The organism is Promicromonospora alba, assembly GCF_042654905.1.
GTDB lineage: Bacteria > Actinomycetota > Actinomycetes > Actinomycetales > Cellulomonadaceae > Promicromonospora > Promicromonospora alba.
On sequence record NZ_JBHSFI010000004.1, the window covers coordinates 56,357 to 113,846 of the forward strand.

The 57,490-nt window shown below is 72.0% G+C and carries 48 protein-coding genes (2 of these 48 cut by a window edge); 25 read left to right on the forward strand and 23 right to left on the reverse strand.

Annotation, left to right across the window (positions count from 1 at the left end; translation table 11 throughout):
- The 4 genes in view from ACFO6V_RS11215 to ACFO6V_RS11230 are tightly spaced (at most 50 nt apart) and all read left to right on the forward strand, a layout consistent with a single transcriptional unit that may run on beyond the window.
- Window positions 1-54: the 3' end of a glycosyltransferase family 4 protein gene (locus tag ACFO6V_RS11215; protein ID WP_377135321.1), read on the forward strand. The gene continues 1,188 nt to the left of window position 1, outside the view; 54 of the gene's 1,242 nt are visible here — the last part of the coding sequence; its start codon lies off the left edge, out of view; it ends in the stop codon at window positions 52-54.
- A complete protein-coding gene (locus tag ACFO6V_RS11220) occupies window positions 51-1,091 on the forward strand; it encodes a glycosyltransferase (protein ID WP_377135323.1) in 1,041 nt (346 codons plus the stop codon). Before ACFO6V_RS11215 ends, ACFO6V_RS11220 begins: the two co-directional genes overlap by 4 nt.
- Window positions 1,088-2,398, forward strand: coding sequence for a lipopolysaccharide biosynthesis protein (locus ACFO6V_RS11225; RefSeq protein WP_377135325.1), 1,311 nt, complete (start codon window positions 1,088-1,090; stop codon window positions 2,396-2,398). Before ACFO6V_RS11220 ends, ACFO6V_RS11225 begins: the two co-directional genes overlap by 4 nt.
- A 50-nt stretch (window positions 2,399-2,448) precedes the next feature.
- Window positions 2,449-3,468 carry a glycosyltransferase family 4 protein gene (locus ACFO6V_RS11230; RefSeq protein WP_377135327.1) on the forward strand — a complete coding sequence of 340 codons (1,020 nt, stop codon included), beginning with the start codon at window positions 2,449-2,451 and terminating at the stop codon, window positions 3,466-3,468.
- Between the two features lie 103 nt (window positions 3,469-3,571).
- Here the strand turns inward: ACFO6V_RS11230 and ACFO6V_RS11235 are convergent, their stop codons facing one another.
- The 4 genes from ACFO6V_RS11235 to ACFO6V_RS11250 all read right to left on the reverse strand — a co-directional run bounded on the left by ACFO6V_RS11235 (window position 3,572) and on the right by ACFO6V_RS11250 (window position 7,644).
- Window positions 3,572-4,465 (reverse strand): glycosyltransferase family 2 protein, encoded by an 894-nt coding sequence (locus ACFO6V_RS11235; RefSeq protein ID WP_377135329.1) that lies wholly within the window; start codon window positions 4,463-4,465, stop codon window positions 3,572-3,574.
- Window positions 4,462-5,193, reverse strand: coding sequence for a CDP-alcohol phosphatidyltransferase family protein (locus ACFO6V_RS11240; RefSeq protein ID WP_377135331.1), 732 nt, complete (start codon window positions 5,191-5,193; stop codon window positions 4,462-4,464). The genes ACFO6V_RS11235 and ACFO6V_RS11240 overlap by 4 nt, the downstream gene beginning before the upstream one ends.
- Window positions 5,186-6,397, reverse strand: a complete 1,212-nt coding sequence (locus tag ACFO6V_RS11245) for a DUF1972 domain-containing protein (RefSeq protein ID WP_377135333.1) — start codon at window positions 6,395-6,397, stop codon at window positions 5,186-5,188. Before ACFO6V_RS11245 ends, ACFO6V_RS11240 begins: the two co-directional genes overlap by 8 nt.
- A gap of 62 nt (window positions 6,398-6,459) precedes the next feature.
- Complete coding sequence (locus ACFO6V_RS11250) at window positions 6,460-7,644, reverse strand: glycosyltransferase family 4 protein (RefSeq protein ID WP_377135335.1); 1,185 nt, start codon at window positions 7,642-7,644, stop codon at window positions 6,460-6,462.
- Between the two features lie 312 nt (window positions 7,645-7,956).
- On the opposite strand from ACFO6V_RS11250, the gene ACFO6V_RS11255 reads away from it, so the two are divergent.
- A complete protein-coding gene (locus ACFO6V_RS11255; protein ID WP_377135337.1) occupies window positions 7,957-9,531 on the forward strand; it encodes a sugar transferase in 1,575 nt (524 codons plus the stop codon).
- A 21-nt stretch (window positions 9,532-9,552) separates the two neighbouring features.
- Here the strand turns inward: ACFO6V_RS11255 and ACFO6V_RS11260 are convergent, their stop codons facing one another.
- Both ACFO6V_RS11260 and ACFO6V_RS11265 read right to left on the reverse strand, forming a co-directional pair.
- A complete protein-coding gene (locus ACFO6V_RS11260) occupies window positions 9,553-10,026 on the reverse strand; it encodes a GNAT family N-acetyltransferase (protein WP_377135339.1) in 474 nt (157 codons plus the stop codon).
- A 13-nt stretch (window positions 10,027-10,039) separates the two neighbouring features.
- A complete protein-coding gene (locus tag ACFO6V_RS11265; protein WP_377135341.1) occupies window positions 10,040-12,043 on the reverse strand; it encodes a S9 family peptidase in 2,004 nt (667 codons plus the stop codon).
- Between the two features lie 24 nt (window positions 12,044-12,067).
- On the opposite strand from ACFO6V_RS11265, the gene ACFO6V_RS11270 reads away from it, so the two are divergent.
- Window positions 12,068-12,622, forward strand: a complete 555-nt coding sequence (locus ACFO6V_RS11270; protein ID WP_377135344.1) for a PaaI family thioesterase — start codon at window positions 12,068-12,070, stop codon at window positions 12,620-12,622.
- A 103-nt stretch (window positions 12,623-12,725) separates the two neighbouring features.
- Here ACFO6V_RS11270 and ACFO6V_RS11275 read toward each other — a convergent pair whose 3' ends face one another.
- On the reverse strand, window positions 12,726-13,208 hold the full coding sequence (locus tag ACFO6V_RS11275; protein WP_377135346.1) for a DUF456 domain-containing protein: 483 nt from the start codon (window positions 13,206-13,208) through the stop codon (window positions 12,726-12,728).
- 92 nt (window positions 13,209-13,300) lie between these two features.
- Between ACFO6V_RS11275 and ACFO6V_RS11280 the strand changes: the two genes are divergently transcribed.
- Window positions 13,301-14,152, forward strand: a complete 852-nt coding sequence (locus ACFO6V_RS11280) for an arylamine N-acetyltransferase family protein (protein WP_377135348.1) — start codon at window positions 13,301-13,303, stop codon at window positions 14,150-14,152.
- A 43-nt stretch (window positions 14,153-14,195) separates the two neighbouring features.
- Here the strand turns inward: ACFO6V_RS11280 and ACFO6V_RS11285 are convergent, their stop codons facing one another.
- A complete protein-coding gene (locus ACFO6V_RS11285; protein ID WP_357507200.1) occupies window positions 14,196-14,549 on the reverse strand; it encodes a hypothetical protein in 354 nt (117 codons plus the stop codon).
- Between the two features lie 439 nt (window positions 14,550-14,988).
- Between ACFO6V_RS11285 and ACFO6V_RS11290 the strand changes: the two genes are divergently transcribed.
- From ACFO6V_RS11290 to ACFO6V_RS11305, 4 genes are all read left to right on the forward strand, one after another.
- Complete coding sequence (locus ACFO6V_RS11290; protein ID WP_377135350.1) at window positions 14,989-16,707, forward strand: nitrite/sulfite reductase; 1,719 nt, start codon at window positions 14,989-14,991, stop codon at window positions 16,705-16,707.
- The gene (locus tag ACFO6V_RS11295; RefSeq protein WP_377135352.1) at window positions 16,704-17,564 is read left to right on the forward strand and encodes a phosphoadenylyl-sulfate reductase; all 861 of its coding nucleotides are present in this window, start codon (window positions 16,704-16,706) and stop codon (window positions 17,562-17,564) included. Before ACFO6V_RS11290 ends, ACFO6V_RS11295 begins: the two co-directional genes overlap by 4 nt.
- Complete coding sequence (cobA, locus tag ACFO6V_RS11300; RefSeq protein WP_377135354.1) at window positions 17,557-18,912, forward strand: uroporphyrinogen-III C-methyltransferase; 1,356 nt, start codon at window positions 17,557-17,559, stop codon at window positions 18,910-18,912. The genes ACFO6V_RS11295 and cobA overlap by 8 nt, the downstream gene beginning before the upstream one ends.
- A 290-nt stretch (window positions 18,913-19,202) precedes the next feature.
- On the forward strand, window positions 19,203-22,010 hold the full coding sequence (locus ACFO6V_RS11305) for an immune inhibitor A domain-containing protein (RefSeq protein WP_377135356.1): 2,808 nt from the start codon (window positions 19,203-19,205) through the stop codon (window positions 22,008-22,010).
- A gap of 85 nt (window positions 22,011-22,095) precedes the next feature.
- On the opposite strand, the gene ACFO6V_RS11310 is transcribed toward ACFO6V_RS11305, so the two are convergent.
- The 3 genes from ACFO6V_RS11310 to ACFO6V_RS11320 form a co-directional block, all read right to left on the reverse strand.
- Complete coding sequence (locus ACFO6V_RS11310) at window positions 22,096-22,890, reverse strand: hypothetical protein (RefSeq protein WP_377135359.1); 795 nt, start codon at window positions 22,888-22,890, stop codon at window positions 22,096-22,098.
- 260 nt (window positions 22,891-23,150) lie between these two features.
- Window positions 23,151-23,846, reverse strand: a complete 696-nt coding sequence (locus ACFO6V_RS11315; protein WP_377135361.1) for a LuxR C-terminal-related transcriptional regulator — start codon at window positions 23,844-23,846, stop codon at window positions 23,151-23,153.
- On the reverse strand, window positions 23,843-25,252 hold the full coding sequence (locus ACFO6V_RS11320) for a PspC domain-containing protein (RefSeq protein WP_377135363.1): 1,410 nt from the start codon (window positions 25,250-25,252) through the stop codon (window positions 23,843-23,845). The genes ACFO6V_RS11315 and ACFO6V_RS11320 overlap by 4 nt, the downstream gene beginning before the upstream one ends.
- Window positions 25,253-25,387: 135 nt before the next feature.
- Here ACFO6V_RS11320 and ACFO6V_RS11325 point away from each other — a divergent pair, with 135 nt between their 5' ends.
- From ACFO6V_RS11325 to ACFO6V_RS11345, 5 genes are all read left to right on the forward strand, one after another.
- Window positions 25,388-27,034, forward strand: coding sequence for a PspC domain-containing protein (locus ACFO6V_RS11325; RefSeq protein WP_377135365.1), 1,647 nt, complete (start codon window positions 25,388-25,390; stop codon window positions 27,032-27,034).
- 11 nt (window positions 27,035-27,045) lie between these two features.
- Window positions 27,046-27,681 (forward strand): hypothetical protein, encoded by a 636-nt coding sequence (locus ACFO6V_RS11330; RefSeq protein WP_377135367.1) that lies wholly within the window; start codon window positions 27,046-27,048, stop codon window positions 27,679-27,681.
- 121 nt (window positions 27,682-27,802) lie between these two features.
- Window positions 27,803-28,984 carry a glycosyltransferase family 4 protein gene (locus ACFO6V_RS11335; RefSeq protein ID WP_377135369.1) on the forward strand — a complete coding sequence of 394 codons (1,182 nt, stop codon included), beginning with the start codon at window positions 27,803-27,805 and terminating at the stop codon, window positions 28,982-28,984.
- Between the two features lie 129 nt (window positions 28,985-29,113).
- Complete coding sequence (locus tag ACFO6V_RS11340) at window positions 29,114-29,737, forward strand: prepilin peptidase (RefSeq protein ID WP_377135371.1); 624 nt, start codon at window positions 29,114-29,116, stop codon at window positions 29,735-29,737.
- Between the two features lie 126 nt (window positions 29,738-29,863).
- The gene (locus ACFO6V_RS11345) at window positions 29,864-30,424 is read left to right on the forward strand and encodes a hypothetical protein (protein WP_377135373.1); all 561 of its coding nucleotides are present in this window, start codon (window positions 29,864-29,866) and stop codon (window positions 30,422-30,424) included.
- A gap of 72 nt (window positions 30,425-30,496) precedes the next feature.
- Here the strand turns inward: ACFO6V_RS11345 and guaA are convergent, their stop codons facing one another.
- The 4 genes from guaA to ACFO6V_RS11365 form a co-directional block, all read right to left on the reverse strand.
- The gene (gene guaA, locus ACFO6V_RS11350) at window positions 30,497-32,107 is read right to left on the reverse strand and encodes a glutamine-hydrolyzing GMP synthase (protein ID WP_377135375.1); all 1,611 of its coding nucleotides are present in this window, start codon (window positions 32,105-32,107) and stop codon (window positions 30,497-30,499) included.
- Between the two features lie 101 nt (window positions 32,108-32,208).
- On the reverse strand, window positions 32,209-33,357 hold the full coding sequence (gene dgoD / locus ACFO6V_RS11355; protein WP_377135377.1) for a galactonate dehydratase: 1,149 nt from the start codon (window positions 33,355-33,357) through the stop codon (window positions 32,209-32,211).
- 71 nt (window positions 33,358-33,428) lie between these two features.
- Window positions 33,429-34,043, reverse strand: coding sequence for a 2-dehydro-3-deoxy-6-phosphogalactonate aldolase (locus ACFO6V_RS11360; protein WP_377135379.1), 615 nt, complete (start codon window positions 34,041-34,043; stop codon window positions 33,429-33,431).
- Window positions 34,040-35,065 (reverse strand): 2-dehydro-3-deoxygalactonokinase, encoded by a 1,026-nt coding sequence (locus ACFO6V_RS11365; protein ID WP_377135381.1) that lies wholly within the window; start codon window positions 35,063-35,065, stop codon window positions 34,040-34,042. The genes ACFO6V_RS11360 and ACFO6V_RS11365 overlap by 4 nt, the downstream gene beginning before the upstream one ends.
- A 69-nt stretch (window positions 35,066-35,134) precedes the next feature.
- On the opposite strand from ACFO6V_RS11365, the gene ACFO6V_RS11370 reads away from it, so the two are divergent.
- Complete coding sequence (locus tag ACFO6V_RS11370; RefSeq protein WP_377135383.1) at window positions 35,135-35,974, forward strand: IclR family transcriptional regulator; 840 nt, start codon at window positions 35,135-35,137, stop codon at window positions 35,972-35,974.
- Window positions 35,975-36,080: 106 nt separating this feature from the next.
- Here the strand turns inward: ACFO6V_RS11370 and ACFO6V_RS11375 are convergent, their stop codons facing one another.
- Together ACFO6V_RS11375 and ACFO6V_RS11380 are read right to left on the reverse strand one after the other, a co-directional pair.
- A complete protein-coding gene (locus tag ACFO6V_RS11375) occupies window positions 36,081-37,826 on the reverse strand; it encodes an ABC transporter ATP-binding protein (protein WP_377135385.1) in 1,746 nt (581 codons plus the stop codon).
- Window positions 37,823-39,664 (reverse strand): ABC transporter ATP-binding protein, encoded by a 1,842-nt coding sequence (locus ACFO6V_RS11380; protein WP_377135387.1) that lies wholly within the window; start codon window positions 39,662-39,664, stop codon window positions 37,823-37,825. The genes ACFO6V_RS11375 and ACFO6V_RS11380 overlap by 4 nt, the downstream gene beginning before the upstream one ends.
- A gap of 67 nt (window positions 39,665-39,731) precedes the next feature.
- Here ACFO6V_RS11380 and ACFO6V_RS11385 point away from each other — a divergent pair, with 67 nt between their 5' ends.
- Complete coding sequence (locus ACFO6V_RS11385) at window positions 39,732-40,145, forward strand: DUF3817 domain-containing protein (protein WP_377135390.1); 414 nt, start codon at window positions 39,732-39,734, stop codon at window positions 40,143-40,145.
- Here the strand turns inward: ACFO6V_RS11385 and ACFO6V_RS11390 are convergent.
- Window positions 40,133-40,954, reverse strand: a complete 822-nt coding sequence (locus tag ACFO6V_RS11390) for a hypothetical protein (protein WP_377135392.1) — start codon at window positions 40,952-40,954, stop codon at window positions 40,133-40,135. The genes ACFO6V_RS11385 and ACFO6V_RS11390 overlap by 13 nt on opposite strands.
- Window positions 40,955-41,062: 108 nt before the next feature.
- Here ACFO6V_RS11390 and ACFO6V_RS11395 point away from each other — a divergent pair, with 108 nt between their 5' ends.
- Window positions 41,063-42,232, forward strand: coding sequence for a MalY/PatB family protein (locus ACFO6V_RS11395; protein WP_377135394.1), 1,170 nt, complete (start codon window positions 41,063-41,065; stop codon window positions 42,230-42,232).
- Between the two features lie 65 nt (window positions 42,233-42,297).
- Here the strand turns inward: ACFO6V_RS11395 and ACFO6V_RS11400 are convergent, their stop codons facing one another.
- Window positions 42,298-43,200 carry an SURF1 family protein gene (locus ACFO6V_RS11400; RefSeq protein ID WP_377135396.1) on the reverse strand — a complete coding sequence of 301 codons (903 nt, stop codon included), beginning with the start codon at window positions 43,198-43,200 and terminating at the stop codon, window positions 42,298-42,300.
- A gap of 184 nt (window positions 43,201-43,384) precedes the next feature.
- Here ACFO6V_RS11400 and ACFO6V_RS11405 point away from each other — a divergent pair, with 184 nt between their 5' ends.
- The 6 genes from ACFO6V_RS11405 (at window position 43,385) to ACFO6V_RS11430 (ending at window position 54,640) form a co-directional block, all read left to right on the forward strand.
- Window positions 43,385-45,874, forward strand: coding sequence for a phosphoketolase family protein (locus tag ACFO6V_RS11405; RefSeq protein ID WP_377135398.1), 2,490 nt, complete (start codon window positions 43,385-43,387; stop codon window positions 45,872-45,874).
- Window positions 45,875-45,923: 49 nt separating this feature from the next.
- A complete protein-coding gene (pta, locus tag ACFO6V_RS11410) occupies window positions 45,924-48,038 on the forward strand; it encodes a phosphate acetyltransferase (protein WP_377135400.1) in 2,115 nt (704 codons plus the stop codon).
- Entirely contained in the window at window positions 48,035-49,354 is a 1,320-nt protein-coding gene (locus ACFO6V_RS11415) for an acetate/propionate family kinase (RefSeq protein WP_377135402.1), read from the forward strand. The genes pta and ACFO6V_RS11415 overlap by 4 nt, the downstream gene beginning before the upstream one ends.
- A gap of 207 nt (window positions 49,355-49,561) precedes the next feature.
- Window positions 49,562-52,837 (forward strand): Ig-like domain-containing protein, encoded by a 3,276-nt coding sequence (locus ACFO6V_RS11420; protein WP_377135404.1) that lies wholly within the window; start codon window positions 49,562-49,564, stop codon window positions 52,835-52,837.
- A 105-nt stretch (window positions 52,838-52,942) separates the two neighbouring features.
- A complete protein-coding gene (locus ACFO6V_RS11425; RefSeq protein WP_377135406.1) occupies window positions 52,943-53,854 on the forward strand; it encodes a DUF4031 domain-containing protein in 912 nt (303 codons plus the stop codon).
- Between the two features lie 108 nt (window positions 53,855-53,962).
- Entirely contained in the window at window positions 53,963-54,640 is a 678-nt protein-coding gene (locus tag ACFO6V_RS11430; protein ID WP_377135408.1) for a SanA/YdcF family protein, read from the forward strand.
- Between the two features lie 29 nt (window positions 54,641-54,669).
- On the opposite strand, the gene ACFO6V_RS11435 is transcribed toward ACFO6V_RS11430, so the two are convergent.
- From ACFO6V_RS11435 to ACFO6V_RS11450, 4 genes are all read right to left on the reverse strand, one after another.
- Window positions 54,670-55,152: a hotdog fold domain-containing protein gene (locus tag ACFO6V_RS11435; protein ID WP_377135410.1), complete on the reverse strand. Its 483-nt coding sequence runs from the start codon at window positions 55,150-55,152 to the stop codon at window positions 54,670-54,672.
- 38 nt (window positions 55,153-55,190) lie between these two features.
- On the reverse strand, window positions 55,191-56,825 hold the full coding sequence (locus ACFO6V_RS11440) for a succinic semialdehyde dehydrogenase (protein WP_377135412.1): 1,635 nt from the start codon (window positions 56,823-56,825) through the stop codon (window positions 55,191-55,193).
- A 105-nt stretch (window positions 56,826-56,930) separates the two neighbouring features.
- Window positions 56,931-57,410, reverse strand: coding sequence for a GNAT family acetyltransferase (locus ACFO6V_RS11445; protein ID WP_377135414.1), 480 nt, complete (start codon window positions 57,408-57,410; stop codon window positions 56,931-56,933).
- Window positions 57,407-57,490, reverse strand: the 3' portion of a protein-coding gene (locus ACFO6V_RS11450; RefSeq protein WP_116673649.1) for a GuaB3 family IMP dehydrogenase-related protein. Its footprint extends 1,041 nt past the window's final position; only the last 84 of its 1,125 coding nucleotides appear in the window; its start codon lies beyond the right edge, outside the window — the gene reads right to left on this strand; the stop codon is at window positions 57,407-57,409. The genes ACFO6V_RS11445 and ACFO6V_RS11450 overlap by 4 nt, the downstream gene beginning before the upstream one ends.

Genomic DNA, 57,490 nt, shown 5'->3' on the forward strand with positions numbered 1-57,490 from the left:
GCCACCGACGCCGCCGCCGTCGAAACCGGCGCACCCACCGGGAGCGCCGCGTGAGCACCGTCCGCGTCCTGACCTCGCACGGCGAGCCGCGGCCCACCACCAACCCGTACATCACGATGCTCACGGGGGCCCTGCGCCGGACGCCGGGTATGGAGGTCGTGCCGTTCTCCGCGCGGGCGGCCCTGCTCGGGCGGTACTCGGTGGTGCACCTGCACTGGCCGGAGACGATCCTCGGGCTCGGTGGACGGCGGTTCACGGGCCGCCTCGTGCGCTGGGTGCTCGCCGCCCTGCTCCTCGCGAGGCTCACGATCGCCCGCACGCCAGTGGTCCGCACCGTGCACAACGTCGAGCTGCCGGCCGACGCCAGCGGCGCCCAGCGGCTCCTGCTGCGCTGGTTCGACCGGCTCACGACGCACCGCATAGTGCTGAACGACCGCACCGAGTGCTCCGGGCCGAGCACCACCATCCCGCACGGGCACTACCGCGACTGGTACACCGGCCCGCGCTCGCCGATGGTGCCCGGCCGGCTCCAGTACGTCGGCCTCGTCCGGCGGTACAAGGGGGTCGAGGGGCTGGTCGAGGCGTTCCGGTCCGTCGCCGATGACTCACTCACGCTCGACATCGCGGGTGCCGCGTCGTCCCAGGAGCTCGTGGTCACCGTCTCCGCCCTGGCCTACGACGACCCGCGGGTCAGCCTGCGGTTCGACTACCTGTCGGACGACGATCTCGTCGCTGCGGTGACCTCTGCCGAGCTCGTCGTGCTGCCCTACCGGTTCATGCACAACTCGGGGACGGTCCTGGCCGCGATCTCGCTCGACCGACCGGTCCTCGTCCCGGACACGCCGGTCAACGCCGACCTGGCGGCGGAGGTCGGGCCGGGCTGGATCCACACCTTCACCGGGGACCTGACGGGCGAGGCCATCGAGGCCGCCCTCGCGGCGGCCCGGGAGCCCCGCGCCGCGTCCCCGGACCTGAGCGCACGCGAGTGGGACGACGCCGGGCAGGCGCACCTGGCGATCTATCGCCTGGCGCTGTCACGTGCGGGGTCCCGCGAGCGGTCTGCCGCGCCCCGCTCCAGGGCATCCTCGTGAGCACGGCCCGGGTGGGCGCGCCCTGGCGCTCCGTCGGCAACAGCGCGGTCGTCCAGGTGGTCGTGACCGGCCTCTCCGGACTGCTCGGGATGGTGACCGCGCGCCTGATCATCGAGCAGTTCGGTGTCGCCCAGTACGCCCAGTACGGGCTCCTGACGTCCCTGCCCGCGCTGATCCCGTTCGCGGACCTGGGCGTGGCCGCCGTGGTGGTCAACGCCATGGCGTCGACGGACCGGGTCGACACCGACCTCGTCGTGCGCAGGACGCTGACCAGTGCCTTCCGGGTGATGCTCTGCTCGGGCCTCGTGATCGCCACCATCGGCGCCCTGCTCGGGCTGCTCGGCTGGTGGCCGATGCTGCTCGGCCCCGGGCTGCTCGACGGCGGCGCGGCCACCGCGACGTTGTGCGTAGTGATCCTCGGCCTGGCGCTGCCGCTCGGCGTCGGCGCGCGGATCCTGGTGGGGCTCGGCCGCAACGCCCTGCAGATCGCGCTCACCGGGCTCACCGCGCCGCTGGTGATGGCGGGCGTGCTCCTGGTCCTGCTGACCGGGAACGGTTCGGGCACCTTCCTCGCCGTCGCCTCCTACGCCGCGGCGGCCGTCGTGGCGGTGGTGCTGCTCATCGCCGCGTCCCGCCTGGTCCGGCCCCAGGTCGGTGCCGCGTTCCGGGACGTGCCACGGCTCCGGACCGTCCCCGGGGTCCCCGTGTTCGACACCGCGTGGCCCATGCTCGTGCAGATGATCTCGCTGCCGATCGCCATGCAGACCGGCCGGATCCTGCTGAGCCACCAGGGCACGCCCCTGGACCTCGCGCGGTACAACCTCGCGTCGCAGCTCTTCGGCGTCGTGCTCGCGGCGGTGGCGACGGCCGGCGTCGCGCTGTGGCCCCACTTCGCGCGGGCCCGGAGCCAGTCCGTCAAGGCCTCGCCCTTCCGGGCCACCGGGGTGTTCGTCGTGGCGGGCATCGTGCTGGCGCTGGTCCTGGCCGTCCTGCTGCCTGTGGTGGTCCCGCTCGTGACCGGCGGCGAGTTCGGCCTCACCCTGTCGATCGTCGCCGCGTTCGTCGTGTTCACGGTGCTGCAGGCAGCCAAATACCCCGTGGGCATGTACATGACCGACGGCCCCGGCCTGCGGGCGCAGGTGCTCCCGATCGTGCTGATGATCCCCCTGAACCTCGCCCTGAGCTGGTGGGCGATCCCGCACCTCGGCGCGGCCGGCCCCGTGTGGGCGACGTCGGTGTCCGTGCTGGTGTGCCAGGTGATCCCCAACGCGCTGTGGGTGCGCCGGTCCATGGCGCGGCAGGCGTGACCCGGTGCGCGTGACAGACATGACCCCGACGGATACGAGGAGCTGAACCCATGGTCGACGTCGGAGTCGTCTTCCCCGAGGGCCGGGGCGTGGCCCGCTGGGCCGAGCGCCACGCGGAAAGCCCCGTGCCCAGCCGCTGGCCGTACGGACTCGACGGTCTCGCGGCGCCCGGCCTCACGCTGACGGACCGCGAGGTCCCGCCCGCGTCCCGCCTCGCCACGCAGGCGTACGCCCGCGGGCTGGCTCTGCCTGCGCTCGGCGGTCCGCAGGCGGATCTCGCGATCACCTGGGAGGAGTCGCTGGCGGTCGCCATGCGCTCCCAGGTGCGAGCCCGCCGTCACGCCTGCGGCGTCATCTGGGCGACCGACGCCGTCGAGGCGGGCGCCGCGACGCCCGCGATACGCGCAGCGCGCACCGCGCTGCGGAGCATGGATGTGCTCTGGACCCTCGCCCGCCCGCAGGTCGAGCAGGTGGAGGCCTGGCTGGGCAAGAGCCACCCGCCCGTCCACCACCTGCCGTTCGGGGTGGACACGGAGTTCTACGCGCCGTCGCCCTACCCGGAGCAACCGCTGATCGCGAGCATCGGCGGCGACCGCGACCGGGATCCCGAGACCCTGTACGCGGCGCTGGAGCTCGTGCTGCGGGCCCGGCCCGACGTCCGGGTCGTCGTCGGCTCCAAGAGCACGCTGCCGGTGCCCGCGGGCGTCGAGCGGCACGAGTTCATCCCGCACGACGAGGTGCGCCGGCTGTTCGCGCGCGCGTCCGTGGTAGCGATCGCGACGCGCCCCAACTCGCACGTCTCGGGCATGACGGTGGCGCTGGAGGCCGGCGCGTGCGCCCGGCCAGTCGTCACCTGCGACACCCCGGGGATGGAGGACTACGTGCTGCCGGGCGAGACCGGCGAGCTGGTGCCCCCGGAGTATCCGGAGGCGATGGCCGCGGCAGTGCTCGGGCTGCTCGAGGACCACGACCGGGCGGCTCAGATGGGCCGGGCCGCGCGCGAGCACGTGGTCGCCAAGCACTCGACGACCGTCATGTGCGACGCACTACGCACGATCGCTCTCGGCTGACTGGTTCCGCTCGGGGCCGGCGAGGACCGGGGGAAGTAGTACGTCCGCGAGGTCTGTTGCTCTACGTAGACATCGTCTACGCAGAGCAACAGACTCCGGATTCCTACGGTTTCCCCCGAGGCCCGGCCATCATCAGCGCCTCCAGCATGCCCCGCGCCACCCCGCGCCACGGCCCGATCCCCTCGACGAACTGTCGCCGCCCGCCGCGCAGCGCCACCGCCCGCGCGGCTCTCGGCAGTGTGCGCCGCCACTGCCGGACATCGGCCGGGGCGAGGTTCTTGGCCGCGAACAGCATCCGGTTGCGGATGTCGTACCGGTAGTACGTCTCGCTCTTGGCCCGGCCCCGGGACTCCTGGGTCCCGCCCTCGTCGTGCACCACGTGCGCATCGTCGACCACCTCGAGCCGGGCCCCGAGCGCCGTGGCCCTCCACGACAGGTCGACGTCCTCCCAGTACAGGAAGTAGTCATCGTCGAACCCGCCGAGGTCGGCCCAGAGCTCGGCCCCGACGGCGAGGCAGGCCCCGCTGAGCCACGGCACGTCGTCGGGCGCGGTGGAGCGGCCGCTCATGGTGCCGTCCGCGCGGTGCAGGTAGGTGAGACCGCGGGAGTAGACCTCGCCGTCGGGCCGCAGGATCCGGGGGGCGACGAGCATCCGCTCCCCGGACCGCGCCGCCGAGGCGAGCGCCGCCAGGCCCGCCGGGTCGGTCCACGCGTCAGGGTTGAGGAACACCAGGACGCGGGACCCGGCTGCGAGCGCGTGCGCCGCGCCGAGGTTCGAGCCGCCGCCGAACCCGACGTTCGTCGCCGGCGTCAGAAGCTCCCAGCCCTGCTCGGCGGCCAGGCGCGTCACGGCGGCCCGCTCCCCCGCGTCGCTGAAGCTGTCCACGACGACCACCCGCACGCCGCTGTCCCCGACGGTGCGCGGCAGGTTCGCCGCGAGCAGGCCCGACGAGCCGTAGCTGACGACGACGAGGGCTACGTCGTCGAGCCCGCTCACAGCGCGCGCACCTCGCGGAACCACTTGACCAGCGCGAGCGCCAGGAACCCGAGGGTGCAGGCGGTGATCGCCGCATAGACCCACAGGAAGACCTGCGGCGCGCCGAGCAGCAGGAACGTCCAGCACAGCACGCCGTAGTCGGTCGGCAGCACCAGGACGGACCGGAGCCAGGGGAAGCGGCCCTCGGTGGGCGCCACCGACTGCACGCCGTGCGCGCGGCGGAGCTGGTCGGTGAGGATCATCGCGAAGAACAGGACGCTGCTGACGACGACCGAGACGAGCGGGACGACCAGCCAGACGAGGTCGACGACGTCGTGCACCACGAGGCCCACCGCGAGCGCCAGCGGGAGGGTCACCACCTTGATCGCGTCGACCACGTGGTCGAGCCACTCGCCCGCGGGGCTGCCGAGGCCGGTGAGGCGCGCGACCTGGCCGTCGGCCGAGTCCCAGGCGTAGCCGAGCACGAGCAGCAGGGTGACGGCGACGCCCTGGCCCCAGGAGGGCGGCAGCGCGACGAGCAGTGCGATGCCGCTGAACGTGAAGAGCGCGCTGACGCCGGTGACCGCATTCGGGGTCAGGCCGAGCTTGTACGCGGCCGCGGCGAGGTACCTGCCGATGCGGCGGTTCACGAACCGGGAGTATGCGGGCGCGCCGCGTGCGGCGCCCTTCTGCGCGCCGCCCAGCCGGGCCAGGACCGCGCTGTACGGCTCACGGAGAGTCTCAGTCATCGGATGCCACCGTTCCCGCCATCGTTCCCGACCATGCCCACTCGGGGGCGTTCCGACGTCGTGCGAGGCGCTTCGGCCCGGGCGTCCGCCGGGCAGCGAGGTCGTGGGCGAGCTGCTCGTAGCCGTCGGCGACGAGGTCCCAGTCGTAGGCGGTCGCACGCTCGGCGAGGGCCTTGCCCCGGTCCGCGCACCCGGCGACGTCGTCCTCGGCCTCGGCGAGCCGCGCGGCGACGTCGGCGGGCGTGCGGAAGTACCGTCCGGCGTCCCCGAGGACGTCGTGGTTGAACCCGACGTCGTACGCGGCGGTCGCCGTGCCGCCGCCGATCGCGCGGAGCAGCGACGGGTTGGTCCCGCCGACCGAGTGCCCGTGCAGGTAGGTGAGGGCCCCCGCGTAGAGCTGGTCGAGCAGGTCCTGGTCCCAGACGCCGCCGAGCAGGCGGACCCGGGGGTCGCTCGCGGCGAGGTCGGAGATCCGCCGGGTGTACCCGTGCGAGTACGGCGCGGAGCCGACGACCACGAGCGGGCGGACGGCGTCGCCGGCGACGTACCCCTCGACGATGACGTCGACGTGGTTCTCCGGCTCGAACCGCGCGACCACGAGGTGGTAGCCGTTCGGGGTCAGGCCGAGCTCGGCGAGGCGGTCGTGGCCCACGTCGGTGAGGTCGGGGGCGCCGTACGTGATGAGGCGGCTGTCCGCGCCGTACTCGTCGCGGTAGTAGTCGGCGATGCCCTGGGCGTCGGCGATCAGTGCGTCGGAGAGCCGCACGGCCGCCGTCTCGGCGGCGCGGTAGTAGCGCTGCCCGGTGGGGCCCCACTTGGCGCGCCGCCACTCCAGCCCGTCGACATGCGTCGCGACCGGGATGCGGGCAGCGCGCAGCACGGGCAGCAGCGGCGCGTTGGCCGCGTTGAACACGAACGCCACGTCCGTGCGGTGCCGCGCCAGGTGCGCCACCGAGAGCGCGGTGTGGCTCAGCGTCTCCAGGGAGCGCCGTCGCGCCGCGGGCAGCGTGACGAGCTCCGTGCCCAGGTACTCCGTGGGGGCCGGGCCCTCCGCTTCGGGACCACGACGGCAGTAGATCCGGACCCGATGCCCGCGCGCGGCGAGCCGGGACCCGATCTCCTCGACGGCCGTCTCGAACCCCCCATATCGGGCCGGGACACCACGGGTGCCGACCATCGCGACATGCAGGGGTTTCGGAGGCATGTCGGGAGCGTAGGTCGCGTTAGTTGCCCGGAACACCCCGAAGGGTGGGTGAACATGCCATTTCACCCCTCCGGCGCCACCCGGACTACAGCACGTCGGACAACCAGCAGACGCCCCATCTGCGCCCGGTACCGCTGCGCGCCGAACCGCTCGGTGGCGTCCTGCCGGCCGGCGGCCGCCAGCGTGGACGCCCGCGCCGGGTCGTCGAGCAGCTCGGCGATCGCGTCGGCGAGGGCCACCGGGTCGTCCGGCCGCACGAGCAGGCCGGTCTCCCCGTCCTTGACGATCTCGGCGAGCCCCTGCGTGCGGCTCGCCACGACGGGGCGCCCGGCGAGCATCGCCTGGACCGCCACGTTCCCGAACGGCTCCACGCGCGACGGCACGACGACGACGTCGCCCCGCGCGAACCACTCCCACGGGTCCGCGTACCCCACGAGGTCGACGGCGCCTGCCAGGTCGTCCGCGGCGGCCCGGACCCGGAGCTGGTCCTCGAACCACTCGTAGCCCGCGAACACCGAGCCGCACAGCGTCAGCCGCACGTCCCGGCCGGTGCCCCGCAGGAGCGCCACCGCCTCGAGCGCCACGTCGGACCCCTTGCGCGGCGACAGGCGCCCGACCAGGACCACGTGCGCCGACCCAGGGGCCGCGTCCGCACGGCCGTCCGCACCGCCGTCCGCACCGCTGCCGGCCACGGGCACCTCCGGCGGCCCCGGCACGCCGTTGTAGACCACACGCGTACGCCGCCGCAGCGCCGGGACCGCCGACACGACGACGTCGCGCGCCGCGGCCGAGTTCACGACGACGGCGCGGGCGAGCAGGAGCGGAGCCGCGAGCCCCACCCGGACCACCCACCGCGCGTCGGCCTCCGCCTCGTGCACGTGGCACACGGGCGCCACCCCGGCGAGCCGGGCGGCGGCCAGCCACGCGGGAATGGTCAGCGTGTTGACGAGGACGGTGTCCGGCCGCACGCGGCGGATCAGCCGTGTCATCGGGCCGAGCGCCCGCAGCGTGGCGACCCCCAGCGCGACGATGCCCCGCGGCGTCAGGTGCGCCTTGCGGAGCACCGGCATGTCGAGCGTCTCCACCCGCGCTCCGACGTCGCGCATCCGCTCGGCCAGCGGTCCGTCGCCAGGCAGCACGACGACGACGTCCGCTCCGGCGTCGACACATCCGGCCGCGGTCTCGACCAGCTGGAGGTCGGAGCCGTAGAGCTCCACGGAGGCGTGCGCGAGAAGAACCGTCGTCATGATCGCCAACTGTGCCAGCCGGACACCAAACAGGAGATCCCGGACCGGGTGAACTCTGAACTGGGAAACAGGATGGGCGAAATGTTGTTGCTTCTGCCGAAATCGCCCGCCCGAGAGGTGAAATTTGAGAACTACCGGGTGACTTCTATTGGTTCACGCCGCGATGTCCGCCCTTTCGCCGTAACTTGTTCACAGCCACGGAGCGCGCACAGCAACCGTCGGGCTACCACAAATCACCCCACGACGTCCTTGACGCCGCAACCTCACGCGTCCGGATGTCATCCGCGCCAGCAGGAACCGAAGGGATCGGGAGTGACCGCACACTCGATTGACGGCGAGCCGCCACACCTCTTTCCCGTACCGTCCGACCCCGCCACGGGCCACGGCCCGACGACCCGAGGCGTACCGGCCGGTGCGCAGTCCGAGGGTGCGCGCGTCCGGCAGCTCCGGGCCGCCGCGCTGCCTCGCGCGCGGACGGGATGGCAGGCCGGCTACCAGGCGCGGCTCCGGCTCACGGACGCCGTGGTGGTCGGCGTCACCCTGGTCACCGCCTACGGTGTGCAGCTCGCGCTCAGCGGCACCTCGCAGTGGTCCGCCATCGGTCCGCTGCACGCGGCCGCCGGCCTGCTGCTGGCCACTGCCTGGCTCGCCGCGCTGGCCACGAACCGCGCCTACGACGTGCGCTTCTTCGGCCGGGGCATGTCCGAGTACCAGCGCGTCCTCGACGCGACCTGGAAGTCGTTCAGCCTGATCGTCCTGATCGCGTGGGTGACCGCCTACTCCGAGGCCCGCACCCTGCTGCTGGTCGCCTTCCCGCTCGGCATGGTCGGCCTCGTCGCGTCACGCTACCTGTGGCGGCAGCACCTGCTGCGGCAGCGTCGCCGCGGTGACGGCGGCCTGACCATCCTCCTGGCGATCGGTGACCGCGAGCAGGCGACGCGGCTGATCCGGCTGCTCAACGGCGCCCCGGAGCAGGAGTTCGTGGTGGCCGGCGTCTGCCTCACGAACGGCGCCCAGCCGGGCGAGCGTCTCAGCGGCGTCCCGGTGCTCGGCGACCTCAGCGACGTCGGGCTGACGGCGCACGAGATGGGCGCGGGTGCCGTCGCCGTGTGCAGCTCGCACGAGATCACCGCCGACGTCGTGCGGCGGCTGGGCTGGGAGCTCGAGCGGTACGGCGTCGACCTGATGCTCACCGCCGAGCTGGCCGACGTCGCGGTCCCCCGGATCACCGTCTCTCCGGCCCCCGGCATGTCGCTGCTGCACGTGGACACGCCCCGCTTCGAGGGACCCAAGTTCTCCGTGAAGCAGGTCATGGACTGGGGCCTGACCGCGGTGCTGACGGTCCTGGTCTCGCCGATCCTGCTGGCCATCACGCTGGCCGTTGCCCTGACCAGCCGTGGTCCGGTCTTCTACCTCTCGCACCGCGTGGGCCGCGGCGGGCGCCTCTTCCCGATGGTCAAGTTCCGCACCATGTACGTCGGCGCGGACCGGGACGTCGTCGCGCTGGCCGCCGTCAACGAGGCCGAGGGCCCGCTGTTCAAGATGCGCTCCGACCCCCGGGTCACGCGCGTCGGGCGGTTCCTGCGCCGCTACTCGCTCGACGAGCTGCCGCAGCTCTTCAACGTGCTCCGCGGGCACATGAGCCTCGTCGGCCCGCGCCCGCCGCTGCCCCACGAGGTGGCGGCCTACGAGGAGCGGATGAAGCGCCGGCTGCTCGTCAAGCCCGGCATGACCGGGCTGTGGCAGGTCACCGGGCGTTCGGACCTGTCCTGGGAGGAGTCGGTCCGGCTCGACGTCTACTACGCCGAGAACTGGACGCCGTTCCTGGACCTGCTGATCCTTGCCCAGACGGCCCGCGCGGTGGTCTCGGCCCGAGGCGCCTACTAGCCGGGACGCGCCGGGCGCGGGTCAGGCCCGGGTCAGCCGCATGGGGGTGTGCGGGATGCCGTCCTCCAGGAACTCCGCGCCGTCCGGCTCGAACCCGTGCTTGCCGTACCAGCGGGTGAGCGGGGACTGCGCGTCCAGCACGACGTCGCGGGTGTCGCCCGCTTCGTCGATGTACCGCAGCGCCGCGCGCATCACCTCGTCGGACAGGCCCTTGCCCCGCGCGCCCTTGACCAGGGCGACGCGGCCGATCCGCCACTCGCCGCCGTCGTCGAGCACGCGTGCGGTGCCGAGCACGCGGGTCCCGCCGTCGGACACCGAGTCGGGCGCCGCCTCCCCGAGCATCACCACGTGCACGGTGGTGGGCTCGATGTCGCGCCCGTCCAGGTCCTCGTACGGGCAGTCCTGCTCGACGACGAACACGTCCTGACGCAGCTTCAGGACCCCGTAGGCGATGACGACGTCGAGCTCGGTGAGGGGGGTGGTGATGATCTGCACGGGGTCGATGCTCTCATCCAACCGGCAGGTGCCGCTGCCACCAGTCCAGGATCAGCTCAAAGCGCTGCTGCCGGTGCCGCGGGCGACCGGAGCGGGACAGCTCGTGGTTCTCGCCGGGGAAGACCACCAGCTCGGTCTCGACGCCGTGCAGCTTGAGCGTCGAGTAGTAGCGCTCCGCCTGGGACAGCGGGCAGCGCAGGTCGAGCTCGGAGTGCATGACGAGCGTGGGCGTACGCACCTGCCCGGCCACTGCCTGCGGCGACTGCGCGGCAATCTGCTCAGGGGTCTCGCCCACGTACTCCGAGCCGAAGAACGAGCCGATGTCGCTGGTCCCGAAGAACACCTCGGGGTCGAGGAACCCGCGCTCCACGATCGCGCCGGCGAACCGGTGGTCGTGGGCGATGGTCCACGCCGTGAGGTACCCGCCGTACGAACCGCCGAGCACGCCCACGCGCGACCCGTCGAGCCGCCCGTCCGCCGCCGCCGCGCCGTCCAGGAAGTCCAGGACGTCGTGCAAATCGACGGTGCCCATCGCCTGGCGGATCGCCCGGCCGTGGGCCTGCCCGTAGCCCGCTGAGCCACGCGGGTTGCAGTACACGACCGCGTAGCCGGCGTCGACCAGTACCTGCACCTCGTCGAACAGGCCCACCCCGTAGGAGGCGTAGGGGCCGCCGTGGATCATCAGCAGGGTGGGGAACCGGCCGGTGCCCTCGGGGACCGCGATCCAGCCGTGTACCGGGTACCCGTCGCGGCCGGTGACGGTCAGCTCCTTCGGGGTCACGATGCCGGTCGCGCGCAGCGGCGCGGAGAAGTCCGTCCGACGCCGGGGCGCGCCGCCCTCGGCGCCCGCCAGCTCCACCACGCCGACCTCGCCGTAGGTGCCGGGGTCCGAGTACGAGACGGCGAGGGTCCCGCCCGCGGCGTCGAACTCCGAGACGACCACGTCGCCGCTGGTCAGCTGGGTTGTGACCCCGTCGTCGGAGACGCGGACGACCTGCTGGGTGCCGCGGCTCGCGAGGGCGAGCAGCACGCCGCCGTCGGGCAGGGGCACGGGCTCGCCGCCGACCTCCTGGGTCTCCGGGTCGGTGAGCCGGCGCGGCGCGGCGTCCGCCCAGGCGGACAGCACGTACAGCGCGGCGTTCCGCGCGACGAAGTCCTTGCCCTCCGCGCCGACGTCCTGCGCGACGACGTACAGCTCGCCGCCGGAGCCGAACGCGATCGCCTGCGGGGCGAGCGTGCCGAGGTCGACCTCGGAGCCGCTGCCGGTCGCGGGGGCGCCCAGCGGCAGCACGCGCAGGACGCCCCTCGGCACCTGCCCCGCGCCCTGCTCGCGTTCGGCGATGACGCCGATCGAGCCGCCGTCCGGGGTGAAGGCGATGCCGCTGTGGTCGACGCCGTCGGCGGTCAGCTGGCGCGGCTCCGGCACGGTGGGCCGCGGCTCGGGCTCGCCCTCCGCGGTCGGGGCCGGCTGTACCACCGGCTCGGCGGCGACGTCGGGCACGTCGACCAGGAAGGCGTGCTGCGGCCGGTCCCGGTGGTAGCCGAGGCCGTTGCGGGTCCAGCTCCACTCCGTGACGCGGCGCGCCGGCTCGGCCCCCGGAGCGATGCCCTCGACGGAGCCGTACCGGCCCGGCTGGGGCTCACGGCTCAGGAAGGCGATGCGCGTGCCGTCCGGCGACCAGCGGAAGTCGGTGACGCCCAGCTTGCGGTCCGTGACCTGCACGGCCTCGCCGCCGCCGGTCGGCAGCACCCAGAGCTGCGGCGCCGACTGCGGCTGGGCGCGCAGGAAGGCGATCAGGGCGCCGTCGGGCGAGATGCGCGGGGCGGTGTCCCGGAAGCCGCGGGTGAGGCGCCGGGACTCGTCGCCCGCCGACCCCAGCGGCACCCGCCAGAGCTGCCCCACGGTGGCGTCGGCGTCGAGATCGGGGCGGGTCACCGACACGACTGCCCAGGTGCCGTCCGGGTGGACGTCGGGCCGGGAGACGGTACGGATCAGCGGGAGGTCAGTGGCCTGCATGGGCCGGACATTACCCTTACCGACATGTCCGAAACACAGCAGACCGACGCCCCCGCGAGCGCTCACGAGGCCTGGGGCGAGCCGCGTACCCGCGAGCTGACCTGGTTCGACCCGATGCAGATCGCCGCGCAGGCGCCGCTGATGTCGGGTGTCGAGTTCCTGACCCGGATGCGCGAGGGCGTCATCCCGCCGCCGCCGATCGCCGCGCACTTCGGCCTCGACATCGACGTCGTGGAGGAGGGCCGGGTCACGTTCACGTGCGCACCGGACGAGTCCGGCTACAACCCGATCGGCACCATCCACGGCGGCGTCCTCTGCACGCTCCTGGACACCGTGTGCGGCTGCGCCATGCAGTCGGTGCTGCCCCAGGGCAAGGGCTACACGTCGGTCGAGATCAAGGTCAACTACGTCAAGGCCGTGCGCGGCAACAGCGGCCCCCTCACCGCGGAGGGCACGGTGGTCAAGGCGGGTTCGCGCGTCGGCTTCACCGAGGCGGTGGTGCGGGACGCGACCGGCGCGGTGGTGGCGACGGCGTCGAGCACGCTGCTGGTCTTCGACCTCCCGCCGGCGCGCGCCTGACGCGTGGCCAGGCGGCCGGGTACCCAGCGATTCGGCCCGAAATCGCGCAATGTTCGGGCCGAATCACTGGGTAGCCGCCGCAATGACCGCTACGGCGCGACCGTCACGTGATGATCAGACCGATCACCCAGGCGCCCGTCGCGACGAGCGAGCCCACGAGCTGCACGCCGATCGTGATCAGCGTCGCCTGGAGGGCGGCCTTGGTGGCGCCCCAGGCGGCTGACACGTCCTTGCGGCGCAGCCACTCCAGCAGGAAGATCGCGCCGACGAAGAACAGGAACAAGCCGAGCACGGGGATCACGAAGAACCCGATGATGCCCGCGATGCCGCCCACGGCAAGGGTCAGCACGGGTACCTCGGCCTTGCGCATGTGCTTGCCGGCAAGGATCCACTGGAGCACCTCGGCGATGGCGATGGCGACCGCCGCGACGCCGAAGACCACCCAGGCCTGTGTGCCGCCCGTCATGATCGCCCACACGAGGATGCCGCCCAGCACGAGCACGGCGCCAGGCAGCACCTGGACGACTATGCCGATGAGTCCGGCGAAGATTGCGACGCCGACGAGTACTTCTCCCCAAATCTCCACGCCCGAACACTAGCGGTCACGCGACGTCTGCTCGGCCAAAGCCGGCCGGACGACCAGGTCGGGTAGCGCGGCGCCCGTCTACCCTGCTCACCATGACACGTGAGGTGGCTGGATACCTGGCCCGGCTGGGCCTCGACGAGCGGCCCCCGACGACCGTCGGGACCCTGTTCGAGATCCACCGGCGGCATGCCGAGCGGCTCCCGTACGAGAACCTGCACACCATGCTCGGTAGCCCGCCGGCCGTCGACGCGCGCACCACGCTGGCCCGGGTGGCCGCGGGCGGCAACGCCGGCTACTGCTTCCACCACAACGGCGTCCTGACAGTGGCGCTCCGGGAGCTCGGCTACGACGTCGTGCCCGCATGGGGCCACAACTGGGAGGACGACGCCGAGCGCCGCGACGTGCACGTCGGGCACCTGGCGCTGTCCGTCCACGGGCTCCCCACCGACGACAACCCCGGCGGCCTCTGGTGGCCCGACGTCGGGTGCGGCGACGGCCTCCACGACCCGCTGCCGCTGCTCGCGGGCGAGTACCGGCAGGGCCCGTTCACCTACCGGCTCGAGCTGCGCGACGGCGGCTGGACGTTCCACCACGACACCCAGGGCAGCTTCGGCGCGGTGGATCTCTTCGACGAGGAGCTGACACCCGAACGCGAGGAGGCGGCGCACCGCCGGCTCACGGACCCGGCGGACGGCGCGTACGCGCGCAAGCTCGTCGTCCAACGCCGTCTGCCCGACGCCGCGGAGACGCTGCGCGGCTGCCTGTTCACCCGCACCGGATCGCGGACCGAACGGGTCGAGCTCACGGCGTACGACGACTGGCGGGACGGGCTCCGGACGCTGGGCATCGCGCTGCAGGGCATCGACGACGATGCCCTGCGCGGCCTGTTCGACCGGAGCCTGGCCGCCCACCGGGAATGGCTGGCGACCAGGGCGACCGGCTAGCGGCGACCGGCTAGCGGTCAGCCGGTGAGTTCCGGCAGACCGGTCAGTTCCAGAAGACGGCGACCAGGATGTTCACCAGGGTCAGGCCCAGCACCGCGCCCTTGAGGCCCTTGGAGACGTCCTCGCCCTTGCGGACGGCGATGACGGCAAGCACGGCGACGGCGAGCGCGATGACCAGCTTGACGCCGATCTTCGCCATCGACGGGCCGCCGTCGTCCCAGAGGCCGCCCATCTCGGCGATGCCGACCATGATCACGCCCGCGACGACGGCTCCCATGGCACCGTGCGAGACACCCTTGTAAAGGGCCTTGGTGCGCATCGACGCGATCGAGCCGCCGAAGACGAGCGCCCAGCTCGCGAAGTGCAGAAACACGAAGACGTTATAGAGGAACTCCATGGCCGAGAGCCTATCGGCGCCGGGGCTCCCCGGGTATTCACGGTGACCGCGGCGCGGGGCAATTCCCTACCATTTCGATAGGGAAACACATAGGCAACGTCGATGCACTCGATAGACATCCACTATGTGGACGACCCCTTCCGCCCTTTACCAGCGGCGGTTAACGTCATCGCCATGACCAAGGCAGCGCGCATCTTCCTCGTGACAACCCGTCACGAGATGCCCATGTGTGCCATGCCGACCTGTGCCTGCGACTGCTGTCGCAGCTGTCAGCTCTGACGCGCCCCTCGCCCCTGCAAGGTCAGCGCGCGCCGCCGGCCCGCAGCGCTGAGTCCCTGGTCACACCCGGGAATCGGCCGCCTGTGCCCGTACGACGCGCACAACTCCCCCAGCCACAGCTTCCATGCCCGCGCGCACCGCACGAACAGGACCCCACTACATGGTCAACACGGCCCCTCCTGCCCAGCCCCGAACGACCAAGCGACCGGCTCGTCCGAACGGCCAGTGGAAGATCGACGGCACAGCTCCCCTGAACCACAACGAGGAGTTCAAGGCGGAGTCCGACCCGCTGGAGGTCCGTGACCGCATCGAGCGGATCTACGCCAAGGAGGGCTTCGACTCCATCCCTGGCGACGACCTGCACGGCCGGTTCCGCTGGTGGGGCCTGTACACGCAGCGCAAGCCCGGGATCGACGGCGGCAAGACCGCGACGCTCGAGCCGCACGAGCTCGAGGACAAGTACTTCATGCTCCGCGTCCGGATCGACGGCGGGGCGCTCACCACGGAGCAGCTGCGCGTCATCGCGGGCATCAGCACGGACTTCGGCCGCGGCTCCGCCGACATCACCGACCGCCAGAACCTCCAGCTGCACTGGATCGAGGTCGAGGCGATGCCGGAGATCTGGCGCCGGCTGGAGGCCGTGGGGCTGAGCACGACGGAGGCCTGCGGCGACGTCCCGCGCGTGATCCTCGGCAGCCCCGTGGCGGGCGTCGCCAAGGACGAGCTGATCGACCCGACGCCGGTGATCGAGGAGATCCAGGAGCGCTTCATCGGGGACCCGGCGCTGGCGAACCTGCCGCGCAAGTTCAAGTCGGCGATCACCGGCCACCCGAGCCTGGACGTGGTGCACCAGATCAACGACATCTCGTTCGTCGCGGTCGACCACCCGGAGCTGGGCATCGGCTACGACGTGTGGGTGGGCGGCGCGCTGTCGACGGCGCCGCGCCTCGCGGAGCGCCTGAACGCCTTCGTCTCGCCCGAGGAGGCGCCCGAGGTCTGGCACGGCGTCGTCCGCATCTTCCGCGACTACGGCTACCGCCGGCTGCGCAACAAGGCCCGCCTCAAGTTCCTGCTCGCCGACTGGGGCGTGGAGAAGTTCCGCCAGGTCCTGGAGGACGAGTACCTGGGCTACAAGCTGCGCGACAGCATCGAGCCGCCGTCGCCCGCGTCGCTGGGCCTCGACGAGCGCGGTGACCACATCGGCATCCACGAGCAGCACGACGGCCGCTTCTACATCGGCGCCGCACCCACGGTGGGCCGCGTCTCGGGCGAGATCCTCGCGCAGCTCGCCGACCTCGCCGAGGCGCACGGCAGCAGCCGGGTCCGCCTGACGCCGCAGCAGAAGCTGCTGGTGCTCGACGTCGCCAAGGACGAGGTGGAGCCCGTCGTCGCCGGCCTCGCCGAGCTCGGCCTGCAGGCCCGGCCGAGCAACTTCCGCCGGAACACGATCGCCTGCACCGGCATCGAGTACTGCAAGCTCGCGATCGTCGAGACCAAGGCGACGTCGGACCAGGCGATCACGCAGCTCGAGGAACGGCTCGGGAACCTGAAGAACCTCAAGCCGCTGAGCCTGCACGTCAACGGGTGCCCCAACTCCTGCGCGCGCATCCAGACCGCCGACATCGGCCTCAAGGGTCAGCTCGTGCTGGACGACGACGGCAACCAGGTCCCCGGCTTCCAGGTCCACCTGGGTGGCGGCCTCACCTCGCTGGACCGGGACGACGCCGGGCTCGGGCGCACCGTGCGCGGGCTCAAGGTGACCGCCGACGGGATCGGCGACTACGTGGAGCGGGTCGTGCGCAGGTACGACGCCGACCACGACGGTGAAGAGACGTTCGCAGAGTGGGCACACCGCGCCGACGAGGAGGCTCTTCGATGACCACGACAGAAGCAGCACCGATTTCCTCTCTCTCGCTCTCCGGGCCGGGTTCTGGGGTGAACCCGCGCCTCGCGCGGGTCCGCGCCCGGGCCGCCGCCCGCGAGAGCATCCGTGCCATGCGACCGGCCGCGCGGGCCAAGCGCCGCCGTCGCACCCCCGAGGAGCTGCGCGCCGTGGTGGAGCGCGGGCAGGCGCAGCTCAACGCCTCCTCCGAGAGCCCGGAGGCGGACGCGCAGGCGGTCATCGCGTGGGCAGTGCGTGAGTTCGGGCCGTACATGGCGGTGGCCTCCTCGATGCAGGACACCGTGCTGTCGCACCTCGTGGCCGAGCAGTTCCCGTTCGTGGACGTGCTGTTCGGCGACACGGGCTACCACTTCGCCGAGACGCTGGGCACGCGCGGCGCCGTCGAGATCGAGCTGGACGTGAACGTCGTCGACGTGCGGCCCGAGCTGACCGTCGCAGAGCAGGACGACCGGTACGGTCCCAAGCTGCACGACCGCGACCCCGAGGCCTGCTGCGCCATGCGCAAGGTCGCCCCGATGAAGAAGGCCCTGGAGAACTACGAGGCCTGGGCCACCGGCGTGCGCCGCGAGGAGACCGCCGCACGCGCCAACGCCCAGCTCGTGTCCTGGGACGAGCGCAACGGCGTCGTCAAGATCAACCCGATCGCCGCGTGGACCGAGGAGCAGGTCTCCGAGTACGCCAACCGCCATGGCCTCGTGATCAACCCGCTGCTCTTCGACGGCTACCCGTCGGTCGGCTGTGAGCCGTGCACCGCTCGGCCGCTGCCGGGCGAGGACGCGCGCTCCGGCCGGTGGGCCGGGCTCGACAAGGACGAGTGCGGTCTCCATGTCTGACGCCGCGCCGTTGCCCACTGCGGGGGCGCACGATGGAGGGGTGTCGCACGAGATCTACCCGCTGGGGCTGAAGGTCGCCGGGCGGCTCGTCGTGGTGGTCGGCGGCGGGCCGGTCGCCGCGCGCCGCGCCCGTGCGCTGGTCGAGGCGGGTGCGCGGGTGCGCGTCGTCGCGCCCGACGTCTGCGAGGACCTGTCGGTGCTGGCCCGGGTCTCGGCGCCCGGCGCGGTAGAGCTCGTCACCCACGCCTACCGGGCGGGTGACCTCGACGAGGCCTGGCTCGTGCACACGGCGACGGGTTCTCCCGCGGTCGATCAGCAGGTGTCCGACGACGCCGAGCGCGCCCGGGTCTTCTGCGTCACCGCGGGCGATGCCTCGGTGGGCAGCGCGTGGGTCCCTGCGGTGGCCCGTACGGCCCTCACCGACGACGCCGAGGTGACCGTCGCGGTGACCGCGGGCCGCGACCCGCGCCGCGCCACGGCGATCCGGGACGCGGTCGCGGCGGCCCTGCAGACCGGCACGCTCCCGCTCCGCCGCCGCCGCACCCGCGAGGTAGAGCGTGTGTCCGACGTGGCGACCAGCCCTGCCGAAGTAGAGCGTGTGTCGGACGCCCGCTCTACTTCGCGGGTTCCGGGGCGGGTCTGGCTCGTCGGCGGCGGGCCCGGCGACACCGGGCTCATCACCGCGCGTGGGCGCACGGTGCTCGCGCAGGCCGACGTCGTGGTCATCGACCGGCTCGGCCCGCGCGCCCTGCTGCACGAGCTCTCGCCCGGCGTCGAGGTCATCGACGTGGGCAAGACGAGCGGCAACCACCCGGTGCCGCAGCACGAGATCAACGCGCTGCTGGTCCAGCACGCGCTGGCGGGGCGCGACGTCGTGCGCCTCAAGGGCGGCGACCCCTACGTGTTCGGTCGCGGCGGCGAGGAGCTCGCCGCGTGCCACGCGGCGGGCATCGAGGTGGAGGTGGTGCCTGGTGTGACCAGCGCCGTCTCCGTCCCCGCCGCGGCCGGCATCCCGGTCACGCACCGCGGTGTCGCGCGCGGTTTCAGCGTCCTGACCGGGCACGACGGCGCCGCCGACGTGCCCGGCGGTCCGGATCACACACTCGTGCTGCTCATGGGCGTCACCCGCCTGGCCGAGACGGCGGACGCCCTCGTGACCGCCGACCGCCCCGCGGACACCCCGGTCGCCCTCGTCGAGGACGGCTTCGGGCCCCGGCAGCGCGTCACGGTCGGCACGCTGGCGGACATCGCCGAGCGGGCCGCCGCCGTCGGCGTCCGACCGCCTGCCGTGATCGTGGTGGGCGCGGTAGTCCGCCTCTCGCCCGCCTGGGCGCAACAAGCTCGTTGAGTGCTGGGTATCTGCGGGCGCGAAGGCCATCAACCCCGCAGATACCCAGCACTCAACGGATCTCTCCCCGCGCTCCCGCCCGAAAGAAATAGTGCGGGTGATTTCGGCCGCCGATGGGGGAAAAGACCCCAACTCCCCTTTTGCAGTAGGTCAAGTTCCGGTAGGCATGCAGACGCCGCCATACTCGGCGGCCTTCTGCCCTGCCGTCACACGACCAATGCCGACGGCCTGATCTGGGAGAACGCATGAGAACAAGGACACGACGTGCGCTGCGGTGCACGGTAGCCGCGATGCCGGCCATCGCGCTCGCCGTCGCCGGGCTCGCCGCGACCGGAGGAGCGACGACAGCGTCGGCCACCGGCAGCGGTGCACCAGCCATCCAGAGCTCAGAGCACTACATCAACTACGCGGATGTCGCCGCACAGCCCGAGATCGACGACGACGTCGAGATCACGCCCGGCGGCCGCACCGTCCTCCACAAGGCCGAGGGCGAGACCGGCGTCGCCGTCGACGCCTCCGTCCAGGCCGCCTCGGACGAGATCGACAAGAAGTTCGCCGCCGGCAACCCGGCGGCGGCGCGGAAGCTGGCCGAGCTCGAGAACGAGGCGGTCGTCACGGGTTCGAGCCCCAAGGAGATCAAGCAGTCGCGCTACAAGCGTGCGCCGCAGACGCAGGAGGCCAAGCTCCTGACGATCCTGGTCGAGTTCGACGAGAACGCGAACGACGACTTCACCGACCAGATGGTGCCCACCTACTGGGGCTCGTCGGAGTGCATGCCGGGCAACGTCCAGAACGGCCCGCTGCACAACAACATCCCGAACCCGGCCGACGCCTCGCAGCCGGACAACAACTCCATGTGGGTCAAGGACTTCTCGTCCGACCACTTCAACAAGATGCTCTTCAGCGAGAAGGGCATCACCAAGCGGGTCCGCCCGGACCTCACGGGGCCGGACGGCAAGCGGGGCATCGACATCTCCGGCTACACCATGAAGAACATGTACGAGGAGATGTCGCGGGGCGCGTACACCGTCTCGGGCGAGGCCACACCGTGGGTCAAGGTGCCGCACTCCGAGGGCTACTACGGCGCGCAGCGCTGCTTCAAGAACGACGAGGGTGAGTGGGAGGCCGGCGCCTACCAGTCCATGAACGGCCACCCCGACAACCCGCTCGGCGCGGGCCAGCTGCCCATCGACGCAGTGGCGGCGCTCGCCGAGCTGCAGCCCGACTTCCCGTGGGCCGACTACGACATCGAGGACCAGGGCGACCGCGACGACGACGGCAACGTCCTCGAGCCGGACGGCGTCATCGACCACGTGGTGCTCGTCCACGCGGGTGAGGACAAGTCGGGCGGCGGTGGCGCACAGGGCACGTACGCCCTCTGGGCCCACTCCTCGGCCGTCGCGGGCGGCGCCGACATCCCGGGCACCGACCTGAAGCTCTCCAACTACATCGTGCAGCCGGAGGACTCCGGCGTCGGCGTGTTCGCGCACGAGTACGGCCACGACCTGGGCCTGCCCGACCTGTACGACACGGGCAGCGGCGGCGACTCCGACGTCGACTTCTGGGACCTGATGAGCTCCGGCTCGCACTCGGGCCCGATCTTCCAGTCGATGCCCACGCACATGGGCATCTGGGACAAGTGGGTGCTCGGCTGGGTGGACCCGGTAGAGGTGAACCCGGGAGACGACCGGACCAGCGTCAAGGTCGGCCAGGCGTCCCGCCCGCTGAAGGGCACCGCGGACGGCGTCAAGGTCAACCTGCCGGACAAGGCGATCACGCTGGGCACGCCGCACAGCGGCGAGAGCATGTGGTACACCGGCGCCGACCAGAGCTGGGCCGACGTGCGGCTGTCGCGCACCATCGAGGTCCCGGCCGACGCCACGTTCTCCTTCTGGGCCGACTACGTCATCGAGGCGGACTGGGACTTCGGCTTCGTCGAGGTCTCCACCGACGGCGGCGCCACCTGGGCCGAGCAGAAGGTCCTCGACGACGACGGGAACGAGATCACCACACCGGACGGCTACGCGGACCCGAACGGCCGCATGGCCGACTTCGGCGACAAGAAGTACGGCCTGACCGGCACCACCGACGGCTGGGGTCACCTCAACGTGGACCTGTCCGCGTTCGCCGGGACCACGGTGGACGTCCGGCTGCGCTACGCCACGGACGCCGCCTTCCAGGAGCGCGGCTGGTTCTCCGACGACTTCGAGGTCACCAGCGGTGACACGGTCGTGTGGAGCGACGACGTCGAGACGACGGACCCGGGCTGGACCACCGAGGTCACGACGTTCGTCGACACCACGGGTGCCGGCTGGCACACCACCTCCGGCTCGTCGGTCCAGGCGCAGTACTACCTGGTCGAGTGGCGGAACCTGGACGGCTTCGACAAGGGCCTGAAGTACGGGTACGACTCCACCTACGCGGCGCCGCAGACCGATGCGTGGAAGGTCGAGAAGATCGCGTACAACGCGCCCGGCATGCTCGTCTGGTACCGGGACACCACGTACGGCAGCGCCAACCTGGTGCTGAGCAACCTGTCGGCGCTCCCGAGCACCGGGCCGAAGGGTGGTCTGCTGCTGGTGGACAGCCACTTCGACCCGCTGCGCCGTGACGACTCGGCCACGCCGGACACGTCGGTGCTGAAGAACGTCCCGTCCCGTGCGCAGTCCTCGAACGTGGCGTTCGGCCTCCGGCCGACGTACCCGTTCACCGAGTGCATCACGGGTGAGGACACGACGGCGGAGTTCTGCACGGACTTCGGGGCACAGGCGCCGGTACGCACGTTCCGGGACGACGCCGGCTGGTACCCCGGGCTCGAGCTGAACGACAACGGCAGCCTGTACTACCGGGACAACGACGCGTCGACGGTCGTGCCGTCCGTCGGCAACGCGCCCTACTCGGTGCGGATGGTCGACGAGCGCGGACAGCTCCTGCCGGAGCTGTTCGGGGAGGACTTCGGCATCGGCGCCATCACGGGCACCGGCGACCCCGAGGACGACGGCGTCGGCTACGGCACCGTGATCCACCTCAAGAAGGCGTTCAAGGGCAACACCGCGGCCCTGATCCAGATCACACCGCCCCTCTCGTCGGGGTCGTGATCCGCACTGCCGTCCGGGCAGCACGGCTGTCCGGGCGGCAGTAGCCGCAGCACGGGGGCGGGACCACCAGCCAGGTGGTCCCGCCTCAGCGGACCTCTTCCGCTCGCGCGAGGACGTACCGGAGCAGGTCGACGTCGGCCGTCGGGACGGCGATGCTCCAGGCCCCGGAGCGTGAGGCGCCTTCGAGCTGGGTGTAGGCGGACCGCTCGAACACCCCTCGGGACGGCGTCTGCGTCCCGAACACCCGGTGCGGCGCCGCACCCAGCACCGACTCCAGAGACGCGACCGACGCCGCGTCGAGCCCGACCCGCACCACGACGCGCCGCACCTTGCGCTCCATCAGGTATGCGACGACCAGCACGGCCCCGCCGGCCGCGACGGCAGCCAGGTCCTGGGCCGGCGAGCGGCGGCGGCCGAACACCGACAGGAGCTTGTCGGCCACCGTTCCGGAGCCGGCGCTGCGCCGCACCGCGGCCGCAGGGCTCGGCACCTCCGGCTCGGGACGCGGCACCACAGGCTCCGGGCCGGGCAGCACGGGCTCAGGACCCGGGACTACCGGCTCCCGGCCGGGCAGCACGGGCTCGGGACCTGGCACCACCCGCTCTGGGCCCGGCGCCGCGTGCGCGCGTCGGGCCTTCTTCCGGGGACCGCCCGCGTGGACGCCCGTCGTCCGGCCGTCGCGGAACCTCTCGCGCCTGCTCTCGCGGACACTCAGCACCAGCCACTCGACCGTGGCAGCGATCGTCACGGCACCCGCCGCGATCCGTAGGACGAAGTTCAGGGGGTCCCAGGAGTTCGATGCGTTCGCATAGGTGCTCACCACCCAGATGATGGCGGCGACCAGCGCGATCATGAGGCTGACTAGTCGACTGGTCCGCATGGAGGTTGGTTTCTTCGTCTCGAATCGGTCGGGTCAGCCATCATCAGCTCGGCACGAGCAGCAGACCACCCCGCCGAAGCCCCCTCCGACAAACGCTCCCCCGCTGGGGCACAGCAGCGTACCAACGCGAACTAGCAGGTAGAGCGTGTTCCGGCCATCTTCATCCCCTCAGGATTTCACAGGAAGACCAGCCCGTTGAGTGCTGGGTATCTGCCCTCTCGAGGCTGTCGAGAGGGCAGATATCCAGCACTCAGCGAGGGTCAGAGGAGGCGGCGGGCTACCGCCCAGCGGGTCAGTTCGTATCGTGAGGAGAGCTGCAGCTTGCGGAGGACCGCGCTGACGTGGGTCTCCACCGTCTTGATCGAGATGAACAGCTCGCTCGCGACCTCGCGGTAGGAGTAGCCGCGCGCGATGAGGCGCATGACCTCCTGCTCGCGCTTCGAGAGCCGGTCGAGCTCGTCGTCGGCCACGGCGATGTCGTTCGCCGACGCGCCGAACGCGTCCAGCACGAACCCGGCCAGCCGCGGCGAGAAGACGGCGTCTCCGCCGGCCACCTGCACCACCGCCGACGACAGCTCCGACGGCGCGATGTTCTTCGTGACATAGCCACGGGCGCCGGCACGGATGACGGAGACAACGTCCTCGGCCGCATCCGAGACGGACAGCGCGAGGAACCGCACGCCCTCCGCCAGCAGGTCGGTGCAGCGCTGCACCACCTCGGCGCCGCCGCCGCCGTTGCCGCCGGGGAGGTGCACGTCGAGCAGCACGACGGGCGGCCGGTGCTCGTGCACCTTGGCCACCGCGGAGTCGACGTCGAACGCCTCGCCCACCACGGTCACCCGGTCGTCCAGCGAGGCGCGCACGCCCGTGCGGAACAGGTGGTGGTCGTCCACGAGCACCACGGGCACCGGGAGCGGCACCAGCCCGCCGCCCGACGTCGTCGCCTGGGTTGTCATCTCGTCGCACCTTCCGCAGTGGTGGGCGCAGCGCTGGGAGCCGTCGCGGCTCGCGCCCTGCCGTTCTTCTCGGTCTTCTTGTCGCCGTTCGCCGACTTGTCCAGCGGCAGCCGGAGCCGCACCTCTGTGCCCCAGCCGGGCCGGCTGACCACCTCGGCGGTGCCGCCACGACGGCGGACCCTGCCGAGGATCGACTCCCGCACGCCGAACCGGTCCTGCGCGATCTCGTCGAGGTCGAAGCCGTCACCGCGATCCCGCACGAACACCTCGGCCACGGCGTCGGTGACCTCAAGGTATACGGACACGGGCGGAGCGCCGTGCTTGAAGGCGTTGAGCAGCGCCTCGCGCGCCGCCTGCAGCAGTGCCGAGGTGCTCTCGGTGGGCGGGCAGTCGCCCACCACGACGGTCTCCACGGTGAGCGGCGCCACGGCGTCCTCGATCTCGGCGACCAGCTCCTTCAGCTCGGCGGCCACCGACGTGCCGGGTTCCTGCCGGTCGTCGTAGAGCCATCCGCGCAGCTCGCGCTCCTGGGCGCGCGCCATGCGGGATACCGCCTCCGGGTCCGCGGCCTGCGCGCGGATCAGGGCAAGGGTCTGGAGCACCGAGTCGTGCAGGTGGGCGGCGATGTCGGCGCGCTCGGCCTCGCGGGCGTGGGCGGCGCGCTCGTCGCCGAGCTGGCGCACGAGCCGGAACCACCAGGGCAGCGACACGAGCGCGATACCGGCGACCATGGCCACTGACGCGATGGCGACCTGCATCAGCACGCTCACCGGGGTGTCCTGCCCCACCAGCATGAGGACGCCGAGCATGGTCAGCACGACGCCGCCGGCGAGCCGCAGCAGCGCCGTCCGCGACCGGAGGCCCCTGCCCGAGCCGCCTACCCAGCGGTCCCGTTCCGTCACATCGACCTGGCTCCAGGCGAGGGCGACGCCGCCGAGCCCGATGAGCGCGGGCAGCACCCACGATGCGACCGGGTCCCAGTCGGCGCGGAGCGCGATCAGGAGCGCGGCGCTGGACAGCAGGACCACGCCGATCCAGATGTCCCGGACCGCGAGCCTCGACACCGGCCCGGAGAGGCGGACCCGCTCGACGAGGGACGCCGCGCGGTCGGCGGCACCGGCGTCGGCGTTCGCATCGGTGGTCAGCCGCGGCGCGAGCCGACGGCGTTCGGTGGGCACGGTGTCGGCGGCCACTGCCGGGATGCCCGCGGGGACGGTGACCCACCAGAAGACGTAGGCCACCACTCCGGCCCCGGCGAACCAGACGAGGATCAGGAACGCGAGCCGGACCAGCCACACGGGCACGCCCATGTGCGCCGCCAGGCCTGCGGCGACGCCGGCCACCCAGCGGCCGCTGTATCCCGGGCCCGCGGTGCTGGGCCTGCGGAGGGTGAGTCTCTGGTTCACACCCCGATCGTCACATGTCCGGACTCCCCTGAACACGCCTGAGCCTGGATCTCAGGGTCCTGCGCGGGGCTAACCAGGGTTGGTTCAGGGCAGGTCCCGATGCCGCACGGGGCGTCCGGCGCGCAGCATTGAGGCATGAGCACCGACGAGACGCGTCCAGAGGGCGCCACACCTGAGCCGGGCGGTTCGGCCGACGCCAGGCCGGTCGGCCCGGACGCCGAGCACGCCGGCCCGGCCTTCGAGCCAGCAGTCGATCCAGCGACCGACCCGACGGTCGATCCTGCACCTGTCGCACCCGGGCAGAAGCCCTACCCGGAGTCCGGCTTCTTCGCATCCATCCGCCGCGGTCTGTTCCCGCGCTCCGAGCAGCGCTGGGTGGGTGGCGTCGCGGGCGGCGTCGCCGAACGCATCGGCTGGGACCCGCTGCTGGTCCGCGGCATCCTGGTCGTGAGCTTCTTCCTCGGCGGGCTCGGCCTCATCCTGTACGGCATCGGCTGGGCGCTGCTGCCCGAGCGCGACGGCCGCATCCACCTGCAGGAGGCGACGCGCGGCAACTTCGACGTCGCGATGCTCGGGTCGGTGGCCGTGTTCCTCACGGGCTTCGCCTGGGGCGGGCCGGCCGGCTGGTGGGACGACAGCGGCTGGGAGTGGCTCGCCTTCTTCTTCTGGATCGCAGTCCTGGGTGTGGTGTTCTACCTGATCGTGCAGGGTGTGCAGCGGCGCCGCGACAACAACGCCTTCCGTACCGGCGCCGTCGCGGGGAACCCCGGTGTGCCCACCCCGGGCACTCCTGCCGCAGGCGTGCAGGCTCCTGGCCCGCAGGCTCCGGGTGCGCCCACGGGTTCCGCCCCGCAGCGTCCCGGCGACCCCGGCGCGTCCGCCCACTTCACCCCCGCACCGCCGGTCGAGTACCGCCGGCCCGACGGCCTGGTCTACGCGACCGGCGCCGGCCCCGCGCCCTACCGTCAGTCGCAGGCGCCGTACCGGTCGAACCCGGCCCAGACGATCCCGCCGCAGCCGGCCTACACACCGCCTGCGCCCCGCGTGCACCGTGGTCCGGGCGGCACCACCGTCGGGGTCACGATGGGAGTGATCCTGCTGGCCGGCGCGCTGCTCCTCGGCCTCCAGCGGATGGACGCCTCCGGCCTGCCCGACGGCCTCGGCGAGCTCGGCTCCGTCTGGCTGGGCATCGGGACCGTGACGCTCGGCATCGCGATCCTCGTCTCGGCCATGCGTGGCCGCACCAGCGGTGTGCTCGGGTTCTTCGCGATAGTCGCCATGCTGTTCGGCGTCGCCTACGTGGCGGTCGCGGATGCCGTGGGCCCGCGCTGGGTGGACGACGCCATGACGAGCAGCCGCGAGATCGAGGGATACGTATCGGGCCCCAACGACCCGGACGCGGCCACCATCACGGAGGGCACCGTCATGGTGCAGACCGTGCGGGAGGCGGAGAACGGCTTCTACGTCCAGTGGGGCGAGCCCACCATCGACCTCACCGAGCTCGACCTCTCCAAGGTCGAGCCGGGCGATCCGGTGGTCGTGCCGATTCAGCTCGGCGCCGGCCAGACCACCGTGAACGTGCCCGCGGACATCGCCGTGGACGCGAACGCCTATGTCGCCGCCGGGCACATCCAGTGGAACGTGGACGACCATGACCGGGCCGCGAGCGGCGTCGGATCGGACACCTACTTCTCCAGCGACGAGGTGGGAGACGAAGGCGCGGTGCTGACCCTCGACATCGAGGCCGGCGCAGGCGAAGTCATCGTGAGCGAGATCAAGTGAGGGAGCGCGCCATGACCGAGCACACGAGCGACCAAGAGAACCCGAGCAAGACCCCGAGCCGGCCCGAGGGCCAGGACACGAGCGAAACCATGGACAACAAGAACCCGCAGGACCCGGGCACCACCGAGGTGCTGCCCGCGGCGGAGACCCCGCCGACGCAGGAGATCGCCCAGGCCACCCAGCGGCTGCCCGAGGGCCCCGCGCCCGAGGGAGAGGTGCACCCGGCCTACGGCGTCGCCGCGGCACGGGTACAGGAGCAGGAAGCGGCGGCTACCGCCGTCCAGGACGCCCCGGCGCGCGACGACTCCGACCCGCTCGCCGCGCTGCGTGACCCGGCGCCCGAGGCGTCGGCCACACCCGGGGCGACCGCTCCGGCGTCCGCCCCCGCCCAGGCGCAGCCGACGCAGGCACAGCCGGTTCAGCAGGCGCGACCCGCCCAGGCGGAGCCGACCAAGGCGGCCGCACGGCGCGGCCCGCGTGTCGGGACGGCCGTGTGGGGGCTGATAGTGATCGCCGTCGGCCTCGGCATCCTCGCGGTGTCCGCGGGCGTGATGTTCGACGTGGGCGTCGCCCTCATCCTGCTGCTCGGTGCGGCGGGCGTGATCCTCGTCGTCGGATCGGTGATATCGAGCGTCCGCCGGCGCTGAGCTCCTGTGAGGTCTGGCGAAGTAGAGCGCCTGTCCGAGTCTTCCTGGCGACACCGGGAGACCCGGACAGGCGCTCTACTTCGCCAGACCTCAGACGGCCCTCGGTGCGAGGATGACCAGCGTGCGTATCACCCACGTGTCGGACACCTATCTACCGTTGCTCGGCGGGATCGAGGCCCAGGTGAGCCGCCTCGCCGGCCAGCAGGCGGCGGCCGGGCACGAGGTGGAGGTCATCACCACCACTCCCGCCACCCCCGGTGCGCACGGGGTGAGCACCACCGTCCGGGATGGCGTCACCGTGCACCGCATCGCAGCCCGCGTCCCGGGCGGCTGGCCCATCCATCCGCGCTCGACGGCCCACGTGACCGCCCGCCTCCGGGCGGCGATCGCGCGGGGTGAGCGGCCCGACGTCGTGCACCTGCACATGGGCGTGCTCGCCCCGACCGCGCAGGCCGCGCTGCGGCCCGTGACCCGTCTGGGGCTGCCGGCCGTGCTGACCGTGCACAGCGTGTGGGGCGCGGCCTGGCGCCTGTTCGCCGCTGCCGACGCCGTGGGCCGCTGGTCGCGTCTGCCCGTGCGTTGGTCCGCGGTGAGCGAGCTGACGGCGGAGCCGCTACGGCGGCTCGTCGGCCCGGGTGCCGGCGGTGGCGTCGCCGACGTCGCGATCCTGCCCAACGGCCTCGACCTGGACGCCTGGCGGGTGCCGCGCACGGAACGCGCCGCCCGGCCCGAGGGCTCGGCGGTGCACGTGGTGTCAGCGGCGCGGTTCGCGCCGCGCAAGCGGATGCTGCCGCTGCTCACCGCGGCCGCCGACGCCGTGTCCCGGCTCCCCGCGGGCGCGCTGTTCGTAACCCTCGCGGGTGATGGCCCGGAACGTGCGGCGGCGCGGCGGTTCGTCGCGGAGCACGGGCTGCGCGACGTCGTCTCCCTTCCCGGGCGGCTCACCGGCACCGAGCTCAAGCGGCTCTACGCGCGCGCCGACGTCTTCGCCGCGCCCGCCGTCGCCGAGGCGTTCGGCCTCGCCGCGCTCGAGGCACAGGCCGCGGGGCTGACGGTGGTCACCCGCGCGGGTTCCGGCGTGGCCGAGCGGGTGGTGGACGGCGCCACGGGCCTCGTCGTACCCGACAACGCCGCGCTCACCGCAGCGCTCGTCCGGCTCGCGACCGAACCGGACCTGCTCGACGGGCTGCTGGCTCGGGCGGCGACCCCGCCGTCAGGCGTGGCCTGGCCGGAGGTCCTGGCCACGACGGAGCAGGCGTACGAGGAGGCCGCGGCGCTGGCCCTTCCGAGCCGCCGACCGTAGACCTGGTCGCGCCATCTCGCCGGACGTAGGGCTGGTCGCTTCATGCAGGCCCATTGGGGCTACCCCTCCTACGCTCGGCTCATCGCTCCGCCTGGTGCGGCGCCTTCGGGCGCCCGATAGCCTCGCTCGGTGAGCCCCACCGAACCCGCCGCGACGAGCCCTGCCGTGCCCTTCGCCGTCCGGCTGTACCGGCGGGCCCGAGCCGAGGTGGTGCCGTACGCACGGGCCATCGTGGTGGCCGCCGTGCCGGCCGTGGCCTGGGCCCTCTGGGCGAGCGGCCCCGGCTGGCTCACGCCGGCGTACCTCGTGCTGGCCGTCGTGGGCGCGGCACTCGGTGTCATCGACGCGCACACCCACCGGCTGCCGAACGCGCTGGTGTTCCCCCTGACGTGGGCGACGGCGGCGCTGCTCGCCCTCGCCGCGCTCGGCACCGGCGACTGGGGCTCGCTCGGGCGGGCAGCGCTGGGCGGCCTGGCGTTCTTCGCCGTCTACCAGGTGCTCTACCTCGTCGCACCGCGCGGGGGCATCGGGTACGGCGACGTCAAGCTCGCCCTGAGCCTCGGCGCGGTCCTCACGTGGCACTCGTGGACCACGCTTCTGGTCGGCGTCTTCGCCGCGCATCTCCTGGCCGGTGTGGTCGCGATAGTCCTGCTCCTCGGGCGGCGCGCGGGCTGGAAGACCGGTATCGCGTTCGGCCCGTACATGCTGCTCGGAGCCATGATCGGGCTGACGTGGGCACGACTCGGGGGCTGACCGGGCCGCCCGTTCCACTCGCCTCGCCCGCGGGAGAAAACTGTTTGCATGTATCAACGTGGGTGAAAAATCCTCGTCATTGGAGACCGGCGACAACAACGTCGCCGGCAGACATGAGGAGTACTCATGACGAAGGACGCACGCGTTACCCCCGCGCTCCGGACCCGGCTGACGGCCGTGGCCTCCGGGGCGTTGCTGTTGCTGGCGCTCGGCGCCGCCGCCCCCGCGATGGCGCGGACGATCGACCACAGCCCGGCGGACCTGCAGGTCGAGGAGGTCACCTCGAGCGCCCCCGTGATGGTCAGCGACCTGGAGGCAGCGCCCGCCGGCGTGACCGCGACGTACTACTGCGCAGTTCGTGACGGGACCTTCGGGTGCAAGCCTGATGAGCCCGGAGACGGACTCGTGGTCGCCGAGCTGTTTCAGCACGCAGACTTCGGCGGATGGCGTGTCGTCGTCTTCAACGCGGCCTATTCCGTGGGCTGCAGCAGCGGCACCGGCGACAACGAGGGTGGCGCGAACCTCTTCGAATTCGCGAACGCCGTGAGCTCCGTAAAGACGCACAACCAGTGCGACGTCAAGTTCTTCGACGGCAACAACAAGAGCGGCACCGCCACCGGCTTCATCGACCGGGACAACAACCTCGGCAGCTTCAACGACCGCGCGAACTCGTTCGCGATCTCCTGATCTCTGAGCTGATCGCTCAACCAGGAGCATGACTGCGGCCCCGCCCCGGAACCGGGACGGGGCCGCAGGACATCACTCCCACTCGATGGTGCCCGGCGGCTTGCTCGTCACGTCGAGCACCACGCGGTTGACCTCACGCACCTCGTTGGTGATGCGCGTCGAGATGGTCGACAGCACGTCGTACGGCAGGCGGGTCCAGTCCGCCGTCATCGCGTCCTCGGACGAGACCGGGCGCAGCACGATCGGGTGGCCGTAGGTGCGGCCGTCGCCCTGGACGCCCACCGAGCGGACGTCGGCGAGCAGCACCACGGGGCACTGCCAGATCTCGTTGTCCAGGCCGGCCTTCGTCAGCTCCTCGCGGGCGATGGCGTCGGCGCGGCGCAAGATCTCCAGGCGCTCGGCGGTGATCTCGCCGACGATCCGGATACCCAGCCCCGGACCGGGGAACGGCTGGCGCGAGACGATCTCCTCGGGCACGCCCAGCTCGCGGCCCACCGCACGGACCTCGTCCTTGAACAGGGTGCGCAGCGGCTCGACGAGGTCGAAGTCCAGGTCGTCGGGCAGACCGCCCACGTTGTGGTGGCTCTTGATGTTGGCGGCGCCCTCGCCACCACCCGACTCCACGACGTCGGGGTACAGGGTGCCCTGCACCAGGAACTTCACGTCCTCGCCGTGCTCGCCGGCCTCGGCGACGATGTCCCGCTGCGCGTCCTCGAAGACGCGGATGAACTCGCGGCCGATGATCTTGCGCTTGGTCTCCGGGTCGCTGACGCCCGCGAGCGCCGTCAGGAAGCGCTCCTTCTCGTCGCGGACGATGAGGCGGACGCCGGTCGAGGCGACGAAGTCGTTCTCGATCTGCTCGACCTCGCCGGCCCGCATGAGGCCGTGGTCCACGTGCACGCAGGTGAGCTGGTCTCCGACGGCCCGCTGCACGAGCGCGGCGGCGACGGCGGAGTCGACGCCGCCGGACAGCGCGCAGATGACGCGGGAGGTGCCGATCTGCGCCTTGATGGCGGCGACCTGGTCGGCGATGACGTTGCCGGGGGTCCAGTCGGGCTTCAGCCCGGCGCCCTCGTAGAGGAAGTGCTCGAGCACGGTCTGGCCGTGCGCCGAGTGCTTCACCTCGGGGTGCCACTGCACGCCGTAGAGGCGGCGGCGGGTGTCCTCGAACGCGGCGACGGGTGAGCCGCTCGACGTCGCGAGGACCTCGAACCCGACGGGCGCCTTGTGCACGGCGTCGCCGTGGCTCATCCACGCGGTCTGGTGCTCGGGGGTGCCGGCGAGCAGCACGCCGGAGGCGCAGACCTCGACCTCGGTGCCGCCGTACTCGCTCAGGCCGGTCTGGGCGACGTCGCCGCCGAGCGCCTGCGCCATGGCCTGGAACCCGTAGCAGATGCCCATGACCGGCACGCCGGCCTCGAACAGCTTGGGGTCGACGAACGGGGCGCCCGCCGCGTACACGGACGAGGGCCCGCCGGACAGGATGATGGCCGCCGGGTCCTTGGCGAGCATCTGCTCGACCGTGAACGTGTGGGGCACGATCTCCGAGTACACCTTCGCCTCGCGCACCCGGCGCGCGATCAGCTGGGCGTACTGCGCGCCGAAGTCGACGACGATGACCGGGCGGGGGGTCTGGGGCTGATTCTCTGGCTGACCGGAGGTAGCGGTGGCGGGTGACGTCACGAGCACAAGTCTATGTGCCGTGCGACGGCCCGGCGCCTCACACCGGTGTTACGTCCCGCACCTCGCCGTCGGCCCGGTGGCGGCGTCGGCCCGGTGGCGGCTCACCACTCCGCGAACGAGCCGTCGGCGTGCCGCCAGACGGGGTTGCGCCAGCGGTGACCCTCCGCGGCGCGCTCGCGCACGTAGTCCTCGTCCACCTCGATCCCGAGGCCCGGGCCCTGCGGGATCGCCACGGAGCCCGCCTCGTACGCGAAGACCGTCGGGTCGACCAGGTAGTCCAGCAGGTCGTTCGAGGTGTTGTAGTGGATGCCGAGGCTCTGCTCCTGGATCACCGCGTTGTAGGCGACGGCGTCGAGCTGCAGGCAGGCCGCGAGCGCGATCGGGCCGAGCGGGCAGTGCGGGGCGACGGCGATGTCGTAGGCCTCGGCCATGGCCGCGATCTTGCGGACCTCGGTGATGCCGCCGGCGTGGGAGAGGTCCGGCTGGATGATGTCGACCACCCCCGACGTGATGACGTTCTTGAAGTCCCACCGGGAGTACAGCCGCTCGCCGAGCGCGATCGGCGTGGCCGAGTTGCGCAGCACGTCGGCGATCCCGTCCACGTGCTCGCTGAGCACCGGTTCCTCGACGAACATCAGGTGGTACGGCGCCAGCGCGTCGAGCAGGACGCGGGCCATGGGGCGGTGCACCCGTCCGTGGAAGTCGACGCCGATGCCGATGTCCGGGCCGACGGCCTCCCGCACCGCCGCGACGTTGGCGACGACCTGCTCCACCTTGTCGCGCGAGTCGAGGTACTGCAGCTCCTCCGGGCCGTTCATCTTGATCGCCGAGAAGCCGCGCTCGACCGCGGCCTTCGCCTGGGCCGCCGTCTCGGCGGGCCGGTCGCCGCCGATCCAGGAGTAGACCTTGATGCGATCACGGACCCGGCCGCCGAGGAGCTCGTGCACCGGGACGCCGAGCGCCTTGCCCTTGATGTCCCAGAGCGCTTGGTCGATACCGGCCAGCGCGCTCATGTGGATGCCGCCGCCCCGATAGAACCCGGAGCGGTACAGGACCGTCCAGTGCTCCTCGATCCGCCGGGGGTCCTGGCCGATCAGGTAGTCGGACAGCTCCTCGACGGCGGCCGCGACGCTCGCGGCGCGCCCCTCGAGCACCGGTTCGCCCCAGCCCACCACGCCTTCGTCGGTCTCGATCTTGAGGAAGAGCCAGCGGGGCGGGACGGCATAGGTCGTCATCGACGTGATCTTCACGGCAGGCCTCTCAGCTTCTTTGCTTGTGTCGTCGGTTGTGTCGCGGGGCTGTGCTGCGGGCTGAGCCGCGGCTAGGCGGTGGCGGCGGACCAGATCCGGACGAGCTCGGCCGCCCGCGTACCGACGATGTCCGGCCGATCGCCCGGACGGTAGAGGGACGTGCCGATGCCCGCGCCTGCGGCGCCCGCGTGCGCCCAGCCACCCAGGTTCCCGGCGTCGACGCCACCGACGGGCACGAGTGCGGTGCCTGCCGGTAGGACGCTCGCCCACGCGCGCATGCCGTCGATGCCCACCGCCGTACTGGGGAAGAGCTTGATGGCGCGCGCCCCGGCGTCGAGCGCGGCGAACGCCTCGGTAGGCGTCGCCGCCCCGGGGTAGCTCTCGAGGCCCAGCCGGACGGTCTCCGCGACGACGTCGGGCCGGGTGTTCGGCGAGACGATGAGGGAGGCACCGGCGTCGGCGGCCCGGCGGACGTCGTCCGGGGTGAGCACGGTGCCGGCCCCGACCCGGCGGTCCGCCGGGCCTGCCGCCCGGATCCGGCGGATCGACTCGAGCGGGTCCGGGGAGTTGTACGGCACCTCGACGGCGTCGAAGCCCGCGGCGAAGATCGCCTCCGCCACGGCGACGGCCTCGCCGGGCGTCACCCCGCGCAGGATGGCCACGAGGCCTGTGGGGCGGGAGGTCATGCGGGCTGGTCCTTCCTTGCCGGGTTGCTGGGTGGGGTGGTCGCCGACGTCGTCGGGGGGCGTACGGCGAGGCCCGCGTCGAGCGCGATGCCCCACAGCCCGCGGGCCGCGGCGTCCTCCCCGACGGTGCGGACGGAGGCCCCGCCCCGCTCCAGCGCGAAGCGGTAGCGGTGCTCGGTCGCCGGTGGCCCGCAGAGTGCGACGACGCCGGCCGGGGTACCGCGCAGCATGTGCCGCACCTCGGAGCCGACCAGGAGGCCGGAGACGTAGTCGGCGATCTCGGAGGGGTCGAGCCGGCCGGCGAGGGCGAGCGGCCGCGCCGTGAAGAGCAGGGCAGCCAGACCCCGCTCCTCGCCGCGGGCGTCCTCGGCGTCGAGCCCGCGGGTGAACGCCTCGGTGACCGCGGTACCCGGTTCCCCCGTCGCGAGCCGCGCGAGGATGCTGTCCCGCATCAGCAGGCCATAGAGCTCGCCGGTCATGGCGGTGGTGAAGCCCGTGACGCGGGTGCCGTCGAGGCGCACCCACTTGGAGTGCGTGCCGGGAAGGACGACCGTCGCCGGGCCGTCCGCGACCTCGGCCAGCGCTCCGACGAGCTGCACCTCCTCACCCCGCAGCACGTCCGGGTCAGGGCGGTCGACCCGCAGGCCGGGGACCAGGTGGACCACGGACTCCCCGGCGGGCACCACCGTCAGGTGCTCCGCCAGCTCGACGAGATCCGCCGGGACGTCGAGGTAGCCGGCGTCGGCCCAGCCGTGGTTGGACCCCGCCATCCCCGCGCACAGCACGGGCACCCCGGGGTGCTCGTCGAGCCAGGTCAGGCACAGCCGTCGGAACGCTTCCTCGAACGCGAGGGCCCGCACCCGTGCCGAGTCGGATCGCCCGGAGATCGTGAGGGCGCCGTCGGCCGTCCGGACGCTGTCGAGCACCGAGCCCGTGTCGTCCAGGAGCCAGGCGCGGAACGTGGTGGTCCCCCAGTCGAGTGCGACCAGCGCGGCGTCGCGCCTCGGTCCGTCGTCAGCCATGTCCTGGACGGTAGGAGCAGCGTCCCGACTATGCGTACCACGTCCCTATTATCGGGATACGGTGACCCGGTGACCGGCCCATCCGACGCCCCCGCGTCGCTCGCGCTCGACGTTCCGGGCGCCCGCGCCCGCGACGAGACCGCCGCCGCTCCCCCTGGCACCCAGACGCTCGCCCGTGGCATCGCCGTCGTCAACGCGGTGGCCCGCGGCAGATCCCGGCTGCGCGAGATCGCGGAGGAGACCGGAGTCGGCCGCAGCACCACACATCGCCTGCTGCAGCTGCTCCTCGCGACGGGCTACCTCCGCCAGCTCGACGACGGCGCCTACGCGCTCGGCCCCGCTCTGATCGAGCTCGGTTACCAGGCGCTGCAGGAGAATCCGGTGACCGCCATCGCGGCGCCTGTGCTGCGCAGACTGGCCGAGCGGGTCCACGACACCGTCCACCTCGCGATCGAGGACCGGGGACAGGTGCTCTACCTGGACAAGATCCCTGGGACCCGCGGGGCGGTCATGCGGTCGCAGATCGGGCACCGCATGCCGCTGACCCGGACCGGCATCGGCAAGGCGCTGCTCCTCGACAGCCCGGAACGCTGGAGCGACCGGTTCCTCGCGGAGCGGCCGGTCACCGCAGGGCAGGGCCTCGCGCGGGACGTCCTGACGGTCGACGCGTTCGTGCAGGTCATGCACGCCTCTGCCGGCCGAGGCGTGGCGTTCGACCTCGAGGAGAACGAACCCGGCATCCTCTGCGTCGCGGCGCCGGTCCGCGACACGTCGGGCTCGATAGTCGCCGCGATCAGCGTGACGGCCACCCGCCCCTACATGCCGCCCGAACGCCTGGAGGCGCTGGTGCCGATCGTGCACGACGCCGCCGCCCGCATCTCGGCGGGCCTGGGCTGGCGGCTGAGCTAGGAGTCCGGCGCCTACCCAGGGATCTGGCCCGAAACTCGCGTAAGTTCGGGCCAGATCACTGGGTAGGCGCAACCGAGGACCAGTCTCGGGGACCAGCAGCCGAGGGCTACTCGTGCTGCCAGCTGTGCCAGAGCTTCGCGTACTCGCCGCCCGCGGCGACCAGCTCGTCGTGCGGGCCGATCTCGGTGATGCGGCCGCCGTCGAGAACCGCCACGCGGTCGGCGTCGTGCGCGGTGTGGAGGCGGTGCGCGATGGCCACCACCGTGCGCCCGTCGAGCACCGCGTTGAGCGAGCGTTCGAGGTGCCGGGCCGCGCGGGGGTCCAGCAACGACGTCGCCTCGTCGAGCACCAGCGTGTGCGGATCGAGCAGCACCAGCCGCGCGAGCGCGATCTGCTGCGCCTGGGCCGGGGTGAGCTTGTACCCGCCCGAGCCGACCTCCGTCGCGAGACCGTCGTCGAGCGACTCGACCCAGCCGTGCGCGTCGACCGCCCGCAGCGCGTCCATCAGCTCGTCGTCGCCGGCGTCGATCTTCGCGAGCCGCAGGTTCTCCGCGAGAGACCCCACGAACACGTGGTGCTCCTGGGTCACGAGCGCCACGTGCTTGCGGAGGTCTTCCAGAGGCAGGTCCACGAGCGGGACGCCGCCGACCTTCACCGTGCCGCCGGTGGGCGGGTGGATGCCGGCCAGCATGCGGCCGAGGGTCGACTTGCCCGAGCCAGAGGGCCCGACGATCGCCAGCCGCTCCCCCACCCGCAGGTCGAGGTCGATGCCGTGCAGCACGTCGGTGCCCGCCCGGTAGGCGTAGCGGACGTCGACGCCGCGCACCTCCTCGTCGGCCGGTACCGCGTCGCCCGCCGTGCGGTCGGCCGGCACCAGGCGGACGCCGATGATCCGCGACAGGGACGTCGCGGCCACCTGGATCTCGTCGAGCCAGAAGATGAGCTCCCAGATCGGCCCCTGCAGCTGGTAGGCGTACATGACGACCGTGGCGACCATGCCGATGGTCACGGTGCCCTCGGACGCCAGGAACCCGCCCCAGACGAGCACCGTGATGGGCGCGAGCATGAACGCGAAGTCCACGCCCGGGAACAGCACGGTCCGGAGGTTGAGGGTGCCGAGCTCCGCCTCGAACGCCTCGTGCAGGTCCTCGTCGCCACGCGTGGTCCGCCGGCGGCCGATCCTGAGCGCGTCGATCGTGCGCGCGCCCTCCACCGACTCGGTGACCGTGCCGTCGAGCCGCGCGTACGCGGCGGACTCACGCTGGTAGGCGGGCGTCGCCCGCTTGAGGTACCAGCGCGCCACCGTGACGAGCACCGGGACGCCCACGAACATGCCCAGCGCCACCAGCGGCGACACGACCATGCTCATCACTACCGTCAGCACGAGCGTGACCACGGCGATCACCAGTCGCGGCACGCCGAACCGGACGGCGTTCTGGATCCGGCCGACGTCGCGCGTCGTACGGGCGATGAGGTCGCCGGTGCCCGCGGTCTCGACGGTGGACAGCGGCAGCGCGGTGACGGTCTCGACGAACTCCTCGCGCATGTCGGCGAACACCGTCTCGCCGAACACCATGGCGCGCCGCTGCGCGAACCGGGTGATCAGCGCCTGCAGCACCACCGCGGCGACCGCGACGAGCACCAGGTTGCGCGCCACCTCGACGGTGGTCCCGCCGATGACCGCGTCCACGAGCTTGCCCAGCACCAACGGGCCGACCAACCCGGCCACGGCGGCCACCGTGTTCGCCACGGTGATGACGATCAGCGGCGCCCGGTGCCGCGCGAGCAGCCCGCGGGTGTAGCGCCAGGTCTCTGCGGCGTCCGCTATCGACAGGATCTTTCCGGTGCTCATGCCGTGCCTCCTTCCTGTGCATTGGCGGTGTCCAGCAGCTCGTCGAGCTCCAGGTCGAGGTCGTCGTCCAGCGATCGGCCCACGACCCGGCGATAGCGGGCCGCCTCGCGCCCGCCCTCCGCACCGGTGGGCAGGTCCAGCAGCTCGCGATGCGTCCCGTGCGTGACGACGCTCCCGTCCTCCAGGAAGATCACGTCGTCCACGTGGTCGAGCACCAGGGGGCTCGCCGTGACGATCAGGGTGGTCCTGCCACGGCGCCAGTCGGTGAGCCGCTGCGCGATGCGCGCCTCGGTGTGAGCGTCGACCGCCGAGGTGGGCTCGATCAGCACCAGGATCTCCGGATCGGTGAGCAGCGCCCGGGCCAGTGCGACCCGCTGCCGCTGGCCGCCGGACAGCGAGCGCCCCTTCTCCGGGATCTCGCCCTCGATACCGTCGGGCAGCGAGTCCAGCACGTCGTGCGCGTCGGCGATGTACATGGCACGCAGCAGGGCCTCGGCGGTCGCCGAGTCCCGCACGTCGAGCTCGCCCGCGAGCCTGCCCGAGAACAGCGACGGCGTCGCGTCCGCGACGACTATGCGTTCCCGCAGCTCGTCCTTGTCGAGCGCGGCGAGCCGGACGCCGCCGAGCGTGACCGGGGTACCGGCCTCGCCCTCGTCGTCGAACCGGCCCATCCGGATCGCCACGTCCGCCGACTCGTCGGGGTCCGCACTCACCAGGGCGACCACCCGACCGGGCCGGAGCGTGACGCCGGACGTCTCGTCGACCAGTGGGACGTCGGCCGGCGGCATCTCCGCGGTCGAGGCGTCGGCGCCGGTGGCCGGGACGACCTGCAGCACCTTGATGACCTTGCCCGCCGCGACGTGCGCCTTGGTCACCACGTTCACCGACTGCACGAGCAGGTGGACGGGCCACGACAGGAAGGACGCGTACCCGTAGAACGCGACGAGCTGACCCGTGGTGATCCGCCCCGCGATGGCCTCGACCGCGCCGAGGTACACGACGAGCGCGATGAAGAGCCCGGGCAGCAGGATCTGCAGGGCGTCGAGCACCGACTGGGTGCCTGCGACGTCGACACCGGTCTGGCGCACCTTCTGCGACTGCGCCCGGTACCGGCCCGTGAAGACCTTCTCCCCGCCGATGCCACGCAGGACCCGCAGGCCGGAGACGGTGTCGGCGCCGAGCGTGGTGAGCCGGCCCTGTGCGTCACGCTGCTGCTTCTGGCGCTTCTGCAGCGGCTTGACCAGCAGGGCGAGGATGGCGGCGACCACCGGCAGCCCGAGCGCGATGACGAGGCCCAGGGTGAGCGACTGGTTGAGCATCAGCACCACGACGATGCCGTAGGTGGCGATGCTGCCGATCGTCTGTGCGGCGATGCCGAAGATCTCGCCGATGCGCATCGTGTCGTTGGCGACCGACGACACCACCTCACCGGTGGGCAGCTCCTTGGTGATGTTGTGCCCGGACCGCGACACGGTGCGCGTCACCAGCTGAGACGTGCGGAACGCCGCGTGCATCCACGCCGAGATGTCCCACCGGTGCCCGATCGCGTTGGCCGCGATCCACACCAGGCCGACGCCGAGCATCAGCCCGGCCCAGGTCCACGTGGTCCGGTCGAGCCCGGATGCGGAGGCGCTGTCGATGATCCGGCCCAGGAAGAACGGCTGGAAGGCGCTGCAGGTGAAGCCCACGACGCCGAACAGCATCGCGACGAGCAGCACCCGGACCTGCTTCCGGGCAAGCCACAGAAGCAGGGTGAGTGGTCCGCGCAGCGGCGGGGTGCCGGGATCGGCAAAGGGGAGGGAGCGCACGACCAACACCGTACGGAGGACCACTGACATTGATCCACGCTTTATCGGGACGGCAGATCCGACGGCAGGGAGCACCCCCGGAAGAGGCATATCCTCGATGATTGTGAGTACCCCTCAGACCACTCCCGACATCTCTGCCGAGGCCGCGGCCGTCGCGATCCGCAAGGCCCGCAGCGCCATGGCCCGCTACCGCTTCATGGCGCTCGTCACCGGTGTCATGCTGCTGATCCTCTGCGTCGAGCTGGGCATCAAGTACGGCCTGGGTGCGCTGACCGACGTCGAGGGCGTCATGCCGTTCATCGCCTGGGTGCCGTTCGCGCACGGCTGGATCTATGTGGTGTACCTGGTCACCGTCGCGGACCTCTGGTCGAAGATGCGCTGGGGCTTCGGCCGCCTGGTCACGATGGTGATCGCCGGCGTCGTCCCGGTGATGTCGTTCGTGCTCGAGAAGAAGATCCACACCGAGGCCGAGGCGAAGCTCGTCGCGCTGGAGAAGCGCTACCTGGCCTGACGCAGCTCGGCGCGCAGACGGGGTCCGAGCAGCCCGAGGATCTCGGCGCCCGGCTCGTCCTCGTCCGGCAGCATGTCGACGAACGCCGCGGTGACGAGCTCGTCCACCTCGGGGGCGGACCCGAGCTCGGACTCGAAGAAGTCGAGCACCGCACGCACCTCTGCCACGGGATCCGGAGCCGCGGAGGTGAACAGCCGGAGCGCCTCGGCCCGCTCCTGGTCGGTCCAGTCGTCGTCGATCTCGAGGGCCGCCCCGCCGGTGAGCAGCGCGACCGCCCGCTCGGCGACGTCGCTGAGGAACGGGTGCGCGAGCACCTCGTCGTGGTAGCCGTATCGCTCGGCGTCGGCGAGCGGCCGGAGCGCGGGCACCGCCCGCAGCAGCCGGTCGAGGAACGCGGCGACCGCCGGCTCGTTCCGGTGGTCGCGGTCCTGGTCGAGGGCGGCCCGCACCCGTGGGCCCAGCCCGTCGGCGATCTCCCCGCCCGGCTGACCGGGCGACGGGACGTGGATCAGGTAGGCGCTGACGATGTCCTCGCCGACGACCGGCGGGCCGGCCTCCAGCAGTGCGCCCAGTGCGACCATCGCGTCGCGAGCCGCCAGGTCACCGGCCTGTACCCGCGCCACGAGCGCCGCCGAGACCAGCTCCATCACGAACCCGTCGGTCATCAGGTCGACGTCGAGGCCGGCGTCCAGCCCGGCCCGTACCTCGCTGCCCGCGACCTCCCGGGCGAGCGGCACGGCGGCGAGCACCGTGTGCTCCAGCCAGGCGGACCCGGTCCAGGGTCCGGTCCACGATCCGGTGTCGCTCATCGTCGTCCTCCAGCTTCAGCGCCTGCCGCAGGTAGCCATCCTTGCGCATCCCCCGCACGCCCCTGGGCACCCGGACGATGACCGCGGCGTACCTGGTTCAATGCGAACGTGAACGCCTACGACTTCGACGCCCTCACCGCCGACCGTCTACGCGACAACGGCAGCCTCAAGTGGACGGCCTTCCCCGACAAGATCGGGGCCTGGGTCGCGGAGATGGACTTCCCGATCGCGCCCCCGATCGCCGCCGCGCTCCACGACGCCGTGGACCGCAGCATGTTCGGCTACCTCCCGCGGCACCTGCTGACCGGCACGGCCGAGGCGTACGCAGCGTTCGCCGCCGACCGGTACTCCTGGACGGTGGACCCGGCACGGGTGCGCCCGGTGTCCGACGTGCTGACCGCGCTGGTGCACGCCATCATGCACTTCTCGCGCCCCGGATCGCCGGTCATCGTCCCCTCCCCGTCGTACATGCCGTTCCAGACCCTGCCGGGCGAGCTGGGCCGCGAGCTCATCCAGGTCCCGATGCTGCGCGACGCCGACGGCCGGTACACGTACGACCTGGACGCGCTCGACGAAGCGTTCCGCGCGGGCGGTCACTTGCTGGTGCTGTGCAACCCGCACAACCCGATCGGCCGGGTTCTCGAACCCGACGAGATGCTGGCCGTCGCGGAGGTCGTGGACCGCCACGGCGGGCGCGTCTTCTCCGACGAGATCCACGCCCCGCTGGTCTACCCGGGCCGCCGGCACGTCCCGTACGCGTCCCTGAACGAGACGACGGCGGGTCACACCCTCACCGCGACCTCGGCCTCGAAGGCCTGGAACCTGCCGGGCCTCAAGTGCGCGCAGGTCGTCCTGTCCAACGACACGGACGTGAAGATCTGGAACGAGGCGGGCGCCGAACGGATCGAGGAGAGCGCGTCGACGCCGGGCATGCTGGCCAACCGCGTCGCCTACACCGAGGGCCGGGACTGGCTGGACGACCTCGTCGCCTACCTGCACGGCAACGTCACGCGGCTGGGTGAGCTGCTCGACGGGACCGGGATCGGCTACCGAGCACCCGAGGGGACGTACCTGACCTGGCTGGACTGCCGGGGACTGGAGCTCCCCGGAGGGCCCGCCGGCGCGGCCGCCCACTTCCGCGAGCGGGCGGGCGTCGTCCTGGTCGACGGGAGCGAGTGCGGCGATGCCGGCCGGGGCTTCGTGCGGCTGAACGCGGCGATGCCCCGCCCGGTCCTGGAGCAGGCGGTCGGCCAGATGCTGGAGAGCCTGGACCGCTGACCTCACTGGTGGTCGAGCTTGTCGAGACCCCGGGGTCTCGACAAGCTCGACCAGCGTTCGGGCGCTTACGCGGACGGCAGTCCCGCGATGCCCGTGTCGGCGTCGGTGGGCTCGCCGCCCCGGCGTCCGCCGGCCATCTCGTCCCGCACCAGACGGATCCACAGGAGCACGGCGAACCCGCCGAACACCCACCACTGGAGCGCGTAGAACACGTTCTGCAGGTTGGCGCCCGACCCCCCGTCGATGGTAGGTCGCGGCAGCGCCGCGACTCCCCCGCTCTCGGGCGAGCCCGGCCCTCCGTTCGCGACGAGGTAGCCCGTGTAGATCGGCCCGCCCCACTCGTTGACGAGCGCGCTGAGGGCGATCTGCTCGGTCTGCCCGTCCACCACGGCGGCGCTGCCCGACGTCGACTCGCCCACCTGGAGCCAGCCCGTCAGCGTCACCTCGCCGTCGGGGCGGGTCAGCGCGGCGGCGTCCGCGGGTGCTGCCACCCAGCCCTGGACGACGGCGAGCACCGGCGCGCCCGAGAGATCGGCCCAGGAGGCGCCGCCCGTCCCGTCGTCCGTCACCCGGAAGGGGGTCAGGACGAGGTACCCGGTATGCCCCTCCAGGACGCGGCCGGGAACGAGCAGCGAGCCGGAGTCCTCGAACTCGCCGGCCACCCGGACCTCGCGTCCCACGAGCTCGCCGGGGAAGCTCTCCTGCGGCGCGAGCACGTCGCCCAGCCACGACGGCCCAGCGGCCACGGCCTCTGCGGCCTCCTGCTGCGCGGCCAGCTCTGCACGCTCGTACGCGCGGTCCAGCTGCCATGCGCCGAGCCTGCCGCACACGAGCGCCGCGAGCACGAACACCAGCAGCAGGCCGATCATGCGGGGCTGCCGGGCGACCTGGAAGAAGGTGCGGCGCTCGGGGTGCGCATCGGCGTCGGACGCCGTCTGCGTGGGTGTGCTGGAGGCACTGACAGGCATGACGTCAACGGTAACCGCCCACCGAGGCGTCAGAAGCACAGGTCGCCCCTGTGAGCTCGACGTCTCACATCTCACACACCAGGTCCCGGACTGTCCTATCGCGTGCCGAGCAGTTCTGCGTTCGAATGAACAAGCAGACAACCCGGCACAGATCCCGCACGTAACTCCCGTAGGAGCAGATGCGATGACCACGACAGCAGTCCCCGACACCACCCCCGCCGGATGGCGCGCCACGGGCGTCGCCGAGCTGGAGCCCGCCGAGCTGGAGCGCATCGATGCGTGGTGGCGGGCGGCGAACTTCCTCTCGGTCGGGCAGATCTACCTGCTCGACAACCCGCTCCTGCGCGAGCCCCTCGTCCCGGAGCACGTGAAGCCGCGGCTGCTGGGGCACTGGGGCACCACACCGGGCCTGAACTTTCTGTACGCGCACCTGAACCGGGCGATCAAGGAGCGGCAGCAGCAGACCGTGTATGTGACGGGTCCCGGGCACGGCGGGCCGGGCCTGGTCGCCTCGGCCTACCTGGACGGCACCTACTCCGAGGTGTACAGCGACATCACGCAGGACACCGAGGGTGTCAAGCGCCTGTTCCGGCAGTTCTCCTTCCCGGGTGGGATCCCGAGCCACGTCGCGCCGGAGACCCCTGGGTCGATCCACGAGGGCGGCGAGCTCGGTTACGCGCTCAGCCACGCCTACGGTGCCGCGTTCGACAACCCGGATCTTCTGGTCGCGGCGGTGGTGGGCGACGGCGAGGCGGAGACCGGTCCGCTGGCCACGTCCTGGCACTCGAACAAGTTCGTCAACCCCGCGCAGGACGGCGTCGTGCTGCCGATCCTGCACCTCAACGGCTACAAGATCGCCAACCCGACCGTCCTGGCGCGTATCCCGGAGGACGAGCTGCGCGATCTCATGGTCGGGTACGGGCACAAGCCGTACTTCTTCACCGTGGAAGACGGCTCGCAGGAGGCGCCCGCCGAGTTCCACGCACGGTTCGCCGCCCTGCTGGACGAGGTGCTCGACGAGATCGCCGCGATCAAGGCGCGCGCCGCGCAGGGTGACCTGAGCCGTCCGGCCTGGCCGATGATCGTGTTCCGCACCCCCAAGGGGTGGAGCGGCCCGGCCGAGATCGACGGCAAGAAGACGACCGGTTCGTGGCGCGCGCACCAGGTGCCGCTCGCGAACGCCCGGGACACCGACGAGCACCTGAGCGTCCTGGAGACATGGCTCAGGTCGTACCGCCCGGAGGAGCTGTTCGACGACGACGGTCGCGTGCTGCCCGAGATCGCCGCACTGGCGCCGCAGGGCGAGCTGCGGATGAGCGCGACCCCGCACGCCAACGGCGGCCTGCTGCTCAAGGACCTGCGCCTGCCCGACTTCCGCAAGTACGCCGTGGACGTGCCCTCACCGGGAGGCTCAATCTCGGAGGCGCCACGGGTCCTCGGCCAGTGGCTCACCGACGTGATCCGGCTCAACCCGACCAACTTCCGTATCTTCGGGCCGGACGAGGTCGCGTCGAACCGCCTGCAGGCCGTGTACGACACGACGAACAAGCAGTGGAACGCGCAGTACATCGGCCCGGAGGTGGACGACCACCTGGCCCGCGCGGGCCGCGTCATGGAGATGCTGAGCGAGCACCAGGTGCAGGGCTGGCTGGAGGGCTACCTCCTGACCGGCCGGCACGGGCTGCTGACGAGCTACGAGGCGTTCATCCACATCATCGACTCGATGTTCAACCAGCACGCCAAATGGCTCAAGGTCACCAACGACATCCCGTGGCGGCGGCCGATCGCGTCCCTGAACTACCTGCTGTCCAGCCATGTGTGGCGGCAGGACCACAACGGGTTCAGCCACCAGGACCCGGGGTTCATCGACCACGTCGTGAACAAGAAGGCCGAGATCGTCCGGGTCTATCTACCCCCGGACGCCAACACGCTCCTGTCCACCTACGACCACTGCCTGCGCAGCCGCCAGTACGTGAACGTCGTGGTCGCGGGCAAGCAGCCCGCCCCCAACTTCCTCACCATGGAGCAGGCCGTCGAGCACTGTTCGCGTGGCCTGGGGATCTGGGAGTGGGCGGGCACGGAGGTGCCGGGCGAGAAGCCGGATGTGGTGCTCGCGGCGGCGGGCGACGTGCCGACCTTGGAGGTGCTGGCCGCGGCCGACATCCTGCGCCGCGAGCTGCCCGACCTCAAGGTCCGCGTGATCAACGTCGTGGACCTGATGCGCCTGCAGGACGCGTCCGAGCACCCGCACGGCCTGAAGGACTCCGAGTTCGACGGCCTGTTCACGAGCGACCGGCCGGTCATCTTCGCGTACCACGGCTACCCGTGGCTCATCCACCGCCTCACCTACCGCCGCGCGGGCCACCCGAACATCCACGTGCGCGGGTACAAGGAGGAGGGCACCACGACCACGCCGTTCGACATGGTCATGCTCAACGATCTGGACCGGTACCACCTTGTGATCGATGTCATCGACCGGGTTGCGTCGCTCGGCAGCGCCCAGGCCGGGCTGCGGCAGCGCATGCAGGACGCGCGACTTCGTGCGCGTGCCTGGACCCGGGAGCACGGCGACGACATCCCCGAGGTGCGCGACTGGGTCTGGCCCGACGCCCAGGACCTGGCCGACGGCGGCCAGGTTGACGCTACGCTCGGCACCGGTGGAGACAACGAGTAGCAGCAGATCTCGCCATGCGAGATCGGTCAGAGTGAACACGGAGCCACATGTGACCGGCGCAACCCGCAGCATCGTCATCGCGAGCCCGGAGGGCGAGAGCGGAAAGTCGACGGTCGCGCTGGGCGTCCTCGATCTGCTGGTCCGCAAGGGCCAGCGGGTCGGGGTCTTCCGGCCCGTGTCGCGCGCCACCGAGGCCGAGGACACGAGCGGCGAGCGCGACCACGTCCTGGCGCTCCTCCTGGAGCACGACGGCGTCGACATCGCCTACGACGACGCCGTCGGCGTGACCTACGCGGACCTGCACGCCGACCCCGAGGCCGCGCTGAGCCGCATCGTGTCCCGGTTCCACGACCTGGCCGGGCGCTGCGACTCGGTGGTGATCCTCGGCACCGACTACACCGACGTCGCAGGCCCCACCGAGCTCTCGTTCAACGCGCGGATCGCGGCGAACCTCGGCGCGCCGGTGCTGCTCGTGGTCTCGGGCCGCGAGCGCACCCCCGAGGGCATCCGCGCCCTGGCCGACGTGAGCCTCGCCGAGCTGGCGGCCCACCACGCGCAGGCGATCGGGCTGGTCGTCAACCGCGCGGACACCCACAGCGCCCTGGACGTGCGGACCCTGCTGGCCGAGGCACAGCCCGACCTGCCCGTCTGGACGATTCCCGAGGAGCCGTTCCTGCAGGCCCCGACCGTCGGCCAGCTCCTGGAGGCCGTGGACGGCACGCTCGTCCTGGGTGATCCCGAGCTGCTGGGCCGCGAGGCGCTCGAGCTGCAGGTCGGCGCCATGAGCTTCGAGCACCTGCTCGAACGGCTGACCGACGGCGCGGTGGTCATCACCCCGGGCGACCGGATCGACCTGCTGATCGGGCTGCTCGCCACGCACATGACGCCGTCGTTCCCGTCGCTGGCCGGGATCATCCTCAACGGCGGGTTCTACCCGCAGGGCCGCCCGGCCGAGCTGCTGGAGGCGATGCGTCCCAAGCTGCCGATCATCACCACCGAGCTCGGCACCTACCGCACAGCCCGCGCCGCGGCGGAGACCCGCGGCCGCGTGGACAAAGGCTCGGTCCGCAAGGTCGAGACGGCCCGCGCCCTGTTCGAGCGCAACGTCGACTCCGCCGCGCTGGCCGCCCGCCTCGACCTGCCCCGCCCGCAGGTCGTCACGCCGCTCATGTTCGAGTACCAGCTGATCGAGCGGGCGCGCGCCGACCGCCGCCACATCGTGCTGCCAGAGGGCAGCGACGACCGGATCCTGCGTGCCGCCTCGACGGTGCTCGCCCGCCATATCGCGGACCTCACGATCCTCGGCTCCGACGAGTCGGTCCGCGCCCGTGCCGCCGAGCTGGGCCTCGACATCGAGGCCGCCCGCGTGCTGTCGCCGCACGACCCGGAGCACGTGGAGAAGTTCGCGGCGGAGTACACCCGGCTGCGTGCCCACAAGGGCATGACGGTCGAGCGCGCGCGGGAGATCGTCACCGACGTCTCCTACTTCGGCACGATGATGGTGCACCTCGGTCTCGCCGACGGCATGGTCTCGGGCGCCGCCCACTCGACCGCGCACACCATCCGGCCGTCGTTCGAGATCATCAAGACGAAGCCCGGCACGTCGTCGGTGTCCTCGGTCTTCCTCATGTGCCTCGAGGACCGGGTGCTCGTGTACGGCGACTGCGCCGTCATCCCCGACCCGACGTCGGCCGAGCTCGCCGACATCGCCATCTCCTCGGCGGCCACCGCGCGGCAGTTCGGCGTCGACCCGCGCATCGCGATGCTCTCCTACTCCACCGGCACGTCCGGCACGGGCGCCGACGTCGACAAGGTGCGCACCGCCACCGAGCTGGTCCGGGAGCGCATCACCCAGGCCGACATGGAGCTCGACGTGGAGGGCCCCATCCAGTACGACGCCGCGGTGGACGCCTCGGTCGCCGCGTCCAAGCTGCCCGGGTCGGACGTCGCGGGGCGCGCCACCGTGTTCGTCTTCCCCGACCTGAACACCGGCAACAACACCTACAAGGCGGTGCAGCGGTCGGCCGGTGCGGTCGCCGTCGGCCCGGTGCTGCAGGGCCTGAACAAGCCGGTGAACGACCTGTCCCGCGGCGCGCTCGTCCAGGACATCGTGAACACGGTGGCGATCACGGCGATCCAGGCCCAGACCAAGGAGTCCGCATGACCCTCACCCCAATCGATCACTCGCTGCGCTCCCGATCGGCCGGGGACCCCGAGACACGCACCGTCCTCGTCCTCAACTCCGGCTCCTCCTCGCTGAAGTACCAGCTCGTCGACCCCGGGTCGGGTGAGGCCCTCGCCGGAGGCATCGTCGAACGGATCGGCGAGGCCGGCGGGCGGGTCAAGCACGAGGCCAAGGGCGAGGAAGTGGTGCGCGACCTGCCGGTGCCCGACCACGGCGAGGCGCTCCGGATCGTCATGGGCCTGTTCGACGAGTTGGGTCCGTCCCTCGCGGAGGCGGGCATCGCCGCCGTCGGGCACCGGGTGGTGCACGGCGGCGAGGTGTTCAGCGCCCCCACCCTGATCGACGACGACGTCGTGGCCGGCGTCCGCGACCTCATCCCGCTCGCGCCGCTGCACAACCCGGCCAACGTGACGGGCATCGAGGTGGCGCGCGAGCTGCTGCACGTGCCGCACGTCGCCGTGTTCGACACGGCGTTCTTCGCGACGCTCCCCAAGGCCGCCTCGACGTACGCGCTGGACCGCAAGGTCGCAGCCGAGCACGGCGTACGCCGCTACGGGTTCCACGGGACGTCGCACCAGTTCGTGTCGTCGGCGGTCGCGGAGCATCCGGCCGTCCTCGCCAAGCTGGCAGTCGCAGGGCGCGGCCCCGAGACGCTGCGCCAGGTGGTGCTGCACCTGGGCAACGGCGCGTCGGCGTCGGCCGTGCTGGGCGGCGCGCCGGTCGACACCTCGATGGGCCTGACGCCGCTCGAAGGCCTCGTCATGGGCACCCGCTCCGGCGACCTGGACGCGGGCATCATCTTCCACCTGGTGCGCGGCGGGATGTCCGGCGACGAGGTCGACACCCTGCTCAACAAGCGTTCGGGCCTGCTAGGCATGTCCGGGGTGGGCGACATGCGCGAGCTGCAGAAGCTCGTCGCGAGCGGTGACGACGACGCGCGCCTCGCGCTCGACGTCTACCTGCACCGGCTGCGCAAGTACGTGGGCGCCTACGCGGCGGTGCTGGGTGGCATCGACGTGCTGACGTTCACCGCCGGCGTCGGCGAGAACGACCACCGCATCCGTTCCGGGGTCGTACGCGGGCTGAAGTTCCTGGGCCTGACCGTCGACGCGGTGGCCAACGAGACCCGGTCCGACGAGGCCCGCGTGATCTCGGTCCGGAAGCCGGCCGAGCCTGGCTCGCCGGCCGAGCCGCACTCGCTGGTCGAGCCTGTCGAGGCCCCTCTCGTCATGGTGGTCCCGACCAACGAGGAGCTGGCGATCGCACGCCAGACGATGGCTCTGGTCGAGGGCTGACCGCGCACCAACCGCAGTGCGGCGCCTCCGGGTCACAGGTATCCGGACGCCCGGAGGCTTGACGTTCGCGGCCTCGCCGAGGAGGATCACCACATCCATGATGACGTCAACATCGGTTCGCTCACGAGCAGATGTTCACGTGAACATCCACCCGGCAGGTCCCGAATCGTCGCACTGACGCGAGAGGAGGGCTCAACGATGAGCTCGATGAGAAAGACCATAGGACGACGGCGCGCAGGTGCCGTCCTGACGGCGAGCGCGCTGCTGGCGGCGGGGCTGGCCCCGGCGACGGCGAACGCCCAGCCCGACGCACCCCAGGCCGCCACAGCCGCGGCCACGAGCGCGGCGGGGGTGACGGTGCGCCCCGACCCGTCGTACGCGGGCGAGCCCTTCGAGGGCTGGGGCACCAGCCTCGTCTGGTTCGCCAACGCCACGGGCGGCTACCCGGACGAGATCCGGAACGAGCTCGCCGACATGCTGTTCGGCGAGGACGGCATGAACCTGAACATCGCCCGGTACAACATCGGCGGCGGCAACGCCCCCGACGTCCCGGACTACCTGCGCGCCGGCGCCGACGTCGAGGGCTGGTGGAAGGCGCCCGAGGGCACCACCCGCGAGGACGTCGACTGGTGGGACCCGGCGAACCCGGACCACTGGAACCCGGACGCCGACGCCACGCAGCGCTGGTGGGTCGACCGCATCAAGGACGACATCACGCACTGGGAGACGTTCAGCAACTCCCCGCCGTGGTTCCAGACGGTCAGCGGCTACGTCTCCGGTGGGTTCAACTCCAACGACGACCAGCTCAAGCCCGAGAGCATCGAGGAGTTCGCCGCCTATGTCGTCGGCGCGACCGAACGCCTCGAGGACGCGCACGGGATCGACGTCGACACCATCGACGCGTTCAACGAGCCGAACACGGACTACTGGGGCACCAGGCTCGGCGCCGACGGCAATCCGACGGGTGGCCGCCAGGAGGGCGCCCACATGGGGCCCGCGCTGCAGCAGCAGGTGCTCCCGGTGCTCGCCGACGCCATCGGCGGTTCGACGACGGACGCCCGGATCTCCGCGATGGACGAGACGAACCCGGGCAAGTTCGCGACCAACTGGAACTCGTACCCCGACGCGGTGCGCGACCAGGTGTCCCAGCTGAACGTGCACACCTACGGCACTGGCCAGCGCACCACCGTGCGCGACATCGCCAAGGGCGAGGACAAGCCCCTGTGGATGAGCGAGGTCGGCGGCTCCTGGTCCACCACGGGGCAGGACTTCGAGTCGATGGAGTCCGGCCTGGGCAGCGCGCACCAGATCATGGACGACCTGCGCGAGCTCGAGCCGTCCGCGTGGGTGTTCTGGCAGCCCGTCGAGGACTACGACAACATGGCGCCCGGCGGCGAGAGCCCCGAGGGCGGCAACTGGGGCGAGATCCAGATCCCGTTCTCCTGCACCGCTGAGGACACGCTGGAGACCTGCCCCATCTACACGAACACCAAGTACTGGGTCACCCAGAACTTCACGCACTACATCACGCCCGGTGACCGCCTGATCGGCGTCGACGACACCGACAGCACCGCCGCCGTGTCCGCCTCGGGCGACGCAGCGACGGTGGTGCACGTCAACGACACCACCGCGGACCGGGACGTCACCCTCGACCTCTCCGGCTTCGGCAGCGTCGCGTCCGGCGCGACCGTCACGCCCGTCGTGACCAGCGTCGACGGTTACCTCGTCGAGGGCACGCCGGTAGCCGTGCAGGACGCCGCCGCGACGCTCACCGTGCCCGCGGAGTCCGTCACGACGTTCCTGGTCGACGGCGTCTCCGGCGTAGCGGACGACACCCCGCTGGCGCAGGACGGCCACGTGTACCGGATCGACGGCGTGCAGTCCGACCTGTCGCTGGCGCCTGACGGCGACGGCGGGGTGCAGATCTCCACCGACGACCCGGCAGCGGCCGGGCAGCTGTGGACGCTCACCGACCTGGGTGCTCCCGAGGGCTCCGGAACTCACCGCACGCGGTACGCGGTGACCAATGTCGGCACCGGTGAACAGCTCGCGGTCACCGCGGACGGTTCCGCGGTGCTCGTCGACTCCCCCACCGACCCGGCCGACACCCCGGACACCGCGCGCTGGGTGCTCTCCACCACCGGGGACGGTACGTACACCCTGGTCAACGTGGTCGCGCGCACGGTGCTCGAGGTGGGCGGCGAGGCACGGGTCGACGGTTCGCCCGTGGGCACCTACCTCGCCAACTCCAACGCCAACCAGCGCTGGGCGATCGTCGACGAGACGGTGCTGGGCACCACGCCGGTCGACGCGTTCACCCGCCCGGGGACCACGCCCGAGCTGCCGGAGACCGTCACCCCGATCTACCCGGGCGGGGCGCGCGGCGCGCTGCCCGTGACCTGGGACATGCCCGGCGACGCGGCGTGGGCGCAGGCCGGGATCGTCGAGGTCACCGGCACCGTGGCCATCCCGGCGGGCGGCACCGTCGAGGCGACCGCGACGGTCGTCGTCGACATCCTGGAGCGGACCCTGCCCGCCCAGGGCGCCGCCTACATCGGGGGCTCCGCCGAGCTGCCGGCGACGGTCACCGCGATCGCCGCCGGCGGCGCTTCGGTGGAGCGCCCGGTCACGTGGGAAGAGGCGCCCGACGGCGCGTTCGACGAGCGGGGCGCCGTCGAGCTGCAGGGCATCGCCGACGCCGGCGACTCGAACACCCTGCCCGCGATCGTCCGGGTACTGGTCGCCGAGCCCGGTGAGGCGAACGTGGCCCTCGCGGAGGGCACCACGGCGTCGGCCACCTACACCGAGCCCGGGTACCCGGCCGATAACGTCATCAACGGCGACCTGGACGACAAGGGCTGGTCCAACTGGCGGTCCGGCACCAAGAACGCGCAGGACACGCTGACCGTCACGCTGCCGGCGGAGCGCGACGTGACGCGCGTGGTCACCCGCTTCTTCCGCGACGGCGGCCACCTCAGCTGGGCGCGCACGGTGGCGCTCGAGGCCCAGGTCGACGGCGTGTGGCAGGCCGTTGGCGATCCGGTCCCGGTGACGTCCGACGGCGCCGCCCCGGTCGTCGACCTCCCCGCGGACGTGCGCGCCGACGCCGTCCGGGTGGTCATGACCGCCCAGGAGAACGTGCACATGATCGTCAGCGAGATCGAGGTCATGGCGAAGGTGCCCCGTGAGGCCTCACCTCTCTGGGAGTCGTCGGTGCGGTACCGCTCGGGTGACGAGGTCTTCCACGACGGCGGGTACTACCGGGCCGCCTGGACCACCAAGCAGGAGCCGAGTGGTGCGGCCTACGGACCGTGGCAGGAGACCCTCCGGTCCGGGGACGGCACCGCCGTCTGGACGCCGTCGCGGATCTTCGTGCGGGGCGACGTCGTGGTGCACGACGGCGAGCAGTACCGGGCGAAGTGGTGGACCCGCAACCAGGAGCCCGGGGACCGGTTCGGACCGTGGCAGGTCGTCGGGTCGTGACCTGACCGGTGCGAGTCCTGCGGCCCTGACTCGACGTACTTGGTACGTCGAGTCAGGGCCGCAGGCCTGTCTGATCGCTGGTCGGACCGCGCGTAGGCTCGCCCCGTGACCGTCTTCATCGACCCACCCGCCTGGCCCGCGCACGGGACTCTGTTCTCCCACCTGGTCTCGGACGGGTCGCTGCAGGAGCTCCGCCTCTTCGCACGCGCGGCCGGCGTGCCGGACCGCGCGTTCGACCTGGACCACTACGACGTCCCCGCATCGCGGTATGACGCACTCGTCGCCGCCGGCGCAGTGCCCGTCGAGGGCGGCGACCTCGCCCGGCGGCTGGCGACCTCCGGCCTGCGGGTCTCGGGTGCCGAACGAAACCGCGCCAAGCGGGGAGCGCTCCTGATCCGCTGGGCCGACCTGTGGGCCGACCCGGGCCTGGCGTACCAGGCCGGCGAGGACCTGGTGGACCGCTGGCGCGAGCCGCACCGGGTCTACCACTCGACGCTGCACCTTGCGACGGCCCTGGACGCGCTGGACTCGATAGCCCCCGCCAGCGGGCTCTCCGAGCGTGCCCTCTGGCGCGCGCGCCTGGCCGTGTGGTTCCACGACGCGGTGCACGACGGCGTCGCGCGGCAGGACGAGGAGCGGTCGGCGGCGCTGGTCGCCGAGCTGCTCGGCCCGCTCGCCGGGTCCGGGGTCGCGACCGACGACGTCGACGAGGTCGCACGCCTGGTCATGGTCACGGCAGAACACGACCCCGCGCCGGACGACGTCGTGGGTGGCCTGGTCAGCGACGCCGACCTCGCGGTGCTCGGCGCCAGCCCCGCCGGCTACGCGCGGTACACGCACCAGGTCCGCGCGGAGTACTGCGACGTTCCCGAGACGCTGTTCCGCGCAGGCCGGTCGCAGGTGCTCCGCACGCTCCTCGACGGCGGCCCGCTGTTCCGCACCGCCCCCGGCGTCGCCCGCTGGCAGGCCGCGGCCGAGGCGAACCTCCGCGACGAGCTGACGGCCCTGGCAGCGTGAAGGGCGGCCGCGTGGTCGGCAGGGCGTCAGGTGGTCGGCAGTCCGAGCTGCCGATCTTGTGACGGGTTGCCGATCACGCCCCTGCCTGGACGCAGTAGCGTTCTCCGCGTGACTCCCCTCAAGGCCGCCGCCGTCGTCGCGGGTGTGCTCGCCGTCGCCTTCGTGGTTCCCGTCGCCGTCGTGCAGGGCACCGGGCACGTCCGGGTGCGGCACGACCCGGGCGAGATCGAGAAGACGGACGCCGTCATCGTGCTCGGCGCCGGGCTCCGCGCCGACGGGACGCCGTCGACCTACCTGCGTCGTCGCGTCGAGGGTGGCGCCGAGCTCTACCGTGCGGGCATCGCGCCCACGGTGATCCTGAGCGGCGACGCGCACGACAACGCCGACGGCACCCGGTACGACGAGCCCGGCTCGATGCGGGCCTGGCTCCTGGACAACGACCTCGGCGTCCCCGACGACGCGATAGTGCTGGACCGCGAGGGTTTCAACACCACCGCCACGTGCCGGCGCGCCCACGACCTGTTCGACGTGCGCACCGCCGTCGTCGTCACCCAGGACTACCACCTGCGCCGCACGCTCTACTCCTGCGTAGAGGCCGGGCTGGACGCCGTCGGGGTGGGCGTGAGCGCCGAGAGCGTCCGGCCGGCGCAGTGGGCCTGGTGGCACGTGCGGGAGCTGCCCGCGAGCTGGAAGGCGGCGGTCCGCTCCCTGGCCCGCCGTCGGCCCGCTGACCTGTCAGACCCCCACCGATGTGTCAGACGCTCAGGTCACTCGGGTGACCTGTAGGTCTGACACGTCGCGGAGCGTCTGACCGGTCACTTCTTCTTCGGCGTGACCCAGAGGTGGATGGTGCCCTCGACCACCACGGTCCCGTCGGCGAGGACGCCCCGGACGCGCACCGGCAGGTCCCGGTCGTCGCCGTCCCAGTGCGCCTGCTCGGTCTCGGCGACGCACCTGACGTCGCCCGTCGACTTCGCGAGGTAGGACACCTCCATGCCCTTCGGCAGCCAGCGCTTGTCGTCGGGCACCGTGGCCTCGGCGAGCGAGCCCATCGCCATCTCGAGCCCGTTGCAGACCGCGATGGCGTGCACGGTGCCGATGTGGTTGCGGTTACGCCACCGGTTGGGCACCACTACCTCGCCGTAGTTCGGGCGCATGTCGATGACCCGCGGGGCGAAGCTGCCGAAGTACGGCGCCTTGAAGGAGTAGACCAGGGAGAAGATCCGCTTGCCCAACAGCCCGCCGATGACCGGCAGTGCGTTGGCGGACTTCCAGAAGGCATGGAGCTGCGTCGTCATGCGCGCGAGCGTACCGGGCGCGGTGACGGCCGTTCACCTCACGGCATGCGCAGCCTGCGCATCGCGTCCAGGGCAGTGGTCAGCACCCGGCTGGGAGTATCGCCGCCCAGGCCGTACAGGTTGTCGAGAGTGGCTCCGAACCGGGCACCTCGCGAGGTCACGACGGTCTGCTGGCGCGTGAGGCCGTCGATCGACGCCGTCCCGTGCCTGGCGCCCAGGCCGGAGGCCTTCCAGCCGCCGAGCGGCGCGGAGACCGAGCCCCAGGTCATCGTGTAGCCGTCGTTGATCGCCACCGAGCCCGCCTCGACCCGCGCGGCGACGCGGCGCGCCCGGCCGACGTCCCGGGACCAGATCGCGGAGTGCAGGCCGTACTCGGTGTCGTTCATGACGGCGATGGCTTCCTCGTCGCAGTCGACGCGCGAGATCGTCACGACCGGCCCGAAGGTCTCCTCGCGGGCGACCACTGCCTGCGCCGGCACGTCGTCGAGCACCGTCGGCGCATAGAAGTACGGGCCGACGTCGGCGCGGTGCACGCCGCCCGCGAGCACCCGGGCGCCCCGTGCGAGCGCGTCGTCGACGTGCGCCGTCACCTTGTCGAGCTGCGCGGCGGACGTGAGCGAGCCGACCTCTGCCGAGTAGTCGAGCGCCGGGCTGAGCCGCAGGTTCCGCACGGCCCGCACGAACTTCGCGACGAACTCCTCGGCGACGGCGGTGTGGACCACCAGGCGCTCGACGGACACGCACAGCTGGCCGGAGTTCGAGAAGCAGGCCCGCACGATGCCCGGGACGGCCGCGTCGACGTCGACGTCGTCGGTCACGTAGAGCGCGTTCTTGCCGCCCAGCTCGAGCGTTGCGCCGATGAGGCGCTCGCCCGCTCGCGCGGCAACCTTGCGGCCGGTGGCGGTGGAGCCGGTGAAGGCTATGTGGTCCACGTTCGCGATCAGCGCCTCGCCCACCTCGGGGCCGCCGGCGACCACCTGGAAGAGGCCCGCCGGCAGGCCTGCGTCGTCCAGGGCCTCCGCCGCCCACAGCGCGGTCAGCGTGGTCTGCGGGTCCGGCTTGAGCACCACCGCGTTGCCGGCCAGGAGCGCGGGCAGCGCCTCCGAGAGCGCGAGCACCAGCGGGTAGTTCCACGGCGAGATCGCGCCGACCACGCCGACGGGCCTGCGGTGCACCTGCGCGCCGACGAGCACCGGAACCATGCCCCGGACCTTGCGGGACGCGAGGTAGCGCGCGCCGCGGACGGCGTAGTGCCTGGCGACCTGCGCGATGTCCGCGATCTCCTCGAAGGCGGCGCGGCGCGACTTGCCGGTCTCGAGCTGGATCAGGTCGAGCGCCTCGGACTGCCGCTCCAGGACGATCCGGCCGAGCCGCTGGAGGACCCCGGCCCGGTCGCGCACCGGCATGCGGGCCCAACTTCGCTGCGCCACACGCGCCCGGACGACGCACGCGGCGACGTCCTCGGCGGAGGAGACCGGGAACGTCACGAGCGGAGCGCCCGTGAAAGGGCACATGGACCGGTGCGTACCCGATCCCTCGGAGGTTGCGATCCGAGCCACGAGCGGGGCCATGACCCCGGGCTCGAGGACAAAAGTCCCCTGCGGGTGCTCTGGGTCGAGCACGCCGCCGACCGCACCACTAGCCGCTGCGTCGGCTGCTGCGTCGTCGATCATGGCGCCCACCCTACGCACAAAACCCTGCACCATGTATTGATGGGTGTGTGAAACTAACTTTCACAGGGGGGTCGTCATAGCGCGTTCACCTCGCACGACGCACTCTCAGCCGGACTCGACCCAGCGCCCCAGAACAGTACATTCCTGGTCGGTGTAGCCCATCCGACCGTAGAAATCGAGCACGTCCGTGTTGGTGGTCCGCACCATGAGCTGGATCTTGCGTGCGCCGCGCGCGACCAGCCAGGCCTCGGCGGCGACCACCGCTGCCCGGCCCAGGCCCGTGCTCCGCAGCTCCGGCGCGACCGCCACGTAGTAGAGCCAGCCGCGGTGCCCGTCGTGGCCGGCCATCGCCGTGGCGGCCACCCTGCCGTCGGCCCGCGCGACCAGGACCGTCGACCCGCCGCCCGCACGAGCGTCGGCGATGTCGACGTACGGGTCGTTCCACGGCCGGGTCAGCCCGCACGTCTTCCACAGCTCGACCACCTGGTCGACGTCGGCGTCGGTGATCTCGACGAACTCGCCGTCGGCAGCGGGTGCCGCGGCGAGGACGGGCGCGAGCGGCTCGCCGTCGGGGAGCGTGCTCACCGCGGCTGGTACGGCGACACGACGACCTCGACCCGCTGGAACTCCTTGAGGTCGGAGTAGCCGGTGGTGGCCATGGCGCG

Excerpts from the sequence above, each read along its gene's own strand:
- ACFO6V_RS11420 (WP_377135404.1), top strand. The coding sequence starts at position 49,562 with ATGAGAAAGACCATAGGACGACGGCGCGCAGGTGCCGTCCTGACGGCG.
- ACFO6V_RS11280 (WP_377135348.1), top strand. The coding sequence starts at position 13,301 with ATGACACGTGAGGTGGCTGGATACCTGGCCCGGCTGGGCCTCGACGAG.
- ACFO6V_RS11400 (WP_377135396.1), bottom strand. The coding sequence starts at position 43,200 with ATGCCTGTCAGTGCCTCCAGCACACCCACGCAGACGGCGTCCGACGCC.
- ACFO6V_RS11440 (WP_377135412.1), bottom strand. The coding sequence starts at position 56,825 with ATGATCGACGACGCAGCAGCCGACGCAGCGGCTAGTGGTGCGGTCGGC.
- ACFO6V_RS11295 (WP_377135352.1), top strand. The coding sequence starts at position 16,704 with ATGACCACGACAGAAGCAGCACCGATTTCCTCTCTCTCGCTCTCCGGG.
- ACFO6V_RS11385 (WP_377135390.1), top strand. The coding sequence starts at position 39,732 with ATGATTGTGAGTACCCCTCAGACCACTCCCGACATCTCTGCCGAGGCC.
- ACFO6V_RS11315 (WP_377135361.1), bottom strand. The coding sequence starts at position 23,846 with ATGACAACCCAGGCGACGACGTCGGGCGGCGGGCTGGTGCCGCTCCCG.
- ACFO6V_RS11375 (WP_377135385.1), bottom strand. The coding sequence starts at position 37,826 with ATGAGCACCGGAAAGATCCTGTCGATAGCGGACGCCGCAGAGACCTGG.
- cobA (WP_377135354.1), top strand. The coding sequence starts at position 17,557 with ATGTCTGACGCCGCGCCGTTGCCCACTGCGGGGGCGCACGATGGAGGG.
- ACFO6V_RS11415 (WP_377135402.1), top strand. The coding sequence starts at position 48,035 with ATGACCCTCACCCCAATCGATCACTCGCTGCGCTCCCGATCGGCCGGG.
- ACFO6V_RS11290 (WP_377135350.1), top strand. The coding sequence starts at position 14,989 with ATGGTCAACACGGCCCCTCCTGCCCAGCCCCGAACGACCAAGCGACCG.
- ACFO6V_RS11345 (WP_377135373.1), top strand. The coding sequence starts at position 29,864 with ATGACGAAGGACGCACGCGTTACCCCCGCGCTCCGGACCCGGCTGACG.
- ACFO6V_RS11390 (WP_377135392.1), bottom strand. The coding sequence starts at position 40,954 with ATGAGCGACACCGGATCGTGGACCGGACCCTGGACCGGGTCCGCCTGG.
- ACFO6V_RS11360 (WP_377135379.1), bottom strand. The coding sequence starts at position 34,043 with ATGACCTCCCGCCCCACAGGCCTCGTGGCCATCCTGCGCGGGGTGACG.
- ACFO6V_RS11305 (WP_377135356.1), top strand. The coding sequence starts at position 19,203 with ATGCCGGCCATCGCGCTCGCCGTCGCCGGGCTCGCCGCGACCGGAGGA.
- ACFO6V_RS11325 (WP_377135365.1), top strand. The coding sequence starts at position 25,388 with ATGAGCACCGACGAGACGCGTCCAGAGGGCGCCACACCTGAGCCGGGC.
- ACFO6V_RS11240 (WP_377135331.1), bottom strand. The coding sequence starts at position 5,193 with ATGACTGAGACTCTCCGTGAGCCGTACAGCGCGGTCCTGGCCCGGCTG.
- ACFO6V_RS11435 (WP_377135410.1), bottom strand. The coding sequence starts at position 55,152 with ATGACGACGCAGCTCCATGCCTTCTGGAAGTCCGCCAACGCACTGCCG.
- ACFO6V_RS11330 (WP_377135367.1), top strand. The coding sequence starts at position 27,046 with ATGACCGAGCACACGAGCGACCAAGAGAACCCGAGCAAGACCCCGAGC.
- ACFO6V_RS11250 (WP_377135335.1), bottom strand. The coding sequence starts at position 7,644 with ATGACGACGGTTCTTCTCGCGCACGCCTCCGTGGAGCTCTACGGCTCC.
- ACFO6V_RS11365 (WP_377135381.1), bottom strand. The coding sequence starts at position 35,065 with ATGGCTGACGACGGACCGAGGCGCGACGCCGCGCTGGTCGCACTCGAC.
- ACFO6V_RS11270 (WP_377135344.1), top strand. The coding sequence starts at position 12,068 with ATGTCCGAAACACAGCAGACCGACGCCCCCGCGAGCGCTCACGAGGCC.
- ACFO6V_RS11245 (WP_377135333.1), bottom strand. The coding sequence starts at position 6,397 with ATGCCTCCGAAACCCCTGCATGTCGCGATGGTCGGCACCCGTGGTGTC.
- ACFO6V_RS11230 (WP_377135327.1), top strand. The coding sequence starts at position 2,449 with ATGGTCGACGTCGGAGTCGTCTTCCCCGAGGGCCGGGGCGTGGCCCGC.
- ACFO6V_RS11265 (WP_377135341.1), bottom strand. The coding sequence starts at position 12,043 with ATGCAGGCCACTGACCTCCCGCTGATCCGTACCGTCTCCCGGCCCGAC.
- ACFO6V_RS11405 (WP_377135398.1), top strand. The coding sequence starts at position 43,385 with ATGACCACGACAGCAGTCCCCGACACCACCCCCGCCGGATGGCGCGCC.
- ACFO6V_RS11310 (WP_377135359.1), bottom strand. The coding sequence starts at position 22,890 with ATGCGGACCAGTCGACTAGTCAGCCTCATGATCGCGCTGGTCGCCGCC.
- ACFO6V_RS11380 (WP_377135387.1), bottom strand. The coding sequence starts at position 39,664 with ATGTCAGTGGTCCTCCGTACGGTGTTGGTCGTGCGCTCCCTCCCCTTT.
- ACFO6V_RS11285 (WP_357507200.1), bottom strand. The coding sequence starts at position 14,549 with ATGGAGTTCCTCTATAACGTCTTCGTGTTTCTGCACTTCGCGAGCTGG.